Below are 54,400 nucleotides of genomic sequence, written 5' to 3' on the forward strand. Positions count from 1 at the left end.
ATATGGGCTTGGGAAATGCCCAAATGATCAAGCAGGCCGATGGCGTCTTCTGCCATGGTCGCGGGATAGTAGGCGTCGGAATCATGCGGCTTGTCGCTTGCGCCATGGCCGCGATTATCCAGCGCAATGACGCGGTATCCGGCATCGCCCAGCGTCTTCAGCCAGCCGGGATGCACCCAGTTGACGGAGGCGCTGGATGCAAAGCCATGGATGAGCAGAACCGGGACGCCTGATGGATCGCCCTCATCGAAATAGGCCAGTTGCAGACCATCGCGGGTGAAAGACAAATATTGCGGCACATTGAGATTCATCAAGCACATCCTTTTTTGCGCAGCATATGTCAGGAAATCGATGCGTTGAACATATTGCGCGATGATTTCTGTGGAGGTCAAAAGCATTTGAGGTTACATATCCGCAAAAGCTGAGCTTCTGCTCAATGATGAAATCGCATTTGGAGACGATTATGGCCGGGCATACCATTCCCCACTTCCAGAACGACGGCGGACATCGCATGATCGAAATCGGCGTCAAGGAATTCATGTGCACGGGCGCATCCGTGCCATTCGATCATCCGCATATCTTCATCGATATGGGTGATGACAATGAAAAGGTCTGTTCCTATTGCTCGACGCTTTATCGTTATAATCCGGCGATCAAGGCCACGCAGACAAACCCACCCGGTTGCGTCTTTCACGTGAAGGCCGCCTAACTTCCTTTCAGACTGGCGATTTTCATGCCTGTAAAATCTGTGGCCATTGTCGGTGCCGGTATTGCCGGTCTGACCGCGGCCCTTGCCTTTGCCAGACACGGCATCCGTTGCGATATCATCGAGCGGGCCGAGCGGCTCGAAGAGGTTGGCGCGGGCCTGCAAATCTCGCCCAACGCCAGCCGCATATTGAGCGCGCTGGATGTGCTGCCGCAGATTGAAAAGCAGTGGCTGGAGCCTGACGCGGTTAACCTTGCGTCCGGGCATTCCCTCAACCAGCTCGTCTCATTACCAATGCGACAGGTTGCGCGTCAGAGATGGGGTGCGCCTTATGGCGTGATGCACAGGGCGACCTTGCAAAACGCCCTTCTGGCAGCGGTGCGGCAAAACCCGCTCTGCCGTCTGCATCTGGGAAAACAGGTGGACGCGGTCAACACGGCCAACCTGACCGCCATGACCTTTCATGACCATGACCTGATCGTTGGCAGCGATGGCGTCTGGTCCAGCGCCCGTTACGCCATTGCAGGAAGTCCCGCCGCGACCTTTTCCGGCAATATCGCCTGGCGTTTCACCACTGCCGCCGATCAGGTGCCGGATTTTCTGCAAAAGCGCAGCGTTACGGCGTTTCTCGGGCCATCGGCGCATCTGGTGGCCTATCCGCTGGCTGAAACCGGTGGCTTCAATATCGTTGCTATTGCGACGGGTGCGAACCCCGGTGATACTTGGAAGGCAGAGGCGCAGGGCAAGCAGCATGCATTGCTGCTGAAGCAATTTCGCAACTGGCATCCGGCCTTCGCACATGTTCTGGAAGCTGTGTCAAAGCCAACATTCTGGCCATTGTTTCAGGCCGGAGAGGGCAGGTGGCAGAATGGCCGGGACACGGTGCTGATTGGCGATGCGGCCCATGCCATGATGCCATTCGCGGCTCAGGGTGCGGCCATGGCCATCGAAGACGCCTTCGAGCTTGCCACATTCGTTACCCGCAACGACAACCTTGGCGATGCGCTGGCTCAGTTCGAAGCGCATCGCGTTCCCAGAATTGCTAAGGCACGCAAGCGGGCGGCGCTCAACAAATTTGCCTACCACGCACGCGGGCCGATGCGGCTGGGCCGCGACCTGATGCTCTCGATCAGGCCGCCAGAAGCGTTTCTGGCGGACTTTGATTGGCTCTATGGCTACAGAGCCGAAGGGCTTTAAGCCGCCGCCGCCGCTGCGAATCCGGCTTCCAGATCACGCTTGAGATCGGCAACATCTTCAAGGCCGATCTGCAGGCGAATGAGCGGGCCTTCGCTCGGGCCTTTCGCCACGGTGCGATCCCGCACGGACACTGGCACTGCCAGCGATTCGTAACCGCCCCAGGAAAAGCCGATACCGAAAATCGACAGGGCATTGAGGAAGGCGTGCGATGTGTCGGTAAAGCGGTCTGCTTCAGCTTTCAGGACGAAGGAAAAGACGCCGCTGGAGCCTTTGAAATCCCGCTTCCAGAGATCGTGGGTGGGGAAGCTTGGGAGGGCAGGGTGCAGCACCTGCAAGACGTCATCCCGCGCTTCCAGCCAGTTGGCAATCTCCAGCGCGCTTTTCTGGTGATGCTCCAGCCGCATACCCATGGTGCGCATGCCGCGCAGAACCTGATAGGCATCATCTGAGGTGACGCAAAGACCCATATCGCGGTTGATATCATGCAGCTTTTTCCAATGCTTCTCATTGGCTGACACAAAGCCCATCAGCACATCGGAATGGCCAGCGGGATATTTCGTGGCTGCATGGATCGATACATCGACGCCGTGCTCCAGCGGCTTGAAATAGAGCGGGGTGGACCACGTATTGTCCATGGTGACGACGCAATCATGGCGGTGGGCGATGGACGCCATCAGCGCCACATCCTGCATCTCGAAGGTGTTGGAACCGGGCGCTTCCAGATGAAGAAGCCGCGTATTGGGCCGGATCAGCGCTTCGATCCCGGCACCGATAGCCGGATCATAATATTCCACCTCAACGCCAAACTGCTTGAGCATGGTGTTGCAGAAGCGGCGGGTGGGGAAATAGACGGAATCAACGATGAGCGCATGGTCGCCAGCCGAGAGATAGGCAAGGAACGGCACAGTCACGGCAGCAAGACCAGATGACAGAAGAATGGTGCCCGCCGAACCTTCAAGTGCATTGATCATATCACATAGTGCATCGGTGGTGGGGGTGCCGTGCGTGCCATAGGTATAGGCCTGATCTTCGGACACGAGCGTCTGTGCATCTGGAAACAGCACCGTTGAGCCGCGCACGATCGGCGGATTGACGAAGCCGTGGTTGCTGGCTGGATCACTGCCGAGATGAGCAAGCCGCGTGTTGATGCCAGCGGCGTCGAGGAATCCGTCTTTGAATTTCATGCTGAATTGTCTCTCAATGATGTGTCGTTGGAAAATGAGACGCAAAGCCTGCCTTGGTCAAGACTTCGTTACATCAGGCACAATTGTTTGAGGATATTTTCAGCCCGCCTATACTCTTCCTCATATGGGCAGCAGCATGAACCGCTAAAGCGCGTATTAGGTGTGACGCACGCAAAAATTCAGTCTACCTGCCTGACAGCATGAGCAGAATTTAATCTGTTTTAGCGCATTTTATAGTCATATGCCCATAAAACGGACGGTATTTTAAAAAATCCGTTTTTTGGACACAATTATTCGGGGTGAGACTTGACCCTGACTGCGATTACGATTGTGATAGGTGCGCGCACCGGGAGGTGAGGCGGGGAGCTGACCGTAGACGACAAGATTACGGCTTTCTTCTGTGACGAATTAAGAAACAAAGGTTGGGAAAAAAATGAAAAAGGCAATTCTGTCAGCCGCCATTGGCGCAGCAGTTCTCGGAGCTGCATCGGCTGCATCTGCCGCCACGCTCGCAGACGTCAAGGCAAAGGGCTTTGTAACCTGTGGCGTGAGCTCTGGCATTCCAGGATTCTCTAACCCGGACGACAAAGGCGAATGGTCTGGTATCGACGTTGACTATTGCCGTGCGATCGCCTCTGCCGTTTTCGGCGATGCAAAGAAGGCAAAGTTCGTTCCCCTCACATCCAAGGACCGCTTCCCTGCGCTTCAGTCCGGTGAAGTCGATGTTCTGACACGTAACACCACATGGACAGCCAGCCGCGACACATCGCTCGGCTTCAACTTCCGTACCGTCAACTACTATGACGGCCAGGGCTTCGTTGTGAAGAAGGCGCTGAACGTTAAGTCTGCCCTCGAGCTTTCCGGCGCTGCCGTCTGCGTTCAGCAGGGCACGACGACCGAACTCAACCTCGCTGACTACTTCAAGACCAACAACCTTCAGTACAACCCTGTTGTATTTGAAAAGGAATCCGACGCGACTTCTGCTTACGACAGCGGCCGTTGCGACGTTTACACGACCGACCAGTCCGGTCTCTATGCCATCCGTTTGAAGATGAAGACACCGGACGAAAACGTCGTTCTGCCTGAAATCATCTCCAAAGAGCCGCTTGGACCTGCCGTTCGCCAGGGCGACGACCAGTGGTTTGACGTTGTAAGCTTCGCTCACTACGCCATGGTCAACGCTGAAGAACTCGGCATCACCTCCAAGAACGTTGATGAGCAGAAGACTGCTGCCAACCCAGACATCAAGCGTCTGCTCGGCACCGAAGAAGGCACCAAGATTGGTACCGATTTCGGCCTCACCAACGAATGGGCATACAACATCATCAAGCAGGTCGGTAACTACGGCGAAGTGTTTGATCGCAACGTTGGTGCCGGTTCTCCGCTGAAGATCGAACGCGGTCTGAACGCATTGTGGAGCAAGGGCGGCCTGCAGTACGCACCGCCAATCCGTTAATATCCTTTAAAACGGCATTTTCGGGAGGCAGGGCCAACGCTCTGCCTCCCGGCACACAATAAGCTCGAAAAGAGCAAAGAGAGGGAAAGGTGCCGATGGCAGGCAATGCGCTCCAATCGCAACCGTCGAGCGCAAACAGCGCGACGTCCATGATCAATGATCCGCGTGTGCGGGCGATTTTTTATCAAATTATTACTGTCGTTCTTCTGGCGCTGTTCGTATGGATGGTCGCATCCAACACCGTTCATAATCTTCAGCGCTCCAACATTTCTTCAGGCTTCGGCTTTCTCGAAGGCAGAGCTGGTTTCGATATCGGCCAGTCGCTGATCGAGTACAACAACGACAACACGTTCGGACGTGCGTTGATCGTTGGTATTCTCAACACGCTTCAGGTTGCTATCCTCGGCATCATTACCGCTTCCATCATCGGTTTCATCGTCGGTATTGCGCGCCTGTCTCGCAACTTTCTGATCTCGAAGCTGGCACAGGCCTATGTGGAACTCTTCCGCAACATTCCGCCACTGCTCGTTATTTTCTTTTGGTACAAGGGCGTCATCACCATTCTGCCGCAGGCGCGCGACTCGCTGCAACTGCCGCTGGGTACCGTTCTGAACAACCGTGGCTTTTTCTATCCCAAGCAGGTTTGGGGCGATGGTAGCTGGTTGATTCCGCTGGCGTTTTTGGTTGGCATCGTCATCACCTACTTCGTCTATCGCTGGGCAAAGGCCCGCCAGATGAGAACGGGCCAACCGTTCCGCACTGGCCTTGTGGGCACAGCCATCATCATCGGCCTGCCGCTGGTGACATTTCTGGCGCTCGGCTCACCGCTGACTTTCGATTACCCCGTTGCCGGACGCTTCAATCTCTCGGGTGGATCGGTCATCGCACCTGAATTCCTGTCGCTCTATCTCGCTCTGTCGTTCTACACGGCTTCTTTCATCGCGGAAATTGTCCGTGGCGGCATCAAGGCTGTGCCGAAGGGACAGACGGAAGCGGCTGATGCGCTGGGCTTGCGTTCCAGCACGACAACCCGTCTCATCGTCGTTCCCCAAGCCATGCGGATCATCATTCCGCCGCTGACGAGCCAGTTTCTGAACCTGACCAAGAACTCGTCGCTTGCCGTCGCTGTCGGCTTTTCTGATTTGGTTTCCGTGGGTGGTACCATCCTCAACCAGACCGGACAGGCTGTCGAAGTCGTCGCAATCTGGCTGGTGGTCTACCTTTCATTGTCGCTGACAACCGCGCTGGTCATGAACTGGTTCAACGCGAAGATGGCGCTGGTGGAGAGATAAGCAATGACAACAACAACCACCTCTTACGTTCGTGCCAACATGGCCGCTGCCGAGCCTGCGCCCTCCAGCCAGGTTGGTGCCATACACTGGCTTCGCACCCGGCTGTTTGCCACGCCCAAGGACTCGATCCTGACCGTGCTGGCAATCGCGCTTCTGGTCTATATCATCCCGCCGATGGTGAACTGGCTGTTCATTGACGCGACATGGACAGGTGCTGACCGCACGGCCTGCCTGACCGTTGCCCAGGGCGGCGCTTTGCCTGATGGGCAATCCGGCGCATGCTGGGCTTTCGTCAACGCCAAGTTCGAGCAGTTCATGTTCGGGCGCTATCCATTGGAAGAGCGCTGGAGACCGCTTCTGGTTCTGGCGAGCTTCACGGTTCTGCTGATCCCGATGCTCATTCCGAAGGCACCGCACAAGGCTCTGAACGCGCTTCTGCTGTTCATCATCCTGCCGTTTGTGTCCTTCTTCCTGCTGGTTGGTGGCTATTTCGGTCTGCCGGTTGTGGAAACACAGCTGTGGGGCGGGTTGATGGTGACATTGATCCTTTCCTTCTTCGGCATCACCGTCTCGTTGCCTTTCGGCATCATTCTGGCCCTTGGACGGCGCTCCAACATGCCGGTTATCAAGACGCTCTGTGTGACCTTCATCGAGGTGATCAGAGGCATTCCGCTGATTACCGTCCTGTTCTTCGCCAGCATCATGTTGCCGTTGTTCCTTCCCGATGGCTGGACCTTCGACAAGTTCCTTCGCGCGCTCGTCGGTGTCTCGCTGTTTGCCTCGGCCTATATGGCGGAAGTCATTCGCGGTGGCTTGCAGGCAATCCCGAAGGGGCAGTCCGAAGGTGCGGATTCGCTGGGCCTGAACTATTGGCAGAAGACACGGCTGATCGTGCTGCCGCAGGCGTTGAAGCTCGTCATTCCCGGCATCGTCAACACCTTCATCGGCCTGTTCAAGGATACATCTCTCGTGTCGATCATTGGCATGTTCGACCTTTTGGGTATCGTCAATCTCAACCAGTCGGATGCGAACTGGGCGACACCCGTAACACCTGTGACCGGTTACATCTTCGCCGGGTTCATATTCTGGATATTCTGCTTCGGCATGTCGCGCTACTCGCTGTTCATGGAACGGCACCTCGACACCGGACATAAGAAATAAGGGGAAAAATCATGGCAGAAGCCCAAGCACAAAAACTCGCCGTTTCATCGACTGATGTCGCGATTGAAATCACCGGCATGAACAAGTGGTATGGCGATTTTCACGTTCTGCGTGACGTCAACCTCAAGGTCATGAAGGGCGAGCGCATCGTTGTTGCTGGTCCGTCCGGATCTGGCAAATCCACGATGATCCGTTGCATCAACCGGCTGGAAGAGCACCAGTCGGGAAGCATTCAGGTCGATGGCATCGAACTGACCAACGATCTGAAGAAGATCGATGAAGTGCGCCGCGAAGTTGGCATGGTGTTCCAGCACTTCAACCTCTTCCCGCATCTGACGATTCTGGAAAACTGCACGCTGGCTCCAATCTGGGTTCGCAAGACACCCAAGAAGGAAGCCGAAGAGATCGCGATGCACTACCTGAAGCGCGTCAAGATTCCTGAGCAGGCCCACAAATATCCCGGTCAGCTTTCCGGTGGTCAGCAGCAGCGTGTGGCCATTGCACGCTCGCTGTGCATGAAGCCGAAAATCATGCTGTTCGATGAGCCGACATCGGCTCTCGACCCTGAGATGGTGAAGGAAGTTCTGGATACGATGGTGGGCCTCGCCGAAGACGGCATGACCATGATCTGCGTGACCCACGAAATGGGCTTTGCGCGTCAGGTCGCCAACCGCGTGATCTTCATGGATCAGGGCCAGATTGTCGAACAGAACTCGCCTGCCGAATTCTTCGACAACCCGCAGCACGAGCGTACACGTCTGTTCCTGAGCCAGATCCTGCATTGATCGGCTGACATCATACGGAATGCAAAAAGGGGCGGTCATTGACCGCCCCTTTTTCGTTATCCAACTTGCTTCGACTGCTAACTAGCGCGACATCAAGGTCAGCGCGGTCATCTTGCCGAGCAGCGAGCGGGTGACGCCGCCAAACAGCATTTCCCACCAGCGCGAGTGACCATAGGCACCCATGACCAGCAGGTCGATGCTGTTATCTGACAGGCGTTGCTCGATGGCTTTCTCTGGTGCCAGGGTGTGTGCACGTTGCTCCGATGTGACCACGACATTGATGCCATGGCGAGCAAGCGTTGCGGCGATCTCAGAACCGGCCAGTTCGGCTGATTGCGTGTCACTGTCTTCGGCGCCTACGGAGAAAATCTCGACACTTTCGGCGGCAAGCAGGAAGGGCATGGCATCGAATGTGGCGCGAGTGGCCTCACGGGATCCATTCCATGCAATCATCACCCGCCGGACAGATTTGGGTGAGCGCAGCACATGCGGAACGAGCAGAATGGGGCGACCAGTCTCGTATAGAAAATTATCGAGATCCAACCGGCTGTCGGAGATCGACGAGTCCGTTGACTGCCGGGCGATGACGAGATCGGCGCAGCGCGCGCTTTGGATTGCGGCACTGGACCCGTATCCGACCGATGATATGCCGGTGCGCCATTCGCTGGATATCTGTTCCGCCGCCATCTTCGCCTTGAAGATGGCTTCGACCTCAGTGGTTTCCTGATGAGCGACTTCCTGCATGGCCTGGATGGTCACCGGATCGGGGAACTCCATGGGTGCGGCCAGAGGAGCCGTCTCGGCAGTTTCCATATGAAGACCGATGACGTGGGACGCATAGGTCTGGGCGAGCGTCGCTACGAAGTCTCCCAGCCCATGCGCATTTTCCGCAGTGTCCATGACTGCCAGTATCGTCTTGTAACCCATGACCTGTCTCCTCATCGTGATAAGCGGGATTATCCCAGTGCCAGCACAAAGGTTGTGTCAGGCCTCATCATCCAGTCAGATCGGCTTGATGGCCTTGATCGCTATCAAATTCATGCGTTACTGAGTGTTTTACGCCGACTTTGCGGCCTTTTCGCGGGCGATCTCTTCGATCATCGCAGTCACGTCCTGAACTGCAGCGTTGAGAGCGGCTGCATCGCGCGCACGCACGATGATTTCGGTAGAGAACCGCTGCCCATCATATTTAGGGTAAGAGCCGATGCTCGTTTCCGGATGCGCCTTCTGGATGCCGGCAAGGGGTGTTCCGATATCGCCTTCCGCAAACGGAGAGTGGACAGCATTCGAGAGGATTTTCGCTCCCGTGCTCAATGTTGGGAGAACGTTATCCAGCATGGCCTGAAAAATATGCGGCACACCGGCCATGACATAGACATTCTCCACAATGAAGCCGGGCGCTGTGGAAACCGGATTGGCAATGTGTTTCGCACCACGTGGCATGCGCGCCATGCGCTTGCGGGCATCGGTAAATTCCAGTTCTCTGACGCGGTACATATCACCCAGAAGACGCATAGCATCGGCGTCATGCTCGCATGGCAGGCCGAAAGCGACCGAGACCGCATCTGCGGTGATATCATCATGTGTTGGGCCAATACCGCCCGAGGTGAACACATAATTATAGCGTGCACGCAGTGCGTTCAACGCCTCGACGATATCGGCCTCCTCATCCGCGACAATTCGCACTTCCTTGAGATCGATGCCCGCCATTGTCAGCACATCTGCGAGATGGCCGATATTCTTGTCTTTCGTGCGCCCGGACAGGAGTTCATCTCCGATGGCGAGCATGGCTGCAGATACGACTTTGGAAGCGGTGGAGGGTGCGGACATGAGGGTGCTCTTTATGGGGGAATGGCGATTGAAACCGAGCTGAGCCTAACGCCCCTGCCAGCGAATGCAATAAGCCGAATGGAATAAGATGTGTGGAAAAGGCCGCCCAATGGAAAGGCTTGAATCTCAAAAACAAAATGCGGCCCAGAGGCCGCATTTTGTTATCGCTATACTGCGTAGCGTCGCTAAATTTGAGAATTAATTGCGCTTACAGGATGGGATTAACCATCATAAGGCAAGTAATAACGACAAAACCAAGCAGTGAAACTTCAAGCAGACTGTTAAGACCGTCGCGCATCGCTTTTCTCTCCATCGTTCGTGGAAGAAGAACGTGCAATCGTTAACGGAGTTCCACGACGGGGCTGTGAATTATGCGGAAATTATGTCCATCAGCCGCGCGTCACGATTTTACATGACAGCCAGCGAGAAGACCCAGTGTCCGACGATGCTGAGAAAGAGGCATGCGACGAGAAGGATAAAAACAAATTTCTTCATGGAAGGGGACGCCTCGGTCTTTTTGATTTTGGTCACATCTTATCTAGGAAAGGCTGTGACCTTAAGCGGGAAAATCCCACTGCGTCATTATGACTTTACGTCAAGCCCGGCCTCGATAGCCGCCTTCACGAAGGCCTCACGGGCATCCTCAGGCTTTTTCTTGCCAGCATCAACAGCCGCAAATACCAGCAACGCACGGTCCAGCATTTCGCCATCTTCGGCTGGCCAGTCTTCGATCAGCGCCCATGAGGCGGCCTGCGTGGACTCGATGCTGACGTAAACGCCGGGTTCTTCCAACGCGACGAGAACCGGCTTTTTCCAAGGCGTCTGCATAATGTTTCCTGTGATTTTACGATTGGAAACAGCGTTTAGAAGCTTATGCCGCCTACATCAATGGGCAATCGCGCTTAGTCATCACGACCAAAGAATGACCAGTCGCGAATGATACGTCGATCGATGATCTTCAGCGAACGGTCTGGCTGGATCTGGTAGGTTTCAATCACCCGGTCATCGAAGCGTCGAAAGTTATGAGTGAATGTGCTGCCGATGGGCGATTTTGTCAGCTTTGAGCGTGGCTGCCCCTTATAGGTGATGCTGCCGGGAATAGGGTCGACGCTGTAGGACGTAATGGGTGTCGTGCACCCGGCAAGACCGAATGCCAGGCCTGCGCATAGAGTAACAGCGGATAGTTTCATGGGTTTCTCCCGATAAACACTGGCTTACGCTTGAATACGCAATTGCCAATGGCGAGTAAACTGGCTGGCATTGCCGATGTTCCGCTGCGTGGGAACTTTGTGATTCCAGCCAGTATCGCGCTCAACCTGCATGGCGAAAGCCTTGAAAGCGGGAGATTCTAGAACTTGATGCCGAGGCCGATGCGTAGGGCCTGCTGGTCTATTTCAGCGTCCAGTTTGGCACCGCCAAGGGCGGGGAAAACAAAAGAGTCGTTGCCGAAATCGGTGTAGCGATATTCAAAATGGCCGAAAACCCGGTCCGTAAATGCGTAATTGAGACCCGCGCCAAAGGTGTAGCCAGTAAAGTTTTCTTGTTCTTCTTCCCCGCCGGCGACGGATGCATAGGCGCTTCCGACCGCCCAGCCAGCCGTGCCGTAAAATAGCGCCCGGTCTGCCGCGTAACCGATGCGGCCGCGCACGGAGCCCTGCCAATCCAGGCCATAGTTGATATTGGTGGCTGCCAGAAGAAGATACGATGTCTTGTCGCTCCGGTTCTTCTCCAGGTCTGCCTCGATGCCGAGCACCAGATTATTGTCGAACTGATAGTTGAAACCCGCAAATGCGCCGCCGACCGCGCCATTGAAGTCAGTCGCAAGGCCCGCAAGCCCACCAACTGTGCTGTCCTGACTGTTCCGGCTATATCCGCCCTGAACGCCGACGGTGAAGCCGGTCCATGAAAAAGCCGCTGCATCTTTAACCTTAGCCGCGCCCGGCATTTCGGTTGCGGAGTCGGCAGCAATTGCCGTTGAGGCAGCAAGGGTAAAAAGAATGGCTGTAAATGTTTTTCTCATGAATCGATTCCCCCGTTTCAATGGGGATTCAATAACTCAACGCAGAAAAAGCGCCATGGCAAAAATGCAACTCAGGCGCGGAAGCATAACCCAGGATTGCGCGAGGCTGGATTCAAGAGATTTGTGACAGACCAACCCTGACTGCAAAAGGGCTTGTGGACAAATTGTCTTGAAGATTGTGATGATATTTTGGAGGCCTCGCCCGGAATTGAACCGGGGTACGAGGATTTGCAGGCTTCTATCCAACACTGTTTTTGTTGGTGAAATTCCCAACGTGTCGCGTCCATGTTGCGTTCAGTTGAGCAGAATGTTCGCGGCTTGTGCTAGTTCTGTCCCATCGTCGGCGCGCGGGAAGAGGTGGCCATAGGTGTCCATGGTCATGACGATTGATGAATGGCCCAGCCGTTCCTGAACCATTTTCACGGGCAAGCCCAGGCCGCCGTCTTCTTTTCGATTGATGAGCCAGCTCGCGTAGAAGTGTCGCAGTGAGTGGAGACCAGTGTACTTGGCTTTCATGACTGGCTTGCCCCGCGCAGTCACTTCTCCAGTGTCGATCGCCACGCCGGCACGGATCATGGCGGGGATCAGGCCCTTCGTCACTACGTTGGAATGCGAACGCGAATCGCCATCCGGGTTAGGGAACACCAGGCCGGAACTATCCGCCTGCTTCAGCTTCAGCTCCTTGAGGGCGTTGATCACCATTGGCGGCACTGGAATGGTTCTAATGCCTGCCTCTGACTTCGGCGGGCCTACTTCCCGGTATTCATCGACGCGCTGGCTGACCCGGACCTCAAGACGTTTAAAATCCACATCTTGCCAGCGGAGGCCTCTCAGTTCTGAGGAGCGCATACCGGTGAATATCAGCGTGAGCATAATAGGGCGCCAGTGATCGTCCAGCGCGGCTACCAGTGCTTTGATCTCGTCGCGGGTAGGGATGTCTACCCCAACCTCAACACGGCCCTTCTGGCGTCGCTCCGCGCGCCTGTCCCGGCCCTTCCGACCACCACGAATGTCTCGCACGGGATTACGTGTTGCAAGGCCCCGCTCGCCAGCGTCGGAAAGGATCGAACCGAGAGAGGTGATCACCTTCTTCGTCATTGACGCGGATCGGCCTTCCTTGCGCAGCCGGTCTTCAAAATCGCGTACCATCGGCACTGTCAGCTTGGACAAAAGGATCTCACCTATCAGCGGCATGATGTGATGCTGCAGGTGGCTCTTGCGCTGATCGATTGTGGACCGCTCAAGGCCCGCATTCTCGCCAGAGGCGATCCACAGCGCTGCTGCTTTGCTCACGGTGACGCTGGCGCTGTCCGCGACGTGAACGCCTTCCCTGACCTCGACAGAGGCGGTAGCGGAGAACGCATCGGCTTGCTTCTTGAGCTTGAACGTTTTGAGACGACGAGTGCCGGTGCCGTCGACATAATCGACAACCCATGCGGATTTCTTCTCGCCCTTGTCAGTGGTCCACTCGCGCTTACGAACGCTCATTACGCCCTCCTAGAACGGGATGTCATCGTCAAGGTCAGAAGTGAAATTTGATTTGATTGAAGGTGGCGGGGCCGGTGTTGGGACGCTGTCTTTTATCGGCCATTCCGGTGCCTTTAAGTTTGCTTGCTTCAAAGCTGCCTGCATGGCTTTGCCAGCTGCAAAGTAGTCAGTCCCTCTATTGTCGTCATGAAGTGTCTGGAACTCATCGATCCGCGGCCAGAGCACATCAACGTAGTGGTTCAGAAATGACTTCTTTTGCTTGGTCGCCCAGAAGAAAGGCCAGTGCTCTTTGCAAAAAGCCACCCGCTTATCGTCTTCGTAGCTCGGGAAGAACTCACTGCGACTAGCGATTTTCAGGAAACGGACCCCTTCACTTACGTCCCAGAAGTCATGCCAGTTGAGGGTGCCGCCAAACTCTTGATCGATCACCGTTTCGTCAGACGCCGAATTGACGATAGCGCGCTCCACGACAGTCGTGATCGTCTGCCCTTTCATCTTGGAAACGTACTCAAGAATGAAGCGGATCTTCGGATCGAGCCTGATGGTCAAACTCTCGCTTTTACCGGATTTCGTAGTGTCTCTAGCCATATGATTCCTCGCTGGTCACATGCACATACATGTAATGCGCGTGTAGTGCAAATAAAGCTTGACGCATACTGCCAGATACGCAATCATCATTGTAATGCAGAAGCAGTGCAAAGGAGTATGTGGAATGACGAACAATACAGAAACAAAGCAACTAGACCTTCTCTGGGGAGCAGAGGAAATCGCCCAGGCAATTGGACGTTCTCGCAGGTCGACATTCGATATGCTCGACAAGGGTCAGCTGCCTGCCAAGAAAGTGAATGGCCGCTGGGTTATTGAGCGTAGCAAGCTCGTAGAATTCTTTACGGAGGCAGCATGATCGCTCTTACTCCACCGGAACATGAACACAGTGAAGCCGTGGTTCAGGCAGCACAGTGGTTAGCTGAGCAGAACCCAGCACTAACTTCCGTGATCTCCGCTCTTCGCGAGCGGTTCGGCCTGTCTGTCCTTGAGGCAACCAAAGTATGCGCGCTGTCGAGCAAGTACCGGGTTTGGCGGAGGGCGCACGGCTAATGGCGAAGAAGCGACCACAGAAAGATGAGCGTAAGGCAAGTTTCACCACTTGGAAGCTGAACCTTGAAAACACAGTGAGTGCAGATCCTCTGGCTGATGGGGCATGCCTTCAGATCGTCCGGGCATATCTCGATTTCATGGGCTCACCAGACGCCCGCCCTTACCGTTCACTCATTGATCTACAGGTAGCGACAAGCCTTTCTGAGAACACCATCATCAACAAGCGCAGAAAGCTGGAAGCCCTCAAGTACTTCGAGGCTGATGGCAAAACAGGGGACGGTGCCACTCGCTACAAGATCATCAATGCGAGGGAAAACATTGTTCTCGATCACCAGACGATATCACGCGAGACCCTTCTAAGACTTGACGCTGAGAAGAAAGAGAAGACGCGACTGAAACGCAAAATTTCTTGTTCGTCCCCCTCAAATATTGAGGTGCAAATGTCCCCCTCAGATTTTGCGGGTCTGAACGCTTTTGAGCCCCTCAAGGATTGCGGGGACAGCCCCTCAGATTTTGAGGGGAATTACGTATATAACACCGTGGAGTCTTATAGCAGTGAAGAGAGAGAGGAACTTATTAGTCCTTCTTCTCTGTCAAATTCCTATTCATCAACGCTGTCTCCTGACGAAGCAAACATGCCTTTGCCAGTTCCAGAAGATGACCACGAAGCAAACGCGATGATGGATCAGATATGCGAAGGGCGATCAGTCCATCCTTCTGTGCGAAATCGTCTCATGAGCATGTTGAAAGCGGGGGTGCTGACGCCCCGTATGGCCAGCAACATCCTTGGACCGAGACAGGAGGCAGCAGCGTGAAGCAACTCGACTTGTTCGCCTGGGCAGATAACCGGCCATCCAACGTAATTGATAGTCGGTGGAGATTTGAGCGCAAGGTCGAGGCTTTGGTGCGCGACATGCTTGACGGACGTATGCCGCCGCAGATTGACGGCAAGGTCATCACACCTGCATTCCGGCGCGAAAGGAACGTGGCATGAGCCCAAGAAAGCAAAGACCGGAGCGCGGCGGGGTTTTGCCTGAGAACCCAAGTCAGAGAGACATTGCCGCTTTTACGGGCCTCTCTACCCGGAAAATATGGCAGGCGAAAAAGATAGCAGATACTCCGGAGGATCAATTCGATCGTCTGATAGAGAGTGATAACCCGCCGACGATAACACAGCTTCTCAACATGGCTCACCACCGAGACGAGTCGCAGACGACACCATGGGATCGGCTTGTCACGGCATGGAACGCCGCGTCAGATGAAGATCGCCTACGGTTGGTCAAAGAGGCAACGGGAGACGCCGCATGACATCTCAACCAGTCACGATAAGTGTTATTCCCGATAGCTACGAGCCGGTTGATCCTGCCGCGCTGGCGTGGGTAATTCGGCACCAGCCGACGCGGGAAGCCTATCGGAAGTGCACCGGCGAAGATGCTGGCCCTGTCCTCGATCGATATGTTGCGTGGGCGCAAGAGAACATCATCGGAGGCGCGCAATGACCGCCACGCTCTTCACATCGCGCGAATTACTCGAATGCGAAGGCTTCAGGCTGGCGCCGATTCTCATGCGTAGAGATGAAATAATTAATCTGAAGACCGCTGTTCACCTTACCGGCCGTAGCGAAAAGACTGTTCGCGGCTGGTGCAAGCAGTATGGTATAGGGGCTCAATCCTGTGCCGGCGCACCACTAGAAATATCAGCGCCGGGCCTCGAGATGGTACGCCACGGAGATATTATCGCCCTAGAATTGCTGCGTGCAGGCAAGCGTGATCACCCACGTGTCAGCCGTATTTTTGACCATTTAGGACTGAGCGGCGCTTAAGTCAGTTCGACAGCGGAGACTCCAATCAGCGGAGAACCTGTCTGCCCAAGATATGCTTCCTTGCTTTGCCAGACACGCCATCGACCTATTGGCGCAGATTCCGCTTGAAGCGGAGTGCCGACCATCTCGTTGGTGGTAAGATCGTAGTAAATCTCACCATGACGCGTGTCCGTGGGCGATGGATGGACCGCTAGTATCCAGCTATCCCCTTGAAGTCGAAGCGCACCTGAAGCCCATCGCAGGCTTTGCGAGCCTGTCTGAAAATCGGTGCCTCGCTCGATCTCTAGATACCAGTCGGGACCGTAGGATATCGCGTAGCCATCGTTAGCTGGTGAGAAATGGAAGGGATATTCCACCCGATCCGGCAGAGGCTCAAGAGTGGCTAGCACTGTATTTCTTCTATCCTGTCCGATTACGATCGCGAATAGCGCGTGCGGTCCCACTGTAACGCGGACCAGATCGCCAGCCGACGCCTGGGACAATCGGATCACCTTTTCATCTGAAACTTGCATTCGTAATCCCCCTCTGAATTCCAAGATACACACTACCGCATATCTCCAATCTGAAAAAGGCGCGCGACATGCTTTGATAGGACCATGTCAAAACGACAGGAGTTCAAGCGATGTCCAGCGCTGCAAAACAGAAGAAGCATAAGGATCCAATCGTCAACGTAATGCTGAACGGTGGAAGGGTCACTGCGGGCTTCAGAGCCGCACTGTTTGCAGCTGCAAGCCGCGCTGGCGTATCGGTCAATGAATTCGTGCTGACTGCTGCCGCCGAGAAGCTTCGAGCGTGTGGTGGTCAGTTTTCCGGTGTGTTCGAACCTGGCGATCTCCTCAATCTCAATGACAACTCCAAACAGGAAGCAGCCAGCGAATGAAACAGGATATTCAAACGCGCATTGCCAATGCTTTTGATGCGGACCTCTCGGCCAAGGAACTCACCGATCTGATTGCAGACGTCGCTCTTGCTGACGGCGCAGCGAAGAATGCCAGTGAGGCCGCCAGCGAGACAGCATTGAACCCAGCCACACGGCCTGAAGCCGTTTCGCAAGCCCGGAAAGAAATGGAAGACGCCAACTTCCAGAGGCTTCGGATGGAGCGGGCAGCTGCTAAACTTGCAGAGATGCGAGATGCCGCTGTCAAACGCGAAAAATCAGCAGCCGAGAAGGTTATTCGTGACGCCGCTATAGCAGAGCGCGACCAGATGGTTCTCGACTTGGCGGAGTACGAAGAACTGTCGCGGAAAATCGAAAAGCTGCTTGTACGGCTCGCCGCCAGCAACGCCAAGGTCGGCCAGTTCGAGACCGCGGAAACAATCGCACGTGGCGCGGAGGAAAACTGGATGGTTCGTGTCGACAGCACACTGCCGAAGCTCCTCGAAGACACACGGCTTCCCAAATTCAGGCGCGATGGCAGCAATCAGGGGTTTCTCTGGCCGAAACGATAATTACCCAGCGACTGGTAACCGTCGGGTGATGCGGCGGGTGATTTATTTAGGGTGGATCACCCGCCGCAACTTGAGAAGGATGAGTTATGACCTGCGATCACAAGAGTTTACCTGGGCAACCCTGCAAGTGCGGTGCCGTCGTTGATGGCATCGTGCAGGACGGCAGATGGATAAACATTCCCCTCATGCTCCGCGACGGTGCGTCCAAGCCCCACGAAAGAAAGACACTCCAGATGATGACTGATTCCGAGAAGAAAACCATGCGCGACAGTGTGCGCGGAATGACCCAGATCGAAGCCGCGAAGTTGCCGATCTACGACGACTTCAGAGGCCTTCTTGAAGGATCTGGCGCACCAATGCCTGAAATGATGGCACTACGCGATGGAGCCACATACCAAGCACCGGCGGCGACAACAGATCAATGCAGAGCCGAAGCCGCCCGTGACCATATGATCCATCAACAGAACAACGCCTGGCGCAGCGAAGCTCAAAACGACAACCGGACTCTGCCGACGGTTACTCGGGATGGCCGTCCGATGTCATCTCTATCCGATAGCGAGCGAGCTCGGGAGGAAATGGTTTACGAACTGAACAATCAGTGGCGCTCCGATCAGTAACGATAACCGTCTTTATCGTGAGCATCGCCACGTCCTAAACGCCTTAAAAACTGGTTCCAATCCACGTGAAGCCGAGAAAGCAAGAAATGATTATGGTCCGGAAATCTATCCAACACATCATCGCCGTTGCGTTGCTGCTCGTCGGCCTATCGGCGTCCTCGCTAGCTTGGGCGCAGGACGCGGGGCCGGTCATTGCCCCTTCCTCGATATGGTACGACCTCTGGACCATAGTTCAACCTGTCATCGTTCTGCTGGTGACCACCGTTGGCCCAGTATTGGTGACGTGGATTGCGGCAAGGATCATCTCATTGCTCAAAATCACGGATGAGAAACAGCGTATCGATATCGAAGCGAACCTCCGTACTGCCGTCCACCAGTCATCGCTCAACGCCGTGAAATATGCTGTCACCAGGGCTGGCTTGCCAGTCATGGGCGGGGTGATCAGTCCCAACCTAATTATCGACGCTGTCACCTATGTGACCGAAAAAAACCCCGACGCCCTCAAGAAGCTCGGCGTCGACGACAAGGCGCTAGAGGAAATCATCCGCTCTAAAATACCGGAAGTGGTGCGGGCTGGTAGGTGAGCATCCTCGATACTTTAAAACGGTCGTTTTGTCTGACCGGGTTGGACGCGTATCCCCTGATGATGAGGTGAACCCCGAGATTGCCGCCAAACGCTTCCACATGCTTCCACTACTAACTTTCAGTCTGAGATGGTCTTATGGGTCTAACAAAGTTTGCGGCCTGACCGCTGCCCGGTCCGCCCCTAGGCAAGGCGCTCGCCAATCTCAGATGGAGCCTCAATGCCTCTTAATCCAAGCGCAGACATTGTTTTTGCCGATGGCCCGCTTGCTGCGCCCTACCAGCCGCAGAAGCCTGCTATCCGAAAAATATTCAAACAGCTAGAGCAAGCAATCGACGCGTTCACGTCTGGTGCGGGGTCGATTGCAAAGGCGACGAGATCGCAACTTGATGATGATCTCTCACACTCTGCCGATCGGACTGCCTGGGTCTACAGTGACCCCAATGTTGCAAATAACGGCATCTATCGGAAAATTGGGTCAACTGGTGCTGGGAGTTGGACCCGAATACTCGATCTTCCATTTTCATTCATCGTCGCTTCTAACCCGGGCGCTGGCACTGGCAACGCTATCCAGGCGACAACGAGCATTCCTGTTTCTTCGAGCACACTGGTGATCTTGCCCGTTGCCGTGACCAACACAGGATCACCGGTAACTGTTTCGTTCAACGACGGCACTGAGCTCATTGTTAAGACTAATGGCGGCAATGACATCTTAGCGGGCGGCGTTGTCGCTGGGATGATGCTCCTTGGTATCGTCTCGGGCTCGACATTCCGTCTCGTGAGTGATCAGGCGAGCGCTGCAATCTTGGCAGCCGCAGAAGAAGCAATAGTTCAGGCGCAACTGCTAATCGGGAAAGCTGAAACAGCTGTTCAGCCGGGGCCTGACTTGGTGTCCGCACTTGAGGCCGCCGTGCCTTTACTACCCACTGCATTGCCTGCCACATCCGGAAAGCTCTGGAATAATGGCGGCCTTATCAGCATTAGCTAAGAGGAAAAACACCATGAGAAAATGGTTGATTACGATGTCCGCGGTCATGTTCGCAACCGCAGTGGCCGCGCAGACGCTGCCTTCTCCGACTTTCGGGGGCGCTACGGTCAAGAAAGCGACCACGCCTTCGATAATGCTCGACTCCGCTACGACCGATACTAGCATCAACAGTATTTTCGGTCAGCGACAGGGGGCTAATCAGTGGCGCCTGGGCCTCGGAGGCAGTAGCGGATTCTTTCAAGTGGAGCGTTATGTTGGCGGCGTCCCGATGGATAATCCGCTAGCGATTAACAATGCGACTGGCGAAACTACCGTGACAGGAAGGAACTTCCGCGTTCTCGACGCGGGAAGGACAAGCCAGACGGACAACTCACCGGCGATGGATCTCACATCGACTGAGGGTGTAGGATATCCCTCCTACGTCACTAACTACGGCCTCATAGTCAACCGGCGAATGACCGCTACCGGCAAAGGCGACCGCATCGGTGGAGGCTTTTATCAGACCTGCGATGCGACGCTTGCCGGAAAATCTTGCGTTGGTACTGCGAGCGTGTCTGTCGCGGGAGGCGCGGGCGTCGGCGGCTATACAGGCGGCAACAGCATCGTGAAAGTTCCGCCTGGTTTAACCGGGCCAGCGAGCGCGGCCGTTGGACTGGAGGTAGATACTCAGACCCACAGTCCCGTAGGCATTAAGAACGGCCTGCGAATTGCTGACGAAAACATGTACAATCAGCCGTCTGTCGCCGGTAGCGTTGAGGATGCGGCGATCGCAATCGTCACAAGCAATTTCTACGAGCTCCCGAACCATAATCTGGGCTACAATGTCGGTATTCAGTTTGGTGAAGCTGATCAAGGATACCCACAAAATTGGCCCATTCGTGCCAACGGGACTTTGATCCAAGGGAACAATCCGAACGTCCGGCTCGACTACGGTATTGACCTCAAGGGATCTACTTCGGGATTCAATGGAGCGGCCATCGCACTGCCGGTTAATTCAACGAACAATAACCTCACATGGGGCAACAACAAACAGGGCGGTAGCATCGCGAGCACCGCAACGTCCGCTGGTCCTCTTGTCACGTTTACCGACAACGGTTTTTTCGTGAACAACGGCATTGGGAATTCACTTTTCGCAGCCTGGAATGATGGACGGCTTCAAGCCCCGCTTCAGACCCCTGCATCATCCACCGCCGCATGCCAAGTTGGTCAGTTCATGAACGATGCCAACTTCCACTACGTGTGTGTAGCGGCCAACAGTTGGAAGCGCGCCGCGCTGTCTGCGTGGTAAGATGGCTAGCGATAACGGTTATTCTCGCGACAAGAAACTGGAGCTTGCCGCCGACGCGATTGAGCGTCTTGCTGCCGGTGAAAGCATCGAGCAAATCAAGGCAGGACCACGAGCGGAATATGATCCGACGCCGGCCGAGAAAGAAGCCATCCAAGAGTTCCTGGCGCTTCCAGATGAGCTACCACAGTATGTCGCTGTTCCTCATTTCCCCAACATGATCAAGTTCCGTCACCCTCGACAGGAGGTAGCCGGGGCCGTCGTCATGAAGGCGCTGGGGATATCTGATCAGCGCTTGTACACATCCTTGATCGCACAAGTGACCAATGCCCTATCAAGAGGCAAGGAAGCAGACGTTGCAGAATTGAATGCAGCCATAGCCATGGTGTCAGGGATCGAACCCAGAAACCACCTCGAGGCGATGCTGGCTTTCCAGATGGCAACAGTCCATGTCCTGTCTCTCCGGCATGCTCGGTCGATGGTCACCTCTGAAACCATTGATCAACTCGATATCCAAGAGCGTGTCGTCAACAAGCTGATGCGAACCTTCACCGCCCAGATGGAAGCCCTGCGCAAGCATCGGAACGGCGGCAATCAGAAGGTGGTTGTCGAGCATGTCCACGTCCACAGCGGTGGCCAGGCGATCGTTGGGAACGTCACCCACGGGGGGCGGGGCAGAAACAAAACGAGGGCGCAATCCCATGAACAAGAAGATCTATCCATTCCAGCTAGCGCTGCGATGCTCGGCTATGTCGAAGCGGACCAAGAGCAGATGCCAAGCGCCGGCGGAGCGCGACAAGAGCGTTTGCCGGTTTCACGGGGCCAGGGCAGGGGCGCCAAAGGGTAGGCTGAATGGCGCCTACAAACACGGGCGTTTTACCTGCGAGATGATCGAGATCAGACGTGAGATGGCCGAGATCGGCCGCCGTCATCGTGACTTGATACAGCTGATGACAGACTGACCACCGGGAGACAGCTTTGCCGCTTGAAAACGAGCCTGATGCCCGCCGCCTATGCGCCGAGTTTGAGATTGTAGTCATTCCCGCCAATGAGATGCCCGTTCCCGGTCAGACGCGCGCCATAGGAACTATCTGTCGTATCATGGCAAAGCATGGTGAACCGCACGCGCGCCTGGTGCTGTCCACGCTGGCAGAGACAAAGAACAATCAAGGGCTCATAACGGAAACGTCGCTGTGGGCTGCCAGTGATCTCGTGCAGTCCTGCAGCGACTGGATCGATAAAGACCTGTCGTCATGGTACGCGGCGTGGGATGCTATCCCGCTCGGTTATGTTCTCTGGCACGTTCAGGAACTCTCTGGAAAGAGCCACATGCGCCACGCGCTGGCTGGCGCCGTCTATCTCATGCTGGTGCACTACAGCTCGGGCAAGAAGGCAAACCGCGATGTGAGCTATTCATTCCTTCGCCGCGTCCAGAAAGCCGAGGGAGATCTATCAGTTCGACAACTCGGACGCCAGGAAGCGATCGAGATGTGCCGCGAGCTCATCCGTGTCAAGGGAAGCCTCCCAGTGGGGGACTGGATTCCGTGGGTGCGTAAGCGGTCTGGTGTGAGCTATTCAACCGCACTCAAATACATGCAGCTTGCACGCTCGGCATAACGCAGGTGCTCATTTGCAAGCGACATACATGAAATAGGTTCGAGATGGCCTACCGAAGCCGTAGGTGCCGGTTTCCAGTACTTTCTCCCCCATGACCCTGCCTTTCGGACATTGTGTCCCTAGGAAGCGAAGCGCCCATTGCTCGCGATTTGGTTTGTCGTCGGGATTGAAACCTATATCTATTAGGTTGCGGATCTTGACGACATAGTCGGAGCCTACCGCCGTTGAAGGCTCGGCAGTGATTGCACCGTCCTGTTCAAGCATGCGTGTCTGTGTCTGGCAGCCTACGAGTAGAACCGCTGAGAAAGCCGCGTAACACGCTGTTCTGATTTTCATCTCATTACCCCAACCGTAGTGTCTATAACTGAGCGTGACCACGTCTGCGGTCAAGGCCTAAACGTTTCACCAAAGCTTCCAGCGGTCGCTCTCAACGACCTTCAGCGTGGGAGGGGCGCCGTCGAGCCGGAAGCTGCGTAAATCTACCTGAATCATCGGCCCACGCTGCGTATGCATCGTTAAAGTGCTGACGTCGACATCGAGACCGGACTTGTGGCAATCGCGGATTGCGTCATTCAGTTGGCGCAAGGCTGCGCCGAGCCTCTCGTCGTAATGCTTCCGGCGGGCGTGTATCGAATCCATGGGAATACATCTCGTTGCTCATCTCGATCGCTTGCATCACAGACGGGCAGGCGGATCAATAGCGAGAATGACGATTATCGATAGCAACTGATACATCCGGAGGCTTTGATATGCTCGCAGCGAGTACCTCTTTTCCCACTCGGAACTTTCGGGCGATAGTGGGGGGGGGGAAGGAGGCTACCTATTTCCAGTAGCCGCGCCAGTTGATCCCTCTACCTGCCAGGGTACTCGTGATCTCTGTGAGGAAGGTCAGAAACATCATCAGGGCCCGCGCGGGATCGTCAATTGTTATGAAGTCCTCGACACCACTTTTGCCCAGTAGCAGGCCCTCGTTTTTGATCAGCATCCCGGCAGACAAATCTAATACGAAATCGGGTTGAGTATCACTAGCCATCGTTTTTAGTACTTCGTGCAAACTGGATAGCGAAGATCCCCCGTAAGTCAGAACGCCACTTAGTATCCGGCTCCCTGGCCAGGTGTGGGAAACATTGGTCGAGGTGTGTCCCCAAATATTGGGCCGTAAGGCACGAACCGACGAAATGCCATTTCCAATCTGTTTTAATGTTGGTCCATTTAGCCGGCTTTTAATCTCAAGCGTAGCGATGACGCCCTCGGCGAATACGAGGTCGACACCGCTCGCGAATGGAAGGCGCGGTACATTTGACAACGTGATGATTACGTCCTGCTGTGTCGATCTCTGATCCTGAGCGTCAAAAACCTGGCCAGATACAATTCTCGAAACCGAGGGCAGATGGTCGACAAGAAAATCCGTAATCAGCTGCTCTCTGATGCTTCCGAGGGATGATCCGTGATCGAGGACTTTTGTAGCGTCAAACGACGCATGCAGCCTCTTCAGCGAGTATTGGCAGTAGTCGTACAGAATTGTTTTCATCAGGCACCTGCTCGCAAAAGTGAAGATTACACCCCAAAAAGAAGCCGCCGTTTGTCTTCATCGCAATCAATACCTGCCATAAACGAAACGTCGATTTTCACCGGTGGAGAGGCTAAGTGACCCTTCGCCAGCGATAGGACCGTTAAACGGCCTTGTCATATTCACTGATCCAGTTGCGCCGTCGGTGCAGGTGACGGGGAACACGATGGTTAAGTTTGTCCAAGACGGAAATTTGCCAGAGCAAGTAACGCCTTTATCTGAAATTGAGAAGGCGCCGTCGCTCATGTTGACCGGACCGCCATTGATTTGGCCAGATCCGAACTTTCCGCTGGCACCCACGTAGGTGACAGGCATCGCATTGCACGCACTGAGAATTAGGACCGATAGGAAAACGAACCACGATTTCATCTTGGCATTCTCAATGTTGAGGAGTCTAATTTAAGAAAATTCGGATGGAAGCCGGCAGAAATTCAGATCTATGCTTCTTCTAGAGATGCAATTGCAGCGAGCGAGAGTCAAGCACTCCACGTTGACGCGCCGCTGAAGGCGACGAAGATCAATTTTAGATAGCGAGAAAGACCCTTATCGATACTGATTTCTCTCTGTGCTGACTAACATTCTTACGCCCTTTTCCTCTAGGTGCCATGCCTCCACAAACCATTTTCAGTTGACGGCGCGGGGCGTACGATCGAAAGCTCTACGAAACAAGGGAACACGCCCTCAAATCCGAAAGAGGCTTTTATGACTGAAGAGTTCGACAGCTCTACCTGGGCCGGGGACAAAGAAGAAAACAGTAAACGCCTCCGATCCCTTATCCAGCAGGGCGCGAAAGTCGCAGGGGGAGCGGTCGGGGCGGCCTTAGGTTTTTTTGCGGCTGGCCCTGCTGGAGCGGCGGCACTAGGTGCAGCAGGAACGATGGCTTCTGAGGCGCTCGCTCATATCGGAGAAGACGTATCCCAAAGGATGCTCGGTCCACGTGAGCGCGTTAGGGTCGGCGGAGTGATAGCACTCACTGCGCAAGGCATTCAGGACCGTTTAAGGGCAGGTAAGCAAACACGCAGCGATGGTTTTTTCGATGAGCGCGAAGATGGTCGGTCAAATGCTGATGAAATTGCTGAAAGCATCATCACAAAAGCACAACGTGAGTCAGAGGAGAAAAAGCTCCCCTACATGTCAAAAATGCTCGCTAATATCGCTTTTGAAACGTGGGTCACGCTTCCGATGGCGCAGCAATTAGCAAAAACAGCTGAGGTGCTCACGTTCCGGCAATTCTGTATTCTACGCTCGACAGTCGTCATTATACAGAACAGGCATCTGGTACGGCAAAGCAGTTACAGGACACAAACGAATTTTCCGTCACCACTCTTAGATACACTTTATGAAATTCACGATCTGGTTCAGCGAGGTCTAATCACTATCGATGGCGTTGCGGCCTTGGGCTTGACTGACATCGAGCCTTCCAAACTTAAACCGCAGGGCTTGGGTGTGTATCTTTACAATCTAATGGAGCTAGACGATATGCCACACGCTGACGTCAGGCCAATACTAGAGGTGTTAAAAACCTAGAGAAACCCATCGCCCGCGTGATCCTTAAACCTATCAGCACGGCGCACATATGTCTCAACGGTGCGCGGATCACGGTGCCGTGTGACTTCCATGATGCGCGATATGCTGGCTCGGTTCTCTGCAGCTGATGTCACGAAGCCAGCGCGCAACGAGTGACCCGACAGGCTCGCAACATCAAAGCCAGCCGCCTCGGCATACTTCTTCACCACCAGTGCCACGGCCTGCGGTGTGAGCGTATCGTCTGACAGGCGGTCGCCACGCTTGAAGCGGCGAAAGATCGGGCCCGAGACTATGCCAGCAGCATCAAGCCACTCCTTGAGCCTGTCAGCCGGTTTTAGCGCCTTGCCGTTGAGGATGGCAACCGACTGGCCTTTCGCCTCTTGGTCGGTCTTGGATTTAGGCAGGAATACGTCCACGCCCTCATCGCTGAAGGTCAGATCCTCAACAGTGATCGCGACAAGCTCAGACCGGCGAAATGCACCAGCGAAGCCGAGCAAGAGCAATGCCCTGTCACGCTTCCCCTGAAGGCTCTCTGTGTCGATCCGCGCAAGCATCGCATGAATGACATCAACCGTTGCTGGAGCCTTCTGGCGGCTTGCTGTGCCCACTGTGCGGCGAATGCCTTTCAGGATAGCAGCTACGCCCGCGTTATCAGTCGGGTTCTCTAGATTGGCGCCACGATGGAAGAACCGGACAGCAGCCAGCTTGCGGGCGATTGTCGGCACCTTCTTGCCAGCATCGGCCAGCGACGAAGCATAGTTTGCCACGGTCGCAGGGGTGGCCGGGAGATGCGACCGTGCTCGATCTCTGCACCAGCCCTCAAACTCCAGCCAATCGCCTCTGTATGCTCGCATGGTGTTCTCTGACAGGGCAGCGCGGCCGTAGTCGAGCGCAGCGTCAGATAGATCGGATGCAGCCTGTATTCCTGGCTGCGAGGAGATCAACGTCAATGCGGACATTCAATGTTCTCCTGTCGAGAGGTGTTGCCGTGGTGGCAATCCTTTGGGTGGCTGTATGATGCAGGTGGCTCAAAGGTATGTGTGTCATGCACGCAGGGGATGGGCATGATGACCATACCTTTGGTAGCGATAAGCGGGTTTCTCGCTATCTGGTTTGTGGCTGTTCGATCGTTCGATCAGAAAGGTTGGTCAATGTCCTTCCAGCGTTGCTAGCAATTGTTGAAATATGGTTCGCCTGATCTAGAACGTGTCTTTGGAAGTCGTCGCTCCCGAATGATCCGCCAGCTCTCCGCATATCGAAATTGTGTCGTTGCAATGAGTGGCGAACATCAAGCACCGATCTGGCTAAGCTGGCCGGGAGGAGCGACATAGCCTGAATATCGTCCACTATGGGATGGATATCGATGATTGTCTTCGCCCTGACATCATCATTCACATCTGTCCTGCTTGCTACGACAACCTTTATGGTCCCGACTGCTTGCTTAGCGAGCTCTCCAACGCGAATGAGATCTGCGCCCAAAACTCTTGCCACATATGCCATCCTCCGTCGCTCTTCTGCCTCCGTCTGAAGCTTCTGTGCTTCGACCGGCAATCTCGAAGACCTGAGAACATAAGAGCCACCTATCAGTGCTGCTCCTATAGCAAGCAGCCCGGAGATAAGGGTTTGAAACTCAAATATGCCGGTGCCAAGCGTGACGAGCAAATTGCTCATTTTGCCATCCTCACGCCTGGTCCACCTTCGCTTGATCCTTCATCGATCAGGATCACGCCAGCCTCTTTGAGAGCATCGACGATAGCGTCAAGCGTATCGGTTCGAACCCTGATGCGTTCTCCGGCACTGCCCTCCATATTGCGAACTGTGTTGATGCCAATCTTCGCTGCGTCAGCAAGCTCTTGCTGCCCCATGCCGACGAGTGATCTAGCTGCTCTAATCTGGTTTCCCGTAATCGCCAAGTTGGTCTCCTTAAATCGGTATTTGGGTAAAATACACAATTACCTATTGACAGCAAATCATTTCTATAAGATGGTTAATCCACACAAACTGATGTGTAAATAAACCAACTAGGAGTGTTTACGATGGCAAACCAAGTTCGTCTTTCCAGCCTCTTCACAAACCCAGCACTCAAGGCAGCTTTCGAACGTGCCGAGCGCGACAACGGCGCAGCCTTGGTTGTCCCGGCACCACGCCAGCCGAACTTTATTGGTGGAGCTGCAGTGTCGATCGAGCGAAATTACAAAGTTCTCGAACTCGCATAACTGACCGGCAAACAGCCACACAAAGCCTCTTCCTACACAATTTGGAGATACCCAATGCCGAACCTATCAGGTCAGGCCGCTGGCGAAGCCATGCCTAAAAGGAGACCGACAGACGAGGAAGTCGCCAGCGCCATGCGTAATCTGGAGGGCGTAGTGCGAGAACTGATGCACATGTCCGATATCATGGCTAACGCTTACGACGACACTTTCGGACCGAGCAGCCGCGTCGGCGATAAGAGCACCAACTCCGTCACTTACCGCTTAACCGTCCACGAAGACGATCAGATGGCTTTCCTCGTTAACAACGTGGCCAGCCGCTGCAAATCCCTGATGAATCAGTTCGACGCGGCCTGGAACGGGGAGAGCCCAGAATGAGCAGCAGCACGGTCACAGAAGGAATGATCGACGCAGTCTATGACGCTTTGGCCGTCATGAACATGTTCACGCAGCGCCTTGCCGATGGCGAGGTTAGCCAGAATGAAGGCACCGACATGTCTTGGATTCTTGGCAGCACCAAGCGCCGTCTTGAACCCATTCTTTCGGTTCTCGAACATATTCAGAACGAACAGCGCAACCCGCAGGAAATGCAATCTGCGTTCGTACCTCTCGAATTGCTGTCCGAAAACCAAGCCACTACCGAAAAGTTTGATCGCCGTAGGCAAGGCCATAAGGGAGAGCTCTTATGAACACCACACGTCGCGCTTTCATTGGCAGTGCCGCCGTCGCATCGCTACCTATTTCAGCGGCAGCCAGTGCAGTTATTGCACCGGTGGAGACACAAGAAGCCAAGTGCAGCCGTCTGCTGATCGAACTCTTGGTAGAATGCCGGAAGCTTCCTCGCACGAAAGAAACGATGTTCGGCTGGAACGCAGCCATAAATCTTCCGGACGGCACCAGCTACGCCAGTCATTCAATGGCCCACGACGACAAAGATTATTCCGAGCAGCTCACGGTTCTCATCAAGAGACCGGAAGGGGAAACATGAGGGCCTCAATCGAAACCACCCGCGCTCGCCTCGAAGCCAAAATTGAGGAACTTGTGGCCCTGCTTGATCTTGTCGACGGCGATTCTGATCTTGAAGAGGGCGGCGATCTGGAGCCGTCGATAGGTGGCCAGGCCCATTGGATCGGCACTCGCATCGAGGACGATCTCGAACTCGAAACCGACGATTCCGAACTCACTGGCGACGACATGGACCATAGTTGCGGCCGTCTGTCTGGAGGGTGCGGGCTATGATCGCCCACGGCAACCTCGACTACAAATATGGATAATTACGAATGTGCTTGAGGTGGGTTTCCCAGTCACGGGAACCCTTGTCAGTCAGAGACACCTTTTCGTCTCGATACTTTCCGCTGTCGGCTTTCAAAATCGCGATGTATCCACGACTCAAAAGCTTCTCTTCAGTGGCGACTCCGAGTGATTTTATCTTTCGAGAAAGCTGTTTCACATTTGGGCCGAGTGCCGCGAGAGCCTTGATGACCGCATATTCGTACCTATTGAGCTCTGGCTCAATAGGCGAAGTAGGGGGCTTGTGACGCTGGAAGGTACTGCGGTTTTGCTGCGCCTCTTGTTTATCGTCTGCCTTGGCATAGGGCGCCACCCGGACAATTATGCCGTTTAACTCCCGCTCTACGACTACGTTGAATTCCTTGGCGACCTTTGCCATCCGAATCAGATCAGCTTGTCGGACGGTAGCTTCTTTCGTCATTTCCGCCGCTCCCAGCCCAGAAGCTGAAGAAACTTGTCCATCCTGACCCCCGCACCTTGTCGGCGCAACGTGCCAGACTGCCCGCGTCTGTCAAGACTGGGCTGAAAGCTTGACGGCTGTGGCATGGCCAGCCTCTGTGAGAACGTAAGCTTCTACCTGATCCGGAAACTTATTGTGCATTTGGAATTCTATGAAGCCACGCGCCTCTAATCTCTCTTCAGTCTCTGACCCACATGGTTTGATGAGGCTGTTGTTTACTGGCACGCCAACTCCGTATGCCAAAAGCTGCCGCAACGCTGACCTCTCCAACTTCGTCATCGGGAGGCTCGGAATTTCCTTCCTCCTTTCTTGCTCCTTGGCAGCGAATAAGCGTTTGTAGTCGTCCCCATTCATTGTTTTTGGGTCGTAACCGAGGTAGGCGTTCCAATCATCGATAGTTTTATGGACGTCGATCGCCTTCTGTCGGTTGTTTTTGGGCGTGGAAATACTCGATACCGACCAATCATCACCGCGCAACCGGTCATCCCGCTGAGCTCGCCACTCGCCCAGAAAGCTAGGGCCGTGATTCGTGGTACTTGCAGACGTTATTTCAGGGACGAATGGACTGACCGAAAACTTCCGTCCATCCATTTCGATTGAAACGACTACGCCTTCGCTTTTCGCGATAGCTGCCATTCGCTTTAGTTCGGCCTGTTTTACGAAGGTTTTTTTCGTCATTTACGCCGCTCTTTCGCAACCAACTTTGCGCGGAGGTCAGCGGTATCCTTGTCCGTCCATTGGTGTGGGGAAGGGGTAGGCGGCTTAAGCGCAGGCTTCGCTGCCTCCAAGAGTGCGTCGATATCTTCCGGCATGAAGAACATGGCCTTGCCGATCTCGCGGAAGGCACCAATCCTCCTCGCGCGCTCTCTCAGGGTGCGTTCGGAAATCTTTATGCCACGAGAGCGAAGCGTTTCAGCCACCATACTAGGGGTCATCGCTTGGGATAGATCGACCATCGCCTACATCCATAGTCATGTTGCATGTTGCAATTCATGTCGCATGGAGCAGCGGAGGTCAAACGGAAACGCCCGGAATCAAAGGGAAGTAGAGCGCAACACAAAGCAACAAGGAACCCTGACTGCAAGAAGGGTTTGTTTTCTTAACGTGTTGATTTTATTGGTGATTTTTTGGAGGCCTCGCCCGGAATTGAACCGGGGTACGAGGATTTGCAGTCCTCTGCGTCACCACTCCGCCACGAGGCCTCACGCGCCTGATTGCTCAAGCATGGCGGGGATTTAGAACGAATCCATTTTCCGCGCAATAGGGTACGATTGAAAAAAGGCAGGAGTTTTGTGGAAAACCGCGTCGCCACCATTTGGGAAACGCGGTTGTCTCGTCTGTGTCAGATCCGGCCTAGGAGGACGAGGATCAGCACAATCACTAGAACGAGGCCCAAGCCGCCTGACAGACCGTATCCGTAATTGTGGAAGCCCCAGTTTGGCAGGGCGCCGATGAGGAAGAGGATAAGCAGGATAACGAGAATTGTGCCGAGCATGGTGGCCTCCAATGTTTTGTGTCGTCTCTCACTGCAAGAATGGTTAGGCAGATAAAAAGTTCCTGAATGGGCAGTTCGCACGGGAAGGTCGCCTGGGAAGGGGTGCAAAATTGCAAGGCCGGGCGGCAAGCCGTGTTTTTAACGGTTCGGGTGTATGCTTGCGCTTGAAAGCATCCGCGCGGGCAATTAAGACGGTAGGCAACCGCAGTCATAATTTAAGGCTGCTCTCGAGCTTGTATTGAGGCGAAACGACATGATGGACTTCGAAAACGCACGCGGCAAAATGGTGGACAGCCAGTTGCGCACGACAGACGTGACCTCGCATTCTGTATTGAAGGCATTTCTGGCCGTGCCGCGGGAAGAGTTCGTTCCTGCCGACGTGAAGAAGATCGCCTATGCAGACGAAGATCTCCAGATCTGTCCAGCAAAGGACGGGCAGGCGGCTCGTTACATCATGAAGGCATCGCCTCTGGCCAAGATGCTGCAGCTCGCAGCCATCACCAAGGATGATTTGGTGCTGGAAATTGGCGGCGGCCGTGGCTATGTGGCAGCTGTTCTGTCGCAGCTGGCTGGCTCCGTCATCTCGCTGGAGCAGGATGAAGAGTTGAGCGCCAGCGCGACCACGACGCTTTCTGCGCTGGGTTATGACAATGTTTCGACGGTGAAGGGCGAGCTTGCGCGCGGCCATGCAGCGGATGCGCCTTATGATGTCATCTTCATCAGCGGTTCTGTGGAAGAGGTGCCTGCAGCACTTCTCGAGCAACTGGGTGATGGCGGACGTCTGGTGGCCGTGGTTGGTTACGGCAATTCGGCCAAAGCAATGGTTTATCGTCGTGACGGCAAGGGCACATCGTCCACCGCATTCTTCAATGCCTCGGTGAAGCCGGTTCCGGGCTTTGCCAAGGCACGCGAATTCGTTTTCTGATCAGTTACGCTGCATCAAACGTCAGTTACGCTGCATCAAACGTCATGAAATGCCGGGCCGCAGGGTCCGGTATTTTTGTTTGATTGCCCATTCCATCGAAATAAAGCTGTGCAGTGAGCAGCTTGAGGGGGCCTGACGGATTCATTTCTTCTTCACGGTGTCATACAGTGTGGGTGATTCGGAAGCTGACCATCTTCCGGTGTGAATATGAAAATCGAGGATGAACAATGGCTCAGTCCAGCGTCGCGCGCGAACCATCGATGGAAGAAATTCTGGCATCCATTCGCCGGATAATCGAAAGCAACGAGCCCGCCTCGGCTGATGCTCTATCTGCGCCTCTGGCTCCAGCCTATGACGAATACGAAGACGCGGATTCGGCCTATGCGGCCGAACCAGCCAGCCCGCCTGCCCATGTGCCGCCTGCGGCCAATCAGGGCTATGGCGCGCGCCAGCAGCACGAGCCGAGCATGATGGAGCGGGTCGATATGGCCATGGCTGATTCCGGTGAAAAGACCATGTCTCTGGCTGATGTTGCCGCCCGCGTGCGTGCAGCGGCAGACCGCAATGCGGCGCTCGGCCCGCAGGGCGTTGCCGCCCAGCAGCGCGCGGCTGAAGCCGCTGCGGCCTCCCAGCCAGCGCCTGTTTCGCAATCCTATTTTCAGCAGGAGCGCCCTGCGCCAGCACCACGCCCGACAGACATGCGCCCCTTGCTGAATGCCGCACAGGCACGCCCGCAGCCACAGGCGGTGCCAGCCTACACGCCGCCCGCAGCGGAAGCGCCAGCACCGGCTCCTCAGATGCCTTTGCCCGTGTGGGAAACCATGGAGCTTCGCGGCGCCGTGGAGCCGGAACAGCCTTCTGCACCCATGCCGCAGATCGTTGCCCAGCCGCCTGTCAGCGTTGCGCCAGAAAAGCCTCAGAGCGAAGATCGCCTGTCGCTGAAGCTGATTTCGGAAGCCGCTGGTGCGCAGATCGCGCAGTCCTTCGGTGAGCTTGCCGAGCTTTTCGACGGCGTGGAGCGCCCAACCATCGAAGAGATGGCGCAGGACATGTTGCGCCCTATGCTGCAGGAATGGTTGGAAGACAACCTTCCGACGCTGGTGGAGCGGTTGGTGCGCGAAGAGATCGAACGCGTGGCCCGCGGCCCGCGTCGCTAAGAGCGAATTCAAACCTGATCAGGCCGCTCCATCACCATGGGGCGGCTTTTTTGTTTGCAGCGCTTTGCCGTTGAAATGTGCAGATGCTGTTGACTCTCGACCCCCCATCCTTATTTAAAAATTCATCCCTATGGTGCGTCACGTTTGGTCAGATTCGTGAAGTGCTGTAGTTTCTTTGAATTGTCGCGTGTGATTACCGTAAAACTGCTCCATTGTTTTGCGCAACATGCTCTGGAACTCTAAAATTCAGGTCCGTAAATGCTCGAGAAGACCTACGATTCCGCATCCGTAGAACCCAAGATCGCCAAGGCTTGGGATGATGCAAACGCTTTTCGCGCTGGTGCTAATGCAAAGCCCGGCGCGCAGTCGTTCACGATTGTCATCCCGCCACCGAATGTGACCGGCTCGCTCCACATGGGGCATGCACTGAACAACACGCTTCAGGACATCATGGTCCGCTTCGAGCGCATGCGCGGCAAGGACGTGCTGTGGCAGCCGGGCATGGACCATGCCGGCATTGCCACGCAGATGGTTGTCGAGCGCAAGCTGATGGAAAACAAGCTTCCTGGCCGTCGCGAGATGGGCCGTGAGGCTTTTGTCGAAAAGATCTGGGAGTGGAAGGAAGAATCGGGCGGGTTGATCTTCAATCAGCTGAAGCGTCTGGGCGCATCCTGCGACTGGTCGCGTGAGCGGTTCACCATGGACGAGGGGCTTTCCGAAGCCGTTCTCGAAGTCTTCGTCACGCTCTACAAGCAGGGGCTGATCTACAAGGACAAGCGCCTTGTGAACTGGGACCCCAAGCTGCTGACAGCGATTTCCGATCTGGAAGTCGAGCCGCAGGAGATCAAGGGCAATCTCTGGCACTTCCGCTATCCGCTTGAAAAGGGCGTAACCTACCAATACCCGTGTGCTTGGGATGACCGTGGAGAGCCGACGGAATACGAGACCCGCGACTATATCGTCGTTGCGACCACCCGGCCCGAGACGATGCTGGGCGATACCGGCATTGCGGTGAACCCGGAAGACCGGCGTTACATGGGCATCGTCGGCAAGCATGTCATTCTGCCAATCGTCGGGCGCAAGATCCCGATTGTCGCGGATGACTACGCCGATCCGGCTGCCGGCACCGGCGCGGTGAAGATTACGCCTGCGCATGACTTCAACGACTTTGAGGTCGGAAAGCGCACGGGTCTGCGCGCCATCAACATCATGAATATCGATGGTACGATCTGCATCAAGGAAAACGAAGATTTCGTGGAGGGACTTGATCATCCGGCCGCTCTGCATGGCGCTTGGGACCGTCTGGAAGGGCAGGACCGCTTTGCCGCGCGCAAGATCATCGTGGAAATCTTCGAAGAAGCCGGTCTGCTCGACAAGATCGAACCGCACAAGCACATGGTGCCGCATGGCGACCGTGGCGGCGTTCCTATCGAGCCGCGCCTGACGGAACAGTGGTATGTGGACGCCAAGACGCTGGCCAAGCCTGCGATCGAGAGCGTCCGCGAAGGCCGCACCAATTTCGTTCCGAAAAACTGGGATAAGACCTATTACGAGTGGATGGAAAACATCCAGCCGTGGTGTGTTTCCCGCCAGCTGTGGTGGGGACACCAGATTCCCGCATGGTACGGTCCGGATGGTCAGGTCTTTGTTGAAAAGAGCGAAGAAGACGCGCTGCAGGCTGCAATCCAGCACTATCTGTCCCATGAGGGACCATGGAAGGCATGGGTTGAGGAGAAGCTTGAGAACTTCAAGCCGGGTGAGATTCTGACCCGCGACGAAGACGTTCTCGATACATGGTTCTCCTCTGCGCTGTGGCCATTCTCCACGCTGGGCTGGCCGGAAAAGACGCCGGAAGTTGCGCGCTATTACCCGACCAACGTGCTCGTCACGGGCTTCGACATCATCTTCTTCTGGGTTGCCCGGATGATGATGATGGGCCTGCACTTCATGAAGGACGATGCGGGCAACCCTGTCGAGCCGTTCAACACGGTCTATGTCCACGCGCTGGTTCGTGACAAGAACGGCCAGAAGATGTCGAAGTCCAAGGGCAACGTCATCGATCCGCTGGACCTGATCGACGAGTATGGTGCGGATGCACTGCGCTTTACGCTGGCCGTGATGGCAGCGCAGGGCCGTGACGTGAAGCTGGATCCGGCCCGCATCGCCGGTTACCGCAACTTCGGTACCAAGCTGTGGAATGCGACCCGCTTTGCCGAAATGAACGGCGTGAAGCGTGACCCGCATTTCATTCCTGAAGCCACGAAGCAGACGATCAACCGCTGGATTTTGACCGAGCTTGCCAATACGGCAAAGGAAGTCACCGGCTATATCGAGAACTACCGCTTCAACGATGCGGCAAGCTCGCTCTATCGTTTCGTGTGGAACCAGGTTTGCGATTGGTATTTGGAACTGTTGAAGCCTGTATTCAGCGGTGACGACGAAGACGCCAAGCGGGAAGCGCAGGCTTGCGTGGCCTACGTGCTGGAAGAAATCTACAAGCTGCTGCACCCGTTCATGCCGTTCATGACGGAAGAGCTTTGGGCGCATTCGGCAGGTGAGGGCGAGGAACGTGCGGACCTGCTGTGCCACACGGATTGGCCAGCACCGCAGTTCCGCGATGATGCGGCGGCGGCTGAAATCAACTGGCTTGTCGATCTCGTGTCCGGCATTCGCTCGACCCGCGCAGAGATGAACGTGCCACCGGGTGCCACCGCACCGCTGGTGATCGTTGCCGCAAACCCGACCACGGAAGCGCGCCTCGACCGCCATTCTGCTGCTATCCGCAGGCTGGCACGCGCAGACGAGATTCGGGCCGCCGATGTGGCTCCGAAGGGTTCTGCACAGTTGGTCTTGGGTGAGGCGACCGTGTGCATTCCGCTCGGCAACCTCATCGACGTCGCGGCTGAAAAGGCGCGTCTCGACAAGGCTATCGGCAAGGCGGAAGCTGAGCTGGAGCGGATCGACAAGAAGCTCTCGAACGAGAAGTTCGTGGCCAATGCAGACCCTGAGGTTGTTGCTGCAGACCGCGAGCGCAAGGCCGAGCTTGACATGCAGGTGGCAAGCCTGCGCACCGCGCTGCTTCGTGTGAACGAAGCCGGATAACATTCAACATTTGGCCGCCTTCGGGCGGCCAAATTGTTTGCGCGTCATATTTGTTGTGATGGCAGAGATTTATCGCGTAACAACGCGATCAGGGTGCTGCGAAATCAAAATAGCCGCAGACCGGCACGTGGTCAGAGGGCTTTTCCCAGGCGCGGACGTGCTTTTCAATCGAGACGGACTGAAGTCTATCAGCAGCCTGTGATGACAGCATGAGGTGATCGATGCGGATGCCGTTATTCTTTGGCCATGCGCCAGCCTGATAATCCCAGAACGTATAAAGGCCCGCCTCATCGGTGGTAGTGCGGGTGGCATCGACAAGGCCAAGATTTTCCAGTTGTCGGAATGCGGCGCGGGTCTTGGGCAGGAACAGCGCATCGCCTTCCCAGGCGCGTGGGTCGTAGCAATCGAACGGTTCCGGGATGACGTTGTAATCGCCCGCCAGGATGAGGGGTTCTTCGAGCAGAAGACGGTCCTTGGCGTGAAGGCGCAAGCGCTCCATCCATGCCAGCTTGTAGGGGTATTTGACCGGATCATCAGGTGGGTTGCCGTTCGGCAGATACAGCGAGCAAACGCGGATAACGCCGCCTTTGACGGAAAAGACGCCTTCGATGAAGCGCGCCTGTTCATCCGCATCATCACCGGGCAAGCCGCGATGGATTTCATCCGGCATTATCTTGGAAAGCAGCGCGACGCCGTTGAAACCTTTCTGGCCGTGGGTTTCCACATGGTAGCCAAGCGCCTCTATTTCGAGGCGGGGAAAGTTCTCATCGACCGATTTGATTTCCTGAAGGCAGGCAATATCCGGGCTCGAATCCTTCAGCCATTGGCAGAGGTTTTCGATGCGCGCCTTGACGCCGTTGATGTTCCAGGTGGCAATCTTCATCGGACATTCCATTTTCGCTACGGTTTGTATTTAAACCATAGCCGCGCGAATGCCACCCGTTTTCACAGTTTCAACAGGGTATAAGCGACGTGGTTCAGACCGAAAAGCTGGTGCCGCAGCCGCAGCTTGCCACGGCGTTGGGGTTCTTGATCTGGAAGGACTGGCCGAGGAGGTTATCGACAAAATCGATCTCGGAACCTTCCATGTAGACAACCGACATGCTGTCGATTAGCACCTTGGCATTGTCTCGGGAAATCACGAGGTCGTCGTCCGTCGGCGCGCCATCAAGATCGAACTTATAGGAGAAGCCGGAGCAGCCGCCGCCTTCGACGGAGACGCGCAGGGACTGCTTGCCCTCTTCGGAAGAGACGATCTGGGCGATTCGCTTTGCAGCGGATTCTGAGAGTGTAATCTGTGTGGTCATGTGGTTTCTCCAACCGGGGTCAAGAACCGGAGAGCGGTGTTTTTCTGTAGAGCGATTATAAACCAGTCAAATTAACGGTCTATAGCCGTGTTGCGCGGCGATGACGCTTTGCGGCAACCTTCGAGATAGGTATGAAGGGTAAAGGCAAAGGTCAATGGCAAGACCGCCGGATAACGTTCAGCAGGAGAACGAATGATAATCGATCAGCGTGCACTGGGTTTCGGAAGCGGAGAGCGGGCGGTTTATGCCACCGACCCATGGACGACGCGTGGACGTCTGTTTCCCGAGACATCCAGCCTGACGCGCTCCGAGTTTCAGCGTGACCGCGACCGCATCGTTCACACAACCGCCTTTAGACGCCTGAAGCACAAGACACAGGTGTTTATCAGCCCCGATGGCGACCATTATCGGACGCGACTGACGCACACGGTGGAAGTGGCGCAGATTGCCCGCGCGCTGGCCCGCGCGCTGAAGCTGGATGAGGACCTGGCGGAAGGCGTGGCGCTGGTTCACGATTTTGGCCACACACCCTTTGGCCACACCGGCGAGGACGCGCTGGACGAGATGCTGAAGCCCTATGGCGGCTTTGACCACAATGCCCAGTCGCTGCGCATAGTCACCAAGCTTGAGCGTCGCTACGCCGAATATGACGGCATCAACCTGACATGGGAAACCCTGGAAGGGCTGGTGAAGCACAACGGCCCGCTGGTGGGTGAAAACGCCAATGGTAGTCACGGCCCGGTCGCCTTGCCCATTCTGGAATATTGTGAACTGCAGGATCTGGAAATCGGCACATTTGCCAGCCTTGAAGCGCAGGTCGCGGCCATTGCCGATGATATTGCTTACAACACGCATGACATCGATGACGGCCTGCGGGCAGGGTATCTGACCTTCGACATGCTGGAGGAGGTGCCTTTTCTCAGCGGCCTGATGGCAGAAGTTCGGGCGAAATATCCTAATCTTGAAGATGATCGCTTTGCCCATGAAATCATGCGCCGCCAGATTACCCGCATGGTGGAGGACGTGATCGGCGTTGCGCAGCAAAACCTATTGAAGCTGAAGCCAACTTGCGCCGCCGATATCAGGGGTGCCAGTTTCACGGTGGCTGCGTTTTCGCCTGAGATGGCCGAAACCGACAGGCTGATCAAGAAGCTGCTGTTCAAGCATATATATCGCCATGCCGACATCATGCGCATCCGGGCAGGTGCCACGCAAATTGTGACAGACCTGTTTCACCGTTACATGGAAGTGCCCGCAGAAATGCAGAGCCACCATTGGGTGGATGTCATTTCCGGCATGAGCGTGGGGGCAAAAGCCCGGCATGTGGGGGATTATCTCGCCGGTATGACCGACAGTTATGCACTGAAAGCCCACCAGCGCCTGTTTGACCACACACCCGATTTACGATAGGCAGCGGCACCGCAGAACCGGTTTTTCAATGCCGGGACCTCAAGAGACAGCCTTCGCGCAGGTATATTATCATGAACCTTTTCGCCGATTTCGATACCAGAATCAAAAACGCGCTTGAGACGATCGACCTCGTCAAAGCCAACCGCGATGCTGTCGATTTCGGCCGAATCACCGTGGAATCGCCGCGCGATCCAAGCCATGGTGATGTCGCGACCAACGCCGCCATGGTGCTGGCAAAGCCGCTGGGCACAAATCCCCGTGCACTGGCAGAGCTGATCGTTCCCGCACTTGAGCAGGACGAGGACATTGACAGCGTCAATGTTGCCGGCCCCGGCTTCATCAATATCCGTGTTTCCGTGGCCTACTGGCAGCGTCTGCTGGCGGGCATGATCGGGCAGGGCGACAATTATGGCCGCTCGACTGTTGGTGCAGGCAAGAGCATCAACGTTGAATATGTTTCTGCCAACCCGACCGGGCCCATGCATGTGGGCCACTGCCGTGGCGCTGTGGTGGGTGATACGCTTGCCAATATTCTGGCGTTTGCCGGATATGGCGTGACCAAGGAATATTACATCAACGATGCCGGCTCGCAGATCGATGTGCTGGGCCGCTCCGTTTTCCTGCGTTACCGCGAAGCGCTGGGCGAAGATGTGGGTGCTATCCCGCCGGGCCTCTATCCCGGTGATTACCTCGTGCCGCTTGGTGAAGCGCTTGCGCAGGAGTTTGGCACCAAGCTTCGCGCCATGCCAGAAGACCAGTGGCTGCCCATCGTCAAGGACCGCGCCATCGACGCGATGATGGCGATGATTCGTGAGGATCTGGCCGCGCTGAACGTCAAGCATGACCTGTTCTATTCGGAACGCACGCTGCATGCGGCTAATGGCGGACCAATCCAGTCTGCCATCAACGATCTGACCTTCAAGGGCCATGTCTACAAGGGAACCCTGCCGCCACCGAAGGGTGAGTTGCCGGACGATTGGGAAGACCGCGAACAGACCCTGTTCCGCTCCACCGAAGTGGGCGATGACATGGACCGCGCGCTGATCAAGTCCGACGGCTCCTACACCTATTTTGCTGCCGACGTTGCCTATTTCAAGGACAAGTATGATCGCGGCTTTGGCGAGATGATCTATGTTCTGGGTGCCGACCATGGCGGCTACGTCAAGCGTCTGGAAGCGGTTGCGCGGGCTGTCTCCGAAGGCAAGTCCAAGCTGACGGTTCTTCTGTGCCAAATGGTCAAACTTTTCCGTGATGGCGAACCGGTCAAAATGTCGAAACGCTCCGGCGATTTCGTGACATTGCGCGATGTCGTGGACGAGGTTGGACGCGACCCGGTGCGATTCATGATGCTCTATCGGAAGAATTCCGAGCCTCTGGACTTCGATTTTGCCAAGGTAACGGAGCAATCCAAAGATAATCCGGTATTTTATGTGCAGTATGCGCATGCCCGCTGCATGTCTGTTTTCAGGCAGGCGAAAGAGGCGTTTCCGAACCTTGATGTTGCTAATGCAACACTTGTAGATGGCGCTTCTTTGATCAGTGATATCAATGAGTTGCAGCTTATTGCTAAACTGGCCGAATACCCTCGTCTGATCGAATCTGCGGCGCTTAATCACGAGCCGCATCGTCTGGCTTTTTACCTGTATGATCTGGCCAGTTCCTTCCATGGACACTGGAATAAAGGTAAAGATCAGCCAGAATTACGTTTTGTTAACGATAAAAACCGAGAATTGAGCGTTGCCAGATTAGGGCTGGTGAATGCTGTCGCAAACGTACTGCGGTCGGGACTGACGCTTTTAGGAGCGGACGCACCTGACGAAATGCGATAACATCTCACCATTATTTGCTCACAATACGCTGGCAAGTGCTGTGATGCGTAGATGGTGGAACACGTAATGGTCGAAAAAAATGTCGCGTATAACCGGGATAACCGGGCAGATGAGTTCGCTGACAACGATCCCTTGGCGCAATTGGCCCGTCTTGTTGGCCAAGAGGATCGCCCATCCCATGTTGCTTCCCCGGCTGCGCAGCATCCGGCGCAACGTCGGGAGCCTGAATTCAATCTCGAAGACGAACTGCTTCGCGAATTCGCGATCTATGATTCGCCACGCTACGAGCCCGTAGCGCTGGATGCGGCAAACGACACCCGTGCGTCGGTTCCTGCTAACGAATTCCTGCAGCGCGTCGAATCCGTGTTTGCCCGCAAGGAGCCAGAAATGGCCCCGCCAGCGCCTGCACCTGTGGAACACTATGCGCCGGCCGAAACAGAAGAGTTTCTGGTTGCCGAGCATGGAGCTCAACCAACTGCCGCTTCCGACCTGCGTGATGAGTTCAGCGATGACCCTGAGCAGGTAGCAGCACTGTTTGATGTTGCGCACCGCCAGACGCCAGCGCCGCAGCCGGTTTATCAGGACGTCAGCGAGCAGGCACCTCAGCATGTTGAGCCAGCCGCCTATGTCGCGCCAGAGCCGCAGGTCGAGCAAGCCTATTATGCTGCGCCAGTCGCTGAGCCTGTTTACGCAGAACCGGCCTATGACATTCCAGCGGAGTCGCAGCTCGACGCATCGGTTGCGAACCAGCCGAACTGGGAGCTGATGGCTGAAACTTCTGGCGAGACGGCCATTGATCTGGCCAGCGAGCTGGAACTTTCCGTTGCTGAAGACTCATCCGTCGCAGCACCCGTTCAGGCATCCCCCTCCATCGCCCGTCGTTCTTCGCTGGATTATTCCAGCCTTCGTCTGCCGTTGGCCAATTTCGGTGCGCCACGCGCAGCACCCGTTGCGCCTAAGGCTGAAGAGCCAGCAGCTGTAGCGGCGCAATTCGTGCAGCCGGTTGAAGCGCCGGTCAGCCACGTTGAGCCTGTGTTGCCTGCCGGACAGAAGCTATCCGCAATGGATGAACTGATCTTCGACGTTGCAAAATACGAAATCGGCACGAGGGACGCCCGCGTTGCAGAGCCTGCAGCGCGCATTGAGCCTGTGGTTTCTGTCGCCCCGCCAATCGTCGCGGCACCTGTCGCAGCGCAGCCTGTTGCGCCGCAGCCAGCACCTGTTGCCAGACGGGAAGAGCCAGCCTTCGTGGCGGCACCCGTTCAGCCTGTGGCAGCACCGGCGGCGACTGCAAAGTCCGAACCGGCATTCGAAGAGTTCAAGGACGATGACTTCGAACTGGCGCTCGATGATTTCGATTTTGATATCGACCTTTCCGAGATTGCAAACATCGATGTGGCCGTAGCTCCACCTGCAGAGCCTGTTGTTGCAGCGCGTCCTGCACCGGTCGCGCCAGCACCCGTTCAGCCAAAGCCTGTTGCCGCTGCACCAGTCGCTGCCGCGCCAGTTGCACGCGTAGAGCAGCCGCGTCCGGTTGCGCCTGTCGTAACCGCACCGCCAGCCACGCTGGACAGCCTGCCATTCGACCCATCGCAGATCGGCGAAACGGAAGACCAGACGGAAACCATCGCCGAGATGGAAGTTCCTGAGCTGCCCGTTGGCGTTTTCGAGCCAAAGCCTGCGCCACGTCGCCAGGAAGAAGACCTCGATCTTGACACCGAACTGGCCGCGCTTTTTGCACCGGCCATGTCTGGCGGGCTTGATCGCCACAAGAATGCCGCTGCCACACGTCAGCCTCAGCCAACGCAGGATGAGGTCGATGAGTTTGAACGCGCGCTGGAGCAGGATTTCCGCCGCAGCATGGAAGAAGCCGCCAAATCCGGCTCCTACACAGACCGTGTGACGCCGACTGATCTGGCGCAGAACGCGCGCTACGAGGATGAGGAGCGCGGCGCTGGCCGTCGCTGGTTCGTGCCAATGGCCGCTGCAATCGGCGTGTTGCTTGTTGGCGGTGGCACCTATGCGCTGATGTTCGGTGGTTCGTCGAGCGAAGGCTCGAATGGCGCTCCCGTCATCATCTCCGCCGATAGCGAACCGACAAAGGTTGTGCCTGATAATCCGGGCGGTCGTGTTGTTCCGAACCAGGACAAGGCGGTTTATGACCGTGTGGCCGGAGCCGCGCCTGCAGACCCCAAGCAGCCTTCGCTGATTTCCAGCAACGAGCAGCCCGTGGATGTCGTGCAGCGCACGCTGATCCCCGAGCAGTTGCCGCTTGAGGGCGAAAATGAAGACATGGAGGCACTGGCCTCGACACCGGTGGGTGAGACGGAAGATCCGCGCTTGTTGTCTCCGGAAGAAAAGGCGCTTTCGGAAAACAATCAGAACGGCTCGCCAGTCAACGTATCGCCGCGCAAGGTTCGCACGATGATCGTTAAGCCTGACGGCACGCTTGTTGCGCAGGACGTACCAGCGCCGGCTGCACAGGCTGCGCCGCAGGCTGACAAGATCGACGAGCTTGCCGCACCGAAGGCCACGGCTGCTGCAGAAGCTGCCCCAACTGTGATTGCCGCGTCGCGTGTTCCTGTTGCACCAGAACAGCCCGCGCAGCCACAGACACCTGCAGCGACAACAGTTGCGGCGGCACCAAAGCCTGCCCAGACTGCTGCTCCGCTTCCAGCATCGCGTCCGTCGGCACAGCCAGCCAATGTAACGGCAACGGTAACCAGCCAGGGCAACGTTCGCCCGGCAGCGCCTTCGCAGCCTGCGCAGGAAACCGCTGCTGCTCCAACGCCTGCCACCAACACGTCCTCGACGGGTGGTTACTATGTGCAGGTCGCCTCGCTTCCAAGCCAGGCTGAAGCACAGAAGTCCTACCAGAGCCTGTCGGCCAAGTTCGGCTCGGTCATTGGTGGTCGCGGCGTTGATATCAAGGCTGCTGAAATTGCCGGAAAGGGCACCTTCTACCGCGTCCGCATTCCAGCCGGTGACAAGAATGAAGCGGCAGCTCTTTGCGAACGCTTCCGCTCAGCCGGTGGCAGCTGCCTCATCGCCCGCTGATTTGGGGTGACAAACATTGAAGCCGGGACGTTATCGCTCCCGGCTTTTTCATGCCTACCGATTTCCAAGCAGGACACATCCATGACCGACACAAAAGCTATGATCCTTGGCTGTAGCGGCCTGACACTGACGGATGACGAGATCGCGCTTTACAAAGCCGAGCGTCCCTGGGGCTTTATTCTGTTCGGGCGCAACATTGGCGACGCCAAGAAGGTTGCCGATCTCGTTGCCTCCATGCGCGATACGGTCGGGCGTCCAAATGCGCCTGTGTTGATCGATCAGGAAGGCGGGCGCGTTCAGCGCATTCGCCCACCCATCCTGCAATCCTATCCCAATGCACAGTCGCTGGGAGAGATCTATCTGCGAGACCGCAGCCAGGGCCTGCGAGCTGCATGGCTGATGTCGCGTCTGCATGCCTTTGACCTGATGAAGCTTGGCATCAACGTGGATTGCCTGCCTGTGCTGGACGTTCCAGTTGAAGGGGCGAGCAATGTTATCGGCAACCGTGCCTATGGGTTCGATCCGGCGCTGGTATCGGCCATGGGGCAGGCGGCAGCGGATGGCCTGAAGGCGGGCGGCATGCTGCCTGTCATGAAGCACATGCCCGGCCATGGGCGAGGCATGGTCGATTCCCACCATGAATTGCCGGTGGTTGATGTGCCACTGGCCGAGCTGGACGCGCATGATTTCGTGCCCTTCCGCGCCCTGAACAAGGAGCTGATGGCGATGAGCGCGCATCTGGTGTTTACCGCCATTGATGCAGAGCGCCCGGCCACGACCTCTCCAGTCGTTATCGAAGAGATCATCCGCAAACGGATCGGCTTCTATGGTCTCCTGATCTCCGACGACAGCTCGATGAATGCGCTGAAAGGCACGCTGGGAGAGCGGGCGGCGAATATTGTTGCGGGTGGCTGCGATATAGTCTTGCATTGCAATGGCGTGATGGATGAAATGCTTCAGGTCGTGAGGGAAGTTCCTATTCTTTCCGGCAAAGCTCTGGAGCGTGCGCGCGCTGTCGAAGTCGGTTTTCCGGTTGCTGATGGTGCGGAAGAGGCGGCGCTGCGAGACGAATTCAACGCCATGCTGGCGGTTGCCTGAGAGGCAGCGCGGCCGGGCGGCTTTAAAGATCAGGCCCGGTGGACGAATGAATGGCGGCAGATAAATCTCGCGGCGGTGTGCCGATGGAAAAGCTCTGGGAGGATATCAAGCCCGAGCGCGCCACCGGTGAAACCGCTTTGATGATCGATGTAGCGGGCTTTGAAGGTCCGCTCGATCTTTTGCTGCACCTCGCCCGCACACAGAAAGTCGATCTGTCACGCATTTCGGTGCTGGCGCTGGCCGAGCAATATCTCGTGTTCGTGGAGCAAGCACGCCGCGTCAGAATCGAGCTTGCAGCCGACTATCTGGTCATGGCGGCGTGGCTTGCGTTTCTCAAATCCAAGCTCCTCATTCCCCAGCAAAGCAAGGATGAAGGCCCGAGCGGCGAGGAAATGGCGGCGACGCTTGCCTTCCGGCTGAAGCGGCTTGAAGCCATGCGGGATGCGGCGGAACGGCTGGTGAACCGACACCATCTGGGCCGCGACGTGTTCGCCCGCGGTGCGCCTGAGCATATTCCCCACAAGAGTCGCTCATCCTTTGAGGCAAGCCTTTATGATCTTTTGAGCGCCTATGCGAACCTGCGCCAGCGTCAGGCCATCACCCTGGTCACCATCGAAAAACGGCAGGTCTGGTCGCTTGTGGACGCACGAGAGTTGCTGACCTCCATGCTGGGCGATATTGCGGAGTGGACGGAGCTGGATGGCTATTTGCTGCAATATGTTGCCGACCCCACCATGCGGGCAACAGCGATGGCGAGCGCCTTTGCCGCATCGCTGGAGCTGGTGCGTGAAGGTTCACTGGAAATCCGCCAGGACGGAGCCTTCCAGCCCATCTTCATGCGCAAGGGGTCTGGCCGTGAAAGGACAGATGATGTCAAATGAACTCGACCTCGACGACGAGGCCCCATCGAGCCAAGAGCAGGCGAGCGTCGCGACCGTGACCGAGCGGCAGATGAAAGAGGCCGAGCGCATTGCCGAAGCTCTCGTCTTCGCCTCAGCGCAACCGGTCTCCGAAGCCTTCATTGCCGAGCGTGTGTCCAAGGGAATCGATGTCGCCATGCTGATGGCAAAGCTGAAGGGTCATTATGGCGAGCGCGGCGTCAATCTCATTCAGGTTGGTGGAAACTGGGCGTTCCGCACGGCTGGCGATCTATCATTCGTGATACGAACCGATGAGAAAGAGCCGAAAAAGCTCTCGCGCGCTGCACTGGAAGTGCTGGCCATCATCGCCTATCACCAGCCGGTGACGCGGGCGGAAATCGAGGAAATCCGGGGCGTTCAGACCTCACGGGGAACACTCGATGTGTTGATGGAAGCCGGGTGGGTGCGCTTTCGCGGACGCAGAAGGACGCCGGGAAGACCCGTTACGATGGGTACGACCATTGAGTTTCTCGACCATTTCGGGCTGGAAGAATTGCGCGATTTGCCGGGGCTGGACGAGCTGAAGGGGGCAGGGCTGCTTTCTGGCCGCATTCCGTCCAACTTCGGTATTCCGTTGCCATCCATGAGCGATGAACTGACCGAGGATGAAGATCCCATCACGCAGCTGGACCTTGAAGAGCTCGGTCTGCTCTCGCCCAGTGGCGACGAGCCGGAGAGATGATCGAAGTTTCGTTGCTGGCTACATCACAAAGAGTTGCCAGCATTTGGCAATTGCTGAATTTATAGTGTCTTATCGTTTGTTGAATCGCCATTTTGGTGTTTGAAAAACCTCCGCAAACGTCTTACATCGGTGCAAAGCAAAATTCAGGGAGTTTGCGTTATGGGTTCTTTTAGTGTGTGGCACTGGCTGATCGTTCTGGTGATCGTGCTTGTCCTGTTTGGCCGTGGCAAGATTCCCGAATTGATGGGCGATGTCGCAAAGGGCATCAAGAGCTTCAAGAAGGGCATGGCCGACGAAGACGGCACGCCGCGCGCTGCTGATCGCGACACGGCGCCTGAGCCGACCACCACCGTTCACGCCAAGACTGTCGACCATAAGGCTGACGAGCTCAAGTAAATGATTTTACGGCGCGGCGTTGAACGCTGCGCCGTGACACTGCGCATGTCAGGAGCTTTATGATGTTGGATATCGGCTGGAGCGAGCTGCTGGTGATTGCGGTCGTCTTGATCGTCGTCGTCGGACCCAAGGACTTGCCGCCCATGATCCGCGCCTTTGGCAAGACCATGGCTGGTTTGCGCAAGATGGCGGGCGACTTTCGCTCTCAGTTCGATGAGGCCTTGAAAGAGGCCGACATGGACGACGTGCGCCAGACGATTTCGGACGTGCGCAATCTCAACCCGACAAATTCCATTCGTGATGCGATGAACCCGCTTCGCCAGCTGGGAAATGATCTTCGCAACGACCTGAACGGTGTAACAACATCGTCCACTGCGACGAGCGCCCCTGAGGGTGCACCGGCTGTCGATCTTGCTGATCCAGAAATGAAGCTGCCTGAAGGCCCACCGCCGATGGCAACCCCGGCAACTGTGGCTGCTGCGGCCACAGCGACAGCAACCGTTGCCACGCCCGCTGCGGCACCCGTTACTGCGGCGAATGTAACGCCTGTTGTGACGACGCCAGCAGTCGAACCAGCTGAAAAGCCTAAAACCCCTCGCAAACGTGCCGAGAAATCCGTTCAGGAAGTTGAGGCGGAAAAGGTTGCCGCAAAGCCCAAGCGCGTGGCGAAGACCGTTTCTGCAAAGGACGAGGTTGCAAAGCCCGCCCGCAAGCGCGCAAGCGCCGCCGAGCCGGGTAGTGTCGCCTTGAGCAAGGATGCGCCTAAGCCCAGCACGGCGAAAGCTGCGAAAGCGGCGGTCGAGGCTGCAGCGCCCATGGTTGAGCTGGCAAAATCGATTGTCGAACCATCAGGTACCGGGGCATCCGCTGCGAAACCAGTGAAGAAGGCCAAGGCCAAAAAGGGTGAAGCATGACTGCCGATACCGATGATAAGCCGCAGCCGCTTATCGAACATCTCATGGAGCTGCGCACGCGGCTGATATGGTCGCTCGGCGCATTCTTCGTCGCCTTCATTGGCTGTTTCGCCATTGCCAAACATCTCTTCAACCTGCTGGTCATTCCCTATAAATGGGCGGTCATCTGGGCCGGGCTCGACGTTGCCAAGTCGTCGCTGATCTACACTGCGCCGCAGGAATTCTTCTTCACACAGATCAAGGTCGCCATGTTTGGCGCGCTTGTGATTTCCTTCCCGGTCATCGCGTCGCAGCTTTACAAATTCGTGGCGCCGGGCCTTTACAAGAACGAGCGCGCGGCCTTCCTGCCGTTCCTCATTGCGTCTCCGCTCCTGTTCCTTCTGGGCGGTGCGCTGGTCTATTTCTTCTTCACGCCCATGGTCATGTGGTTCTTCCTCGCCATGCAGCAACTGCCGGAAGATGGTGAAGTTGCGATTTCGCTGATGCCGAAGGTGTCGGAATATCTCAGCCTCATCATGACGCTGGTGCTGTCCTTTGGCCTCGTGTTCCAGCTGCCTGTGGTGACCACGCTTCTGGCGCGTGTCGGGCTGCTGACAAGCCAGTGGCTGCGCGAAAAGCGCAAGTTCGCCATTGTTGCCGCCTTCGTGGTGGCGGCGGTGCTGACGCCGCCGGATCCGATGTCCCAGATCGGTCTTGCGTTGCCCGCAATCATTCTCTACGAGATTTCCATACATTTGGCACGACTCGTGGAGAAGAAGCGCGCTGAGGAAAATGCAGGCCGTGAGCTTGAAAATTCCAGTGACGACTGACGGTATTCGTCAGTATCTTCTTCAGACGCCGGGCCATGTGTCCCGGCGTTTTGTTTTTCAAAACATGATGTAAATTACGGTCTGGAACCACGATGCACGACATTAAATGGATACGCGAAAACCCTGAAGCTTTCGATGCCGGGCTTGCTCGCCGCAATGCAGAGCCGCAGTCCGCCATGCTGATCGCGCTGGATGAAAAGCGCCGCTCCGTGATCCAGACCCTGCAAGACATGCAGTCCCGCCGCAACCTTGCCTCCAAGGAAATCGGCGCTGCCATGGCGCAGAAGAACGCCGAACTGGCTGAGAAGCTGAAGGCCGAAGTGGCTGACATCAAGGACAGCATGCCACGGCTGGAAGAGGAAGACCGTCAGGTTTCGGCAGAACTCAACGATGCCCTGTCGCGCATTCCAAACATTCCATTTGATGATGTTCCCCTTGGCAGGGATGAGCACGACAACATCGTTGCCCGTGTTGTCGGCCAGAAGCCCGGCTGGAACCATCCGGCCAAGGAACACTACGAAATCGGTGAAGCGCTCGGCTACATGGATTTCGACCGCGCCGCCAAGCTTTCCGGTTCGCGCTTCACGGTGCTGACCAGCCAGATCGCTCGGCTGGAGCGCGCGCTTGGGCAATTCATGATTGACCTGCACACGTCGGAGCATGGTTATACGGAAGTGTCTTCGCCGCTGATGGTGCGCGATGAGGCGATGTATGGCACGGGCCAATTGCCAAAATTCGCCGAAGATCTGTTCCGCACGACCGATGGCCGCTGGTTGATTCCGACTGCCGAGGTGACGCTGACGAACCTTGTTGCTGGTGAGATTCTCGATGCTGAGAAGCTGCCGCTGCGCTTTACGGCGCTGACGCCTTCCTTCCGCTCTGAGGCCGGTTCGGCTGGTCGTGACACACGCGGCATGTTGCGCCAGCATCAGTTCTGGAAGTGCGAGCTCGTATCCATTACCGATGCGGAAAGCGCGGTTGCAGAGCATGAGCGCATGACGGCCTGTGCCGAAGAAGTGCTGAAGCGCCTCGGCCTGCATTTCCGCACCATGACGCTGTGCACCGGCGATATGGGCTTTGGTGCGCGCAAGACCTACGATCTGGAAGTGTGGCTGCCGGGTCAGGATACGTACCGCGAAATCTCGTCCTGCTCCGTCTGCGGTGATTTTCAGGGCCGTCGCATGGATGCGCGGTACCGGGGCAAGGGCGAGAAGGCGACGAAGTTCGTCCACACGCTCAACGGTTCAGGCACGGCAGTCGGTCGCTGCCTTATCGCCGTTCTGGAAAACTATCTGAATGAAGATGGTTCGGTCACAATTCCGGACGTGCTGCTGCCTTACATGGGCGGCCTGACGCGCATCGAAAAGGCTGCCTGATAAGCCTGGGAGGACAATCATGCGGATTTTGCTGACGAATGACGACGGCATTCATGCCGAAGGGTTGGCGGTACTGGAGCGCATCGCCCGCACGATCTCTGACGATGTCTGGATCGTTGCGCCGGAGACGGACCAGAGCGGCCTTGCGCATTCGCTGACGCTGTCTGAACCGCTGCGACTGCGCAAGATTTCCGACAAGCATTACGCGCTGCGTGGTACGCCGACCGATTGCGTCATCATGGGCGTGCGCGAAGTGCTGCCGGGCAAGCCTGATCTGATCCTATCCGGCGTCAATTCCGGTGCCAACATGGCCGATGACGTGACCTATTCCGGCACGATTGCGGGGGCTATTGAAGGCACGCTGCAAGGCGTTCGCTCCTTTGCGCTGAGCCAGGCCTATGCCTATACGGGCAACGCCGAACGGGTGGTGCCTTGGGAAGTTGCCGAGACCTATGCGCCGGATTTGATTCGCAAGCTGATGAATGTCGAGCTGCCGAACGAAACCTTCCTCAACCTCAACTTCCCCAATTGTGCACCCGCCGATGTGAAGGGTGTGAGCGTGACGGGGCAGGGCAAGCTGGATTTCGGCATGACGGTGGAGCAGCGGCAGGATGGTCGTGGAATGCCCTATTACTGGCTGCGCTTTGGTGAGCGACTTGGCACGTTCCTTGATGGCACGGATATCCATGCGGTCAAGGCGGACAGGATTTCGGTTACGCCGCTCAAGCTTGATCTCACAGATTACACCGTGAAAGATCGCGTCGCGAAGGCCCTTGGACTGGGAGTGGACGGTTGAAATCGGCCATGGTGGAGAAAGAGGGCTTTGCCGCCCTCGTTCTGCGGCTGCGGGCCGAAGGGATTTCCGACATTGACCTGCTGACGGCTGTGGAGCAGACGCCGCGTTCGCAGTTCGTGCCTGCGCAATTTGCAGCCGATGCCTATTCCAGCCGAACCATTCCCATTGATTGCGGTGCCTTCATGGAAAGCGCGGATATGGCCGTGAAGCTGGTTCACCGCCTTCAGGTGAAGCCCGGTCAGCGTGTGCTGGAAATCGGCACCGGCAGCGGGTTCATGACAGCTGTGCTGGGCAAGCGGGCTGAGCGTGTGGTTTCCATTGACCGCTACAAGACGCTGGTGGAAATGGCGCACAACCGGATGGACGATCTCGGCATTCGCAATGTCGTGATTCGCCACGCGGATGGCACGAATGGGTTGGTCGGCGAGGGCACTTTCGACCGGATCATCTCCACGGCTGCGTTTCCGACCCTTCCGCGCTTCTTTACCGAGCAGATTGTCTCTGGCGGCATGATGATCGTGCCCATCATGATGGAAGATGGGCGCTGCATCATGACCCGTTTTTCCAAGACCGGCAGCCGATTCGAGCGCGAAGAAATGTTCGAGACTCCCTATCTGCCGATAGAGCCGCATATCGCCCGATATTTGTAACATATCGGCACACCGCGCCGCGCGCCGGGGTGCGGGTGGCGTGCAGGATTGATTTTATTCAAAATATTGCATGTGCGCTGCTTTGTGCGGGAACCCCCTGCCAAACAAGGCTTTGCGTTGGGCGCATGGTTATCGAATTGTCAAAAATTATCAAAACCCTATGCCGTTTTAACGGCGTGGTAACACTAACACGCTTTAATCATCTCCATCGACGCATGGTTTTCCCGAGACGGGAGAGGGGCCTTGCAAAGTGTAATTCAGCCGGATCGATCCCGATGCGGTGGTTGGCGTCAGTGTAGATCGAGTCATGCGTATGAGTAATTCGCCCAAAATCGGAAAATCAATCGCAAAGATGTTCGCAGCGGCATTGCTGGCAAGCGTCGCAACGGGTTGTAGTTCGGACGCCACGCGATTTGGCGGCCTGTTTTCCAGCGGCCCGGACCAGATGACCACGGCATCCATTCCATCTCGCAGCGGTAATGTGCCAGCGCCTGTTCCGCAGAACGACATGGGCGGTGGCGGATACGCGTCTTCCGCGCCGCAGGGCGGCTACGCAAACCAGAATTCTGGAATGAATCAGGCTTATCCGGCTTCTAACGGCGGCTACGGTTCGGTCCAGCCTTCGTCGGCGCGCGCGGCCTCGTCTTCGGCTTCGGTTCAGCGTCAGGAGCTTGCGGCTCCATCGCCTGCGACACGTCGCGAACCGGCAAACCGCAGCGAAGCCATGGCGCAGCCAATGCCAACGGGCAAATCGACAGCCGCGCCTTCCATGGCGTCGGCACGTGTCAATTCCAACACCGCAGACACGCTTTCCACCGGTTCCGTCAAAGCTGCCGATACCGGCTGGCACACCGATGGTGCGTCTTCGGTAACGCTGAAGTCCGGCGAAACGATTGCGACGCTGTCCAAGCGTTACGGCGTGCCTGAGAAGGCTCTGCTGCAGGCAAACGGCCTTTCCAGCGCCTCTGCTGCTGCGCCCGGTCAGTCCGTCGTCATTCCTAAGTTCGGTCAGTCTCGTAACGCCGCACGTGCCGCATCGGGCAATATTGATCTGAGTAAGGACAATAACGGCCCTGCGCCAACACGCGGACCAGAGCAGAACGTCGCTGTGCTGCCAAGCCAGAATGCCGCCCGTGACAAGGCTTCTGCAGAGGCCGGAAAGCTGACGCCTCCCGGCGGCAAGCCGCTTCCGCCAACGGGTGGATACAAGGTTCAGTCAGGCGATAGCCTTGCAAAGATTGCCCGCGCTAACGGCGTTTCGGTTGCAGACCTGAAAGCTGCAAACGGCATCACCGATGGCAATGTGCGGATCGGCCAGACCCTGAAAATTCCGGGTGCAGGCACTGACGGCATCAAGACGGCATCGGTTCAGCCACAGGCGCCAGACGCTTCCAAGCCGGTTGAAGCCCCAGTTGCTGCGGCCAAGGTCGAGGCACCAAAGGCTCCAGCCGCCGCAGATGCGAGCGTCAGCGATGTCGAGAAGAAGTCCGACATGGCGTCACTTGCGCCTGAGTCCACAGGCATCGGCAAATATCGCTGGCCGGTTCGCGGCGCTGTGATCTCCGGCTTCGGTGAAAACGTCGATGGCAGCCGCAATGATGGTATCAACATCTCCGTGCCAGAGGGTACGCCGATCAAGGCTGCTGAAAACGGTGTCGTCATCTATTCCGGCAACGGCTTGAAGCAGTTGGGCAACACGGTTCTGATCCGCCACGACGACGGTCGTGTCACGGTTTACGGCAATGCGGCAAACCTTGAGGTCCAGCGTGGCCAGAAGGTTCAGCGCGGCCAGACCGTTGCCACTTCAGGCATGACGGGCAGCGCCAAGCGTCCACAGGTTCACTTCGAAGTCCGCAAGGACGCGACCCCTGTGAACCCATCCTCTTTCCTTGAATAGGATCCCCCTTTCTCTTTCCTTGAATAGGATCCCCCTTTTTCCTTGATCAGGTATTGCGTCTCAAGGATAGGAAAAGCCGGGCTTGCGCCCGGCTTTTTCGCATTTCAGGGTTGGTTCAGGGCAGGTCTCGTCAGGCCGACTGTGCGCTCGATGAAGTCGGCGATTGTTGCCGTGTCATCCAGATCGAAGACCGGCAGCGTGGTGTCTGGGACTGCGTGGTCAGCGGCGATGGCGATGATATTTGCATCATTGGGTGCAAGCGGCTCGGTCTTTGCGGCGTCCCGCCTGCGTGCCTCGATCTTGGGAATGGGCTCGTATTTGTAACCTTCGATCAAGACCAGATCGCAAGGGGCGATGCGGGCGAGGATTTCCTCGAATGACGGCTCCGGCCCGCCCCGCAATTCGTGCATGATGGCAAAGCGTGTGCCTGAGACGATGGTAACTTCATGTGCGCCAGCCTGCCTGTGCCGCCAGCTATCGGCACCGACCTTGTCGATATCAAAATCATGATGCGCATGCTTGATTGTGGAGACGCGGTAGCCACGGGCCGTCAGCTCGGTCACGATGCGAACGGCAAGGCCGGTCTTGCCGGAGTTTTTCCAGCCGGAAATGCCAAATACTTTCCGCGTCATTCAGACAGGCTCCTCAGAAATGTCTCGGCGGTCGCGAGTTCATCCGGCGTGTTGATGTTGTAGAACGGGTCAATGGAGGCTGTTGCGCTTTCGACCGGGGGAAAGGCCACGCCAAGCGTGACATGCCGCGCCATATAGCTGCGGATACGGCGGTTGTTGTCATCCTCCAGCCATTGCTCAAGATCGTCAGCAATCGAGACAGGCCACAGCCCGAAGACGGGATGAACATGGCCGCTGGATGCGGCGATGACGATGGCATCCTCACCTGTAACGTGCTGTGTGAGTTGCGTCGAAAGATCAGCCGGAAAGA

General features: G+C 56.3%; 65 protein-coding genes and 1 tRNA gene (2 of these 66 only partly in view). 40 read left to right on the plus strand and 26 right to left on the minus strand.

From position 1 onward, the window contains the following. Positions 1-311, minus strand: the 5' portion of a protein-coding gene (locus tag RQI55_RS04250) for an alpha/beta hydrolase (RefSeq protein ID WP_311272135.1). It extends 472 nt beyond the left edge of the window; the window shows 311 of its 783 coding nt (coding positions 1-311); the start codon lies at positions 309-311; the stop codon falls past the left edge of the window. 152 nt (positions 312-463) lie between these two features. Between RQI55_RS04250 and RQI55_RS04255 the strand changes: the two genes are divergently transcribed. Further along, positions 464-709 (plus strand): zinc-finger domain-containing protein, encoded by a 246-nt coding sequence (locus RQI55_RS04255; protein WP_042619727.1) that lies wholly within the window; start codon positions 464-466, stop codon positions 707-709. A 24-nt stretch (positions 710-733) separates the two neighbouring features. Then, on the plus strand, positions 734-1,903 hold the full coding sequence (locus RQI55_RS04260) for an FAD-dependent monooxygenase (RefSeq protein ID WP_243255867.1): 1,170 nt from the start codon (positions 734-736) through the stop codon (positions 1,901-1,903). Here RQI55_RS04260 and RQI55_RS04265 read toward each other — a convergent pair. Further along, a complete protein-coding gene (locus tag RQI55_RS04265; protein ID WP_243255869.1) occupies positions 1,900-3,087 on the minus strand; it encodes a cystathionine beta-lyase in 1,188 nt (395 codons plus the stop codon). The two genes, RQI55_RS04260 and RQI55_RS04265, sit on opposite strands and share 4 nt — an antisense overlap. 433 nt (positions 3,088-3,520) lie before the next feature. Here RQI55_RS04265 and RQI55_RS04270 point away from each other — a divergent pair, with 433 nt between their 5' ends. The 4 genes from RQI55_RS04270 to RQI55_RS04285 all read left to right on the plus strand — a co-directional run bounded on the left by RQI55_RS04270 (position 3,521) and on the right by RQI55_RS04285 (position 7,781). Next, positions 3,521-4,543: an amino acid ABC transporter substrate-binding protein gene (locus RQI55_RS04270; protein WP_042619331.1), complete on the plus strand. Its 1,023-nt coding sequence runs from the start codon at positions 3,521-3,523 to the stop codon at positions 4,541-4,543. Between the two features lie 95 nt (positions 4,544-4,638). Continuing rightward, complete coding sequence (locus RQI55_RS04275) at positions 4,639-5,835, plus strand: amino acid ABC transporter permease (protein WP_192066878.1); 1,197 nt, start codon at positions 4,639-4,641, stop codon at positions 5,833-5,835. Positions 5,836-5,838: 3 nt separating this feature from the next. Beyond that, positions 5,839-6,996 (plus strand): amino acid ABC transporter permease, encoded by a 1,158-nt coding sequence (locus tag RQI55_RS04280; RefSeq protein ID WP_042619333.1) that lies wholly within the window; start codon positions 5,839-5,841, stop codon positions 6,994-6,996. A gap of 11 nt (positions 6,997-7,007) precedes the next feature. After that, on the plus strand, positions 7,008-7,781 hold the full coding sequence (locus tag RQI55_RS04285) for an amino acid ABC transporter ATP-binding protein (protein WP_042619334.1): 774 nt from the start codon (positions 7,008-7,010) through the stop codon (positions 7,779-7,781). An 81-nt stretch (positions 7,782-7,862) separates the two neighbouring features. On the opposite strand, the gene RQI55_RS04290 is transcribed toward RQI55_RS04285, so the two are convergent. The 7 genes from RQI55_RS04290 to RQI55_RS04320 all read right to left on the minus strand — a co-directional run bounded on the left by RQI55_RS04290 (position 7,863) and on the right by RQI55_RS04320 (position 13,707). Next, the gene (locus RQI55_RS04290) at positions 7,863-8,708 is read right to left on the minus strand and encodes a universal stress protein (RefSeq protein ID WP_243255870.1); all 846 of its coding nucleotides are present in this window, start codon (positions 8,706-8,708) and stop codon (positions 7,863-7,865) included. A 129-nt stretch (positions 8,709-8,837) separates the two neighbouring features. After that, positions 8,838-9,611 (minus strand): competence/damage-inducible protein A, encoded by a 774-nt coding sequence (locus tag RQI55_RS04295; RefSeq protein WP_243255872.1) that lies wholly within the window; start codon positions 9,609-9,611, stop codon positions 8,838-8,840. A 582-nt stretch (positions 9,612-10,193) separates the two neighbouring features. Beyond that, on the minus strand, positions 10,194-10,439 hold the full coding sequence (locus RQI55_RS04300; RefSeq protein WP_192066870.1) for a DUF982 domain-containing protein: 246 nt from the start codon (positions 10,437-10,439) through the stop codon (positions 10,194-10,196). A 74-nt stretch (positions 10,440-10,513) separates the two neighbouring features. Beyond that, positions 10,514-10,801 carry a hypothetical protein gene (locus RQI55_RS04305; RefSeq protein WP_042619339.1) on the minus strand — a complete coding sequence of 96 codons (288 nt, stop codon included), beginning with the start codon at positions 10,799-10,801 and terminating at the stop codon, positions 10,514-10,516. A gap of 158 nt (positions 10,802-10,959) precedes the next feature. Further along, entirely contained in the window at positions 10,960-11,631 is a 672-nt protein-coding gene (locus RQI55_RS04310) for an outer membrane protein (protein WP_243255874.1), read from the minus strand. Between the two features lie 294 nt (positions 11,632-11,925). Then, the gene (locus RQI55_RS04315) at positions 11,926-13,119 is read right to left on the minus strand and encodes a tyrosine-type recombinase/integrase (RefSeq protein ID WP_311272134.1); all 1,194 of its coding nucleotides are present in this window, start codon (positions 13,117-13,119) and stop codon (positions 11,926-11,928) included. Between the two features lie 9 nt (positions 13,120-13,128). Beyond that, positions 13,129-13,707: a hypothetical protein gene (locus RQI55_RS04320; RefSeq protein WP_311272133.1), complete on the minus strand. Its 579-nt coding sequence runs from the start codon at positions 13,705-13,707 to the stop codon at positions 13,129-13,131. A gap of 124 nt (positions 13,708-13,831) precedes the next feature. On the opposite strand from RQI55_RS04320, the gene RQI55_RS04325 reads away from it, so the two are divergent. From RQI55_RS04325 to RQI55_RS04345, 5 genes are all read left to right on the plus strand, one after another. Beyond that, positions 13,832-14,023 (plus strand): helix-turn-helix domain-containing protein, encoded by a 192-nt coding sequence (locus RQI55_RS04325; protein WP_311272132.1) that lies wholly within the window; start codon positions 13,832-13,834, stop codon positions 14,021-14,023. A 145-nt stretch (positions 14,024-14,168) separates the two neighbouring features. Beyond that, entirely contained in the window at positions 14,169-15,032 is an 864-nt protein-coding gene (locus tag RQI55_RS04330; protein ID WP_311276911.1) for a hypothetical protein, read from the plus strand. After that, entirely contained in the window at positions 15,029-15,211 is a 183-nt protein-coding gene (locus RQI55_RS04335; protein WP_311272130.1) for a hypothetical protein, read from the plus strand. The genes RQI55_RS04330 and RQI55_RS04335 overlap by 4 nt, the downstream gene beginning before the upstream one ends. A 310-nt stretch (positions 15,212-15,521) precedes the next feature. Continuing rightward, the gene (locus RQI55_RS04340) at positions 15,522-15,716 is read left to right on the plus strand and encodes a hypothetical protein (protein ID WP_311272129.1); all 195 of its coding nucleotides are present in this window, start codon (positions 15,522-15,524) and stop codon (positions 15,714-15,716) included. Beyond that, a complete protein-coding gene (locus tag RQI55_RS04345) occupies positions 15,713-16,039 on the plus strand; it encodes a hypothetical protein (protein WP_311272128.1) in 327 nt (108 codons plus the stop codon). The genes RQI55_RS04340 and RQI55_RS04345 overlap by 4 nt, the downstream gene beginning before the upstream one ends. Here the strand turns inward: RQI55_RS04345 and RQI55_RS04350 are convergent. After that, positions 16,036-16,428, minus strand: coding sequence for a hypothetical protein (locus RQI55_RS04350; RefSeq protein WP_311272127.1), 393 nt, complete (start codon positions 16,426-16,428; stop codon positions 16,036-16,038). The two genes, RQI55_RS04345 and RQI55_RS04350, sit on opposite strands and share 4 nt — an antisense overlap. A gap of 233 nt (positions 16,429-16,661) precedes the next feature. Between RQI55_RS04350 and RQI55_RS04355 the strand changes: the two genes are divergently transcribed. The 8 genes from RQI55_RS04355 to RQI55_RS04390 all read left to right on the plus strand — a co-directional run bounded on the left by RQI55_RS04355 (position 16,662) and on the right by RQI55_RS04390 (position 22,578). Then, entirely contained in the window at positions 16,662-16,919 is a 258-nt protein-coding gene (locus tag RQI55_RS04355) for a hypothetical protein (RefSeq protein ID WP_311272126.1), read from the plus strand. Further along, positions 16,916-17,488, plus strand: a complete 573-nt coding sequence (locus RQI55_RS04360) for a hypothetical protein (protein ID WP_311272125.1) — start codon at positions 16,916-16,918, stop codon at positions 17,486-17,488. The genes RQI55_RS04355 and RQI55_RS04360 overlap by 4 nt, the downstream gene beginning before the upstream one ends. Before the next feature lie 86 nt (positions 17,489-17,574). Then, a complete protein-coding gene (locus RQI55_RS04365) occupies positions 17,575-18,105 on the plus strand; it encodes a hypothetical protein (RefSeq protein WP_311272124.1) in 531 nt (176 codons plus the stop codon). Positions 18,106-18,197: 92 nt separating this feature from the next. Then, positions 18,198-18,689: a hypothetical protein gene (locus tag RQI55_RS04370; protein WP_311272123.1), complete on the plus strand. Its 492-nt coding sequence runs from the start codon at positions 18,198-18,200 to the stop codon at positions 18,687-18,689. Positions 18,690-18,908: 219 nt separating this feature from the next. Next, positions 18,909-19,676 (plus strand): hypothetical protein, encoded by a 768-nt coding sequence (locus RQI55_RS04375; RefSeq protein WP_311272122.1) that lies wholly within the window; start codon positions 18,909-18,911, stop codon positions 19,674-19,676. Between the two features lie 13 nt (positions 19,677-19,689). Beyond that, positions 19,690-20,964, plus strand: a complete 1,275-nt coding sequence (locus tag RQI55_RS04380; RefSeq protein WP_311272121.1) for a hypothetical protein — start codon at positions 19,690-19,692, stop codon at positions 20,962-20,964. 1 nt (position 20,965) lies between these two features. Further along, positions 20,966-21,808, plus strand: coding sequence for a hypothetical protein (locus RQI55_RS04385; protein ID WP_311272120.1), 843 nt, complete (start codon positions 20,966-20,968; stop codon positions 21,806-21,808). Between the two features lie 131 nt (positions 21,809-21,939). Next, positions 21,940-22,578 (plus strand): hypothetical protein, encoded by a 639-nt coding sequence (locus RQI55_RS04390; RefSeq protein WP_311272119.1) that lies wholly within the window; start codon positions 21,940-21,942, stop codon positions 22,576-22,578. 9 nt (positions 22,579-22,587) lie between these two features. Here the strand turns inward: RQI55_RS04390 and RQI55_RS04395 are convergent, their stop codons facing one another. The 3 genes from RQI55_RS04395 to RQI55_RS04405 form a co-directional block, all read right to left on the minus strand. Beyond that, a complete protein-coding gene (locus RQI55_RS04395; RefSeq protein ID WP_311272118.1) occupies positions 22,588-22,842 on the minus strand; it encodes a hypothetical protein in 255 nt (84 codons plus the stop codon). A 138-nt stretch (positions 22,843-22,980) separates the two neighbouring features. After that, entirely contained in the window at positions 22,981-23,217 is a 237-nt protein-coding gene (locus RQI55_RS04400) for a hypothetical protein (RefSeq protein WP_311272117.1), read from the minus strand. 181 nt (positions 23,218-23,398) lie between these two features. After that, on the minus strand, positions 23,399-24,109 hold the full coding sequence (locus RQI55_RS04405) for a DUF6602 domain-containing protein (protein WP_311272116.1): 711 nt from the start codon (positions 24,107-24,109) through the stop codon (positions 23,399-23,401). A 741-nt stretch (positions 24,110-24,850) separates the two neighbouring features. Between RQI55_RS04405 and RQI55_RS04410 the strand changes: the two genes are divergently transcribed. After that, complete coding sequence (locus RQI55_RS04410) at positions 24,851-25,675, plus strand: hypothetical protein (protein ID WP_311272115.1); 825 nt, start codon at positions 24,851-24,853, stop codon at positions 25,673-25,675. Here the strand turns inward: RQI55_RS04410 and RQI55_RS04415 are convergent. From RQI55_RS04415 to RQI55_RS04425, 3 genes are all read right to left on the minus strand, one after another. Then, positions 25,672-26,634, minus strand: a complete 963-nt coding sequence (locus tag RQI55_RS04415) for a site-specific integrase (protein WP_311272114.1) — start codon at positions 26,632-26,634, stop codon at positions 25,672-25,674. The two genes, RQI55_RS04410 and RQI55_RS04415, sit on opposite strands and share 4 nt — an antisense overlap. A 145-nt stretch (positions 26,635-26,779) precedes the next feature. Then, positions 26,780-27,346, minus strand: coding sequence for a hypothetical protein (locus tag RQI55_RS04420; protein ID WP_311272113.1), 567 nt, complete (start codon positions 27,344-27,346; stop codon positions 26,780-26,782). Next, positions 27,343-27,588, minus strand: coding sequence for a helix-turn-helix domain-containing protein (locus RQI55_RS04425; protein ID WP_311272112.1), 246 nt, complete (start codon positions 27,586-27,588; stop codon positions 27,343-27,345). The genes RQI55_RS04420 and RQI55_RS04425 overlap by 4 nt, the downstream gene beginning before the upstream one ends. Positions 27,589-27,711: 123 nt before the next feature. On the opposite strand from RQI55_RS04425, the gene RQI55_RS04430 reads away from it, so the two are divergent. The 4 genes from RQI55_RS04430 to RQI55_RS04445 are packed head-to-tail and all read left to right on the plus strand — an operon-like array spanning position 27,712 to position 28,876. Further along, complete coding sequence (locus RQI55_RS04430) at positions 27,712-27,891, plus strand: hypothetical protein (protein WP_311272111.1); 180 nt, start codon at positions 27,712-27,714, stop codon at positions 27,889-27,891. A gap of 54 nt (positions 27,892-27,945) precedes the next feature. Further along, complete coding sequence (locus tag RQI55_RS04435) at positions 27,946-28,266, plus strand: hypothetical protein (protein WP_311272110.1); 321 nt, start codon at positions 27,946-27,948, stop codon at positions 28,264-28,266. Continuing rightward, positions 28,263-28,577, plus strand: a complete 315-nt coding sequence (locus RQI55_RS04440; RefSeq protein WP_311272109.1) for a hypothetical protein — start codon at positions 28,263-28,265, stop codon at positions 28,575-28,577. The genes RQI55_RS04435 and RQI55_RS04440 overlap by 4 nt, the downstream gene beginning before the upstream one ends. Next, a complete protein-coding gene (locus tag RQI55_RS04445) occupies positions 28,574-28,876 on the plus strand; it encodes a hypothetical protein (RefSeq protein ID WP_311272108.1) in 303 nt (100 codons plus the stop codon). Before RQI55_RS04440 ends, RQI55_RS04445 begins: the two co-directional genes overlap by 4 nt. A gap of 5 nt (positions 28,877-28,881) precedes the next feature. Here RQI55_RS04445 and RQI55_RS04450 read toward each other — a convergent pair whose 3' ends face one another. The 6 genes from RQI55_RS04450 to RQI55_RS04475 form a co-directional block, all read right to left on the minus strand. Then, positions 28,882-29,091 (minus strand): hypothetical protein, encoded by a 210-nt coding sequence (locus RQI55_RS04450; protein WP_311272107.1) that lies wholly within the window; start codon positions 29,089-29,091, stop codon positions 28,882-28,884. A gap of 55 nt (positions 29,092-29,146) precedes the next feature. Further along, on the minus strand, positions 29,147-29,599 hold the full coding sequence (locus RQI55_RS04455) for a hypothetical protein (protein WP_311272106.1): 453 nt from the start codon (positions 29,597-29,599) through the stop codon (positions 29,147-29,149). Positions 29,600-29,689: 90 nt separating this feature from the next. Next, complete coding sequence (locus RQI55_RS04460; RefSeq protein WP_311272105.1) at positions 29,690-30,316, minus strand: hypothetical protein; 627 nt, start codon at positions 30,314-30,316, stop codon at positions 29,690-29,692. Further along, positions 30,313-30,594, minus strand: a complete 282-nt coding sequence (locus RQI55_RS04465) for a hypothetical protein (RefSeq protein WP_311272104.1) — start codon at positions 30,592-30,594, stop codon at positions 30,313-30,315. The genes RQI55_RS04460 and RQI55_RS04465 overlap by 4 nt, the downstream gene beginning before the upstream one ends. Positions 30,595-30,766: 172 nt before the next feature. After that, positions 30,767-30,840, minus strand: a tRNA-Cys gene (locus RQI55_RS04470). 140 nt (positions 30,841-30,980) lie between these two features. Continuing rightward, a complete protein-coding gene (locus RQI55_RS04475) occupies positions 30,981-31,133 on the minus strand; it encodes a DUF3309 family protein (RefSeq protein ID WP_065701140.1) in 153 nt (50 codons plus the stop codon). A gap of 253 nt (positions 31,134-31,386) precedes the next feature. Between RQI55_RS04475 and RQI55_RS04480 the strand changes: the two genes are divergently transcribed. The 3 genes from RQI55_RS04480 (at position 31,387) to RQI55_RS04490 (ending at position 36,317) form a co-directional block, all read left to right on the plus strand. Further along, positions 31,387-32,058: a protein-L-isoaspartate O-methyltransferase gene (locus RQI55_RS04480; RefSeq protein ID WP_243255875.1), complete on the plus strand. Its 672-nt coding sequence runs from the start codon at positions 31,387-31,389 to the stop codon at positions 32,056-32,058. Between the two features lie 227 nt (positions 32,059-32,285). Continuing rightward, positions 32,286-33,215 (plus strand): PopZ family protein, encoded by a 930-nt coding sequence (locus tag RQI55_RS04485; protein WP_243255876.1) that lies wholly within the window; start codon positions 32,286-32,288, stop codon positions 33,213-33,215. A 258-nt stretch (positions 33,216-33,473) separates the two neighbouring features. Continuing rightward, positions 33,474-36,317, plus strand: a complete 2,844-nt coding sequence (locus tag RQI55_RS04490; RefSeq protein ID WP_243255878.1) for a valine--tRNA ligase — start codon at positions 33,474-33,476, stop codon at positions 36,315-36,317. A gap of 88 nt (positions 36,318-36,405) precedes the next feature. Here the strand turns inward: RQI55_RS04490 and xth are convergent, their stop codons facing one another. Together xth and erpA are read right to left on the minus strand one after the other, a co-directional pair. Next, positions 36,406-37,200: an exodeoxyribonuclease III gene (gene xth / locus RQI55_RS04495; RefSeq protein ID WP_243255880.1), complete on the minus strand. Its 795-nt coding sequence runs from the start codon at positions 37,198-37,200 to the stop codon at positions 36,406-36,408. Between the two features lie 94 nt (positions 37,201-37,294). Continuing rightward, the gene (erpA, locus tag RQI55_RS04500) at positions 37,295-37,624 is read right to left on the minus strand and encodes an iron-sulfur cluster insertion protein ErpA (RefSeq protein ID WP_042619345.1); all 330 of its coding nucleotides are present in this window, start codon (positions 37,622-37,624) and stop codon (positions 37,295-37,297) included. A 192-nt stretch (positions 37,625-37,816) separates the two neighbouring features. Here erpA and RQI55_RS04505 point away from each other — a divergent pair, with 192 nt between their 5' ends. From RQI55_RS04505 to RQI55_RS04565, 13 genes are all read left to right on the plus strand, one after another. Next, complete coding sequence (locus tag RQI55_RS04505; RefSeq protein ID WP_243255882.1) at positions 37,817-39,034, plus strand: deoxyguanosinetriphosphate triphosphohydrolase; 1,218 nt, start codon at positions 37,817-37,819, stop codon at positions 39,032-39,034. A gap of 71 nt (positions 39,035-39,105) precedes the next feature. Continuing rightward, the gene (gene argS, locus RQI55_RS04510) at positions 39,106-40,863 is read left to right on the plus strand and encodes an arginine--tRNA ligase (RefSeq protein ID WP_243255883.1); all 1,758 of its coding nucleotides are present in this window, start codon (positions 39,106-39,108) and stop codon (positions 40,861-40,863) included. A gap of 66 nt (positions 40,864-40,929) precedes the next feature. Continuing rightward, positions 40,930-43,920: an SPOR domain-containing protein gene (locus tag RQI55_RS04515; RefSeq protein ID WP_243255884.1), complete on the plus strand. Its 2,991-nt coding sequence runs from the start codon at positions 40,930-40,932 to the stop codon at positions 43,918-43,920. Positions 43,921-44,001: 81 nt separating this feature from the next. Further along, positions 44,002-45,018: a beta-N-acetylhexosaminidase gene (gene nagZ, locus RQI55_RS04520; protein ID WP_243255885.1), complete on the plus strand. Its 1,017-nt coding sequence runs from the start codon at positions 44,002-44,004 to the stop codon at positions 45,016-45,018. Between the two features lie 50 nt (positions 45,019-45,068). Then, positions 45,069-45,899: a ScpA family protein gene (locus RQI55_RS04525; RefSeq protein WP_243255886.1), complete on the plus strand. Its 831-nt coding sequence runs from the start codon at positions 45,069-45,071 to the stop codon at positions 45,897-45,899. A 70-nt stretch (positions 45,900-45,969) separates the two neighbouring features. After that, entirely contained in the window at positions 45,970-46,620 is a 651-nt protein-coding gene (gene scpB, locus RQI55_RS04530) for an SMC-Scp complex subunit ScpB (RefSeq protein WP_243256952.1), read from the plus strand. A 159-nt stretch (positions 46,621-46,779) separates the two neighbouring features. Then, on the plus strand, positions 46,780-47,016 hold the full coding sequence (locus RQI55_RS04535; RefSeq protein WP_243255887.1) for a twin-arginine translocase TatA/TatE family subunit: 237 nt from the start codon (positions 46,780-46,782) through the stop codon (positions 47,014-47,016). 62 nt (positions 47,017-47,078) lie between these two features. Beyond that, complete coding sequence (gene tatB / locus RQI55_RS04540) at positions 47,079-47,930, plus strand: Sec-independent protein translocase protein TatB (protein WP_243255888.1); 852 nt, start codon at positions 47,079-47,081, stop codon at positions 47,928-47,930. Then, positions 47,927-48,739 (plus strand): twin-arginine translocase subunit TatC, encoded by an 813-nt coding sequence (gene tatC / locus RQI55_RS04545; protein ID WP_042619353.1) that lies wholly within the window; start codon positions 47,927-47,929, stop codon positions 48,737-48,739. The genes tatB and tatC overlap by 4 nt, the downstream gene beginning before the upstream one ends. Positions 48,740-48,831: 92 nt before the next feature. Next, positions 48,832-50,115, plus strand: a complete 1,284-nt coding sequence (gene serS, locus RQI55_RS04550; protein WP_243255889.1) for a serine--tRNA ligase — start codon at positions 48,832-48,834, stop codon at positions 50,113-50,115. 19 nt (positions 50,116-50,134) lie between these two features. Further along, on the plus strand, positions 50,135-50,911 hold the full coding sequence (surE, locus tag RQI55_RS04555) for a 5'/3'-nucleotidase SurE (RefSeq protein ID WP_243255890.1): 777 nt from the start codon (positions 50,135-50,137) through the stop codon (positions 50,909-50,911). Further along, a complete protein-coding gene (locus tag RQI55_RS04560) occupies positions 50,908-51,561 on the plus strand; it encodes a protein-L-isoaspartate(D-aspartate) O-methyltransferase (protein ID WP_243255891.1) in 654 nt (217 codons plus the stop codon). The genes surE and RQI55_RS04560 overlap by 4 nt, the downstream gene beginning before the upstream one ends. Before the next feature lie 307 nt (positions 51,562-51,868). After that, positions 51,869-53,458 (plus strand): peptidoglycan DD-metalloendopeptidase family protein, encoded by a 1,590-nt coding sequence (locus RQI55_RS04565; protein WP_243255892.1) that lies wholly within the window; start codon positions 51,869-51,871, stop codon positions 53,456-53,458. A gap of 104 nt (positions 53,459-53,562) precedes the next feature. On the opposite strand, the gene mobB is transcribed toward RQI55_RS04565, so the two are convergent. Both mobB and mobA read right to left on the minus strand, forming a co-directional pair. After that, positions 53,563-54,090 (minus strand): molybdopterin-guanine dinucleotide biosynthesis protein B, encoded by a 528-nt coding sequence (mobB, locus tag RQI55_RS04570; RefSeq protein WP_243255893.1) that lies wholly within the window; start codon positions 54,088-54,090, stop codon positions 53,563-53,565. Next, positions 54,087-54,400, minus strand: partial view of a molybdenum cofactor guanylyltransferase MobA gene (mobA, locus tag RQI55_RS04575; protein ID WP_243255894.1) — the final stretch only. 316 nt of this gene lie beyond the right edge of the window; only the last 314 of its 630 coding nucleotides appear in the window; its start codon lies off the right edge, out of view; it ends in the stop codon at positions 54,087-54,089. The genes mobB and mobA overlap by 4 nt, the downstream gene beginning before the upstream one ends.

Origin of the sequence: Rhizobium sp. WCS2018Hpa-16, from assembly GCF_031843705.1 — a bacterium.
Classification (GTDB): domain Bacteria; phylum Pseudomonadota; class Alphaproteobacteria; order Rhizobiales; family Rhizobiaceae; genus Agrobacterium; species Agrobacterium tumefaciens_C.

Bases quoted from the DNA above. Each gene is read 5' to 3' on its own strand.
- RQI55_RS04255 (WP_042619727.1), top strand. From the start codon at position 464: ATGGCCGGGCATACCATTCCCCACTTCCAGAACGACGGCGGACATCGC.
- RQI55_RS04260 (WP_243255867.1), top strand. From the start codon at position 734: ATGCCTGTAAAATCTGTGGCCATTGTCGGTGCCGGTATTGCCGGTCTG.
- RQI55_RS04265 (WP_243255869.1), bottom strand. From the start codon at position 3,087: ATGAAATTCAAAGACGGATTCCTCGACGCCGCTGGCATCAACACGCGG.
- RQI55_RS04270 (WP_042619331.1), top strand. From the start codon at position 3,521: ATGAAAAAGGCAATTCTGTCAGCCGCCATTGGCGCAGCAGTTCTCGGA.
- RQI55_RS04275 (WP_192066878.1), top strand. From the start codon at position 4,639: ATGGCAGGCAATGCGCTCCAATCGCAACCGTCGAGCGCAAACAGCGCG.
- RQI55_RS04280 (WP_042619333.1), top strand. From the start codon at position 5,839: ATGACAACAACAACCACCTCTTACGTTCGTGCCAACATGGCCGCTGCC.
- RQI55_RS04285 (WP_042619334.1), top strand. From the start codon at position 7,008: ATGGCAGAAGCCCAAGCACAAAAACTCGCCGTTTCATCGACTGATGTC.
- RQI55_RS04290 (WP_243255870.1), bottom strand. From the start codon at position 8,708: ATGGGTTACAAGACGATACTGGCAGTCATGGACACTGCGGAAAATGCG.
- RQI55_RS04295 (WP_243255872.1), bottom strand. From the start codon at position 9,611: ATGTCCGCACCCTCCACCGCTTCCAAAGTCGTATCTGCAGCCATGCTC.
- RQI55_RS04300 (WP_192066870.1), bottom strand. From the start codon at position 10,439: ATGCAGACGCCTTGGAAAAAGCCGGTTCTCGTCGCGTTGGAAGAACCC.
- RQI55_RS04305 (WP_042619339.1), bottom strand. From the start codon at position 10,801: ATGAAACTATCCGCTGTTACTCTATGCGCAGGCCTGGCATTCGGTCTT.
- RQI55_RS04310 (WP_243255874.1), bottom strand. From the start codon at position 11,631: ATGAGAAAAACATTTACAGCCATTCTTTTTACCCTTGCTGCCTCAACG.
- RQI55_RS04315 (WP_311272134.1), bottom strand. From the start codon at position 13,119: ATGAGCGTTCGTAAGCGCGAGTGGACCACTGACAAGGGCGAGAAGAAA.
- RQI55_RS04320 (WP_311272133.1), bottom strand. From the start codon at position 13,707: ATGGCTAGAGACACTACGAAATCCGGTAAAAGCGAGAGTTTGACCATC.
- RQI55_RS04325 (WP_311272132.1), top strand. From the start codon at position 13,832: ATGACGAACAATACAGAAACAAAGCAACTAGACCTTCTCTGGGGAGCA.
- RQI55_RS04330 (WP_311276911.1), top strand. From the start codon at position 14,169: ATGCGCGCTGTCGAGCAAGTACCGGGTTTGGCGGAGGGCGCACGGCTA.
- RQI55_RS04340 (WP_311272129.1), top strand. From the start codon at position 15,522: ATGACATCTCAACCAGTCACGATAAGTGTTATTCCCGATAGCTACGAG.
- RQI55_RS04345 (WP_311272128.1), top strand. From the start codon at position 15,713: ATGACCGCCACGCTCTTCACATCGCGCGAATTACTCGAATGCGAAGGC.
- RQI55_RS04355 (WP_311272126.1), top strand. From the start codon at position 16,662: ATGTCCAGCGCTGCAAAACAGAAGAAGCATAAGGATCCAATCGTCAAC.
- RQI55_RS04360 (WP_311272125.1), top strand. From the start codon at position 16,916: ATGAAACAGGATATTCAAACGCGCATTGCCAATGCTTTTGATGCGGAC.
- RQI55_RS04365 (WP_311272124.1), top strand. From the start codon at position 17,575: ATGACCTGCGATCACAAGAGTTTACCTGGGCAACCCTGCAAGTGCGGT.
- RQI55_RS04370 (WP_311272123.1), top strand. From the start codon at position 18,198: ATGGTCCGGAAATCTATCCAACACATCATCGCCGTTGCGTTGCTGCTC.
- RQI55_RS04375 (WP_311272122.1), top strand. From the start codon at position 18,909: ATGCCTCTTAATCCAAGCGCAGACATTGTTTTTGCCGATGGCCCGCTT.
- RQI55_RS04380 (WP_311272121.1), top strand. From the start codon at position 19,690: ATGAGAAAATGGTTGATTACGATGTCCGCGGTCATGTTCGCAACCGCA.
- RQI55_RS04385 (WP_311272120.1), top strand. From the start codon at position 20,966: ATGGCTAGCGATAACGGTTATTCTCGCGACAAGAAACTGGAGCTTGCC.
- RQI55_RS04395 (WP_311272118.1), bottom strand. From the start codon at position 22,842: ATGCTTGAACAGGACGGTGCAATCACTGCCGAGCCTTCAACGGCGGTA.
- RQI55_RS04400 (WP_311272117.1), bottom strand. From the start codon at position 23,217: ATGGATTCGATACACGCCCGCCGGAAGCATTACGACGAGAGGCTCGGC.
- RQI55_RS04405 (WP_311272116.1), bottom strand. From the start codon at position 24,109: ATGAAAACAATTCTGTACGACTACTGCCAATACTCGCTGAAGAGGCTG.
- RQI55_RS04410 (WP_311272115.1), top strand. From the start codon at position 24,851: ATGACTGAAGAGTTCGACAGCTCTACCTGGGCCGGGGACAAAGAAGAA.
- RQI55_RS04415 (WP_311272114.1), bottom strand. From the start codon at position 26,634: ATGTCCGCATTGACGTTGATCTCCTCGCAGCCAGGAATACAGGCTGCA.
- RQI55_RS04420 (WP_311272113.1), bottom strand. From the start codon at position 27,346: ATGAGCAATTTGCTCGTCACGCTTGGCACCGGCATATTTGAGTTTCAA.
- RQI55_RS04430 (WP_311272111.1), top strand. From the start codon at position 27,712: ATGGCAAACCAAGTTCGTCTTTCCAGCCTCTTCACAAACCCAGCACTC.
- RQI55_RS04435 (WP_311272110.1), top strand. From the start codon at position 27,946: ATGCCGAACCTATCAGGTCAGGCCGCTGGCGAAGCCATGCCTAAAAGG.
- RQI55_RS04440 (WP_311272109.1), top strand. From the start codon at position 28,263: ATGAGCAGCAGCACGGTCACAGAAGGAATGATCGACGCAGTCTATGAC.
- RQI55_RS04445 (WP_311272108.1), top strand. From the start codon at position 28,574: ATGAACACCACACGTCGCGCTTTCATTGGCAGTGCCGCCGTCGCATCG.
- RQI55_RS04450 (WP_311272107.1), bottom strand. From the start codon at position 29,091: ATGGTCCATGTCGTCGCCAGTGAGTTCGGAATCGTCGGTTTCGAGTTC.
- RQI55_RS04455 (WP_311272106.1), bottom strand. From the start codon at position 29,599: ATGACGAAAGAAGCTACCGTCCGACAAGCTGATCTGATTCGGATGGCA.
- RQI55_RS04460 (WP_311272105.1), bottom strand. From the start codon at position 30,316: ATGACGAAAAAAACCTTCGTAAAACAGGCCGAACTAAAGCGAATGGCA.
- RQI55_RS04465 (WP_311272104.1), bottom strand. From the start codon at position 30,594: ATGGTCGATCTATCCCAAGCGATGACCCCTAGTATGGTGGCTGAAACG.
- RQI55_RS04475 (WP_065701140.1), bottom strand. From the start codon at position 31,133: ATGCTCGGCACAATTCTCGTTATCCTGCTTATCCTCTTCCTCATCGGC.
- RQI55_RS04480 (WP_243255875.1), top strand. From the start codon at position 31,387: ATGATGGACTTCGAAAACGCACGCGGCAAAATGGTGGACAGCCAGTTG.
- RQI55_RS04485 (WP_243255876.1), top strand. From the start codon at position 32,286: ATGGCTCAGTCCAGCGTCGCGCGCGAACCATCGATGGAAGAAATTCTG.
- RQI55_RS04490 (WP_243255878.1), top strand. From the start codon at position 33,474: ATGCTCGAGAAGACCTACGATTCCGCATCCGTAGAACCCAAGATCGCC.
- xth (WP_243255880.1), bottom strand. From the start codon at position 37,200: ATGAAGATTGCCACCTGGAACATCAACGGCGTCAAGGCGCGCATCGAA.
- erpA (WP_042619345.1), bottom strand. From the start codon at position 37,624: ATGACCACACAGATTACACTCTCAGAATCCGCTGCAAAGCGAATCGCC.
- RQI55_RS04505 (WP_243255882.1), top strand. From the start codon at position 37,817: ATGATAATCGATCAGCGTGCACTGGGTTTCGGAAGCGGAGAGCGGGCG.
- argS (WP_243255883.1), top strand. From the start codon at position 39,106: ATGAACCTTTTCGCCGATTTCGATACCAGAATCAAAAACGCGCTTGAG.
- RQI55_RS04515 (WP_243255884.1), top strand. From the start codon at position 40,930: ATGGTCGAAAAAAATGTCGCGTATAACCGGGATAACCGGGCAGATGAG.
- nagZ (WP_243255885.1), top strand. From the start codon at position 44,002: ATGACCGACACAAAAGCTATGATCCTTGGCTGTAGCGGCCTGACACTG.
- RQI55_RS04525 (WP_243255886.1), top strand. From the start codon at position 45,069: ATGGCGGCAGATAAATCTCGCGGCGGTGTGCCGATGGAAAAGCTCTGG.
- scpB (WP_243256952.1), top strand. From the start codon at position 45,970: ATGAAAGAGGCCGAGCGCATTGCCGAAGCTCTCGTCTTCGCCTCAGCG.
- RQI55_RS04535 (WP_243255887.1), top strand. From the start codon at position 46,780: ATGGGTTCTTTTAGTGTGTGGCACTGGCTGATCGTTCTGGTGATCGTG.
- tatB (WP_243255888.1), top strand. From the start codon at position 47,079: ATGTTGGATATCGGCTGGAGCGAGCTGCTGGTGATTGCGGTCGTCTTG.
- tatC (WP_042619353.1), top strand. From the start codon at position 47,927: ATGACTGCCGATACCGATGATAAGCCGCAGCCGCTTATCGAACATCTC.
- serS (WP_243255889.1), top strand. From the start codon at position 48,832: ATGCACGACATTAAATGGATACGCGAAAACCCTGAAGCTTTCGATGCC.
- surE (WP_243255890.1), top strand. From the start codon at position 50,135: ATGCGGATTTTGCTGACGAATGACGACGGCATTCATGCCGAAGGGTTG.
- RQI55_RS04565 (WP_243255892.1), top strand. From the start codon at position 51,869: ATGCGTATGAGTAATTCGCCCAAAATCGGAAAATCAATCGCAAAGATG.
- mobB (WP_243255893.1), bottom strand. From the start codon at position 54,090: ATGACGCGGAAAGTATTTGGCATTTCCGGCTGGAAAAACTCCGGCAAG.